The following is a 57671-nucleotide window of genomic DNA, read 5'->3' as shown; positions in this document are numbered from 1 at the left end:
GAGCATTAAAGGATCATCCAGACATCAGTCCTAAAACCAAAAAAATGGTTCAAGCCTTTGCTGCCAAAGTACATTACAGGCCTAATGCATTGGCTTTAAATTTGCGCAGGAGTAAAACCAACACAATTGGTATTATAATACCTGAAATTGTACACCACTTTTTTTCTTCAGTACTAGCGGGTATAGATAAAGTTGCTTATGCCGCTGGGTATAATGTAATGATATGCCAATCGAACGAAGATTATGATAGAGAAGTAAGTGATGCACAGGCCTTACTTGATAACAGAGTAGATGGTATATTGATGTCATTAAGCAAAACCACCACTAACTTTGACCATATAAATGGCCTGATAGATAATGGTGTGCCAGTCGTATTTTTCGACAGAGCACCCGAAGGAATTTCTGCTGACAGAGTGGTAATAGATGATTATGTAGGAGCCAAAATTGCTACACATCATTTAATATCTATTGGTTGTAAAAAAATACTTCATTTAGCAGGCCCTCAACATTTAGCCATTGGAAAAAGAAGAAAGGAAGGATACGAATCGGCTCTAAATGAAATAGGAATTGATTTTAACCCTGATTACCTGATAAAGTGTGATACCAGAGACGAAGTATTTGCCAATGCAGGTAAAATATTAACTATGGCCAATGAAATTGATGGTATTTTTGCGGTTAACGATTCTACGGCCATCGCGGCCATGCAAGTTTTAATGAAAAATGGTATTAAAATTCCTGACCATATAGCAGTTATTGGTTTTGGAGATGGTCCCAATGCAACCATTGCTTATCCTCCACTTTCTACAGTAGAGCAAAAAGGAATTGAAATGGGTAAAGAAGCTATTCAATTATTAATTAACCAAATTGAAAACGAAGAAGAGACCTACACACCTCAAACAAAAGTATTAACTCCAGTTTTAAGAATTAGAGAATCTACTGCAAAATTTAAAGATTAATTTAACTCTTTAGTATCAAGGTCAGATTTTTCACTACTACTGCAATAGTACAACTTGTTATAATGAACGCTCACATATTGGGCGTTCTTTATATTATATATTAGAAAACCGCAAAGCACCCAGAAGTTCCTAGTTATTGTGAAGCGAGGTAGTGGTTCATATATAAATAATTACAAGCTACAACCCTAGTCAAGGTTTTTAAGTACCGTACAAAACTCTAAGTCTGTACCCCAATTAAATTGTTTTGATACCGATTTAAACACATTATTTCTCTAAAAAATGAGAGCAAGTGGGTATTTTGCAAACGGTTGCAGAAGCCAGTCAATAATTTTTTTCATTTTTTTTACTCAAAAGAAGCTATATTCTGCAAACGGTTGCAAACTGGCATTTAAGCAACAAGCACTCTCATTTACAAGCCTCAAGCAAAAATTACTATTAGGTAAATTTGCTTGCAATAGTGTATCTTTACATTAGATTTTAAATCACTGGACACGATTTAATAACATATACATAACACCACTATATTTCCTAATCAGGAATTATTGTTTTATTTACTCTCGCTGGATAAACAAATCGGGGTTGATAGCATTTATCATTTATTCCCACGATTTTCGTCTCTATTTTATTGGAGATACTTAATTATCATATAATTATTTTGAATATGAAGAAAATGCCTCGATTATCCTTTTGGCAAATCTGGAATTTAAGTTTCGGTTTCCTAGGAATACAAATGGGTTTTGCCTTACAGAGCGCTAACGTAAGCCGTATTTTATCAAACCTAGGAGCGGACCTCCATGCTTTACCTTTATTTTGGATTGCTGCTCCCGCCATGGGACTAATTGTACAGCCCATTGTTGGATCAGCAAGTGATAAAACATGGAATAAGTTGGGTCGAAGAAAACCATATATACTGGGTGGAGCAATTATTGCTGCTTTATCCATGTTTTTAATGCCTAACGCGTCAATTGTTGTTGCCGTTATGCCTGTACTTCTTTTCGGACTGCTGATGTTTGCATTAATGGATGGCTCTTTTAATATCACTATGCAGCCATTTAGAGCTTTGGTAGCAGACATGACTCCTTCTGAACAAAGAAACCTGGGTTACTCAACTCAAAGCTTTTTAATTAACGCAGGAGCCGTAATTGGTTCAATTCTACCATTTGTACTAACTAATTCTTTAAAAATTTCCAATACTGCTCCAACAGGTCAAGTACCTCCGTCAGTAATATGGTCATTTTACATAGGAGGTGCTGTATTGTTACTATCTGTAATTTGGACAGTCTTCAAAACAAAAGAATATCCCCCTGAAGAATATGCGGAATACAAAGGACTAGATGCAAATGCAGAAGTAGAACCTAAGTACAAAGGTTTTTGGGGATTCTTTAGATTGTTAAAAATTACTCCAAAAACAATGATCCAGCTAGCCATTGTTCAATTCTTCAGTTGGTTTGCCTTATACTTAATGTGGGTATATATGACACCTGCTGTTTCTCAACACGTTTGGGGTTGTGAGATTGGAGATAGTTCATCGCAGGCTGCACAAGATGCTGGTGATTGGATTGGTATTTTATTTGCGGGCTATAGCTTGTTTGCGGCAATATTCTCAATTTTCATGACTAAAATCGCTAATAAAATCGGTCGTAAGACAGTATATAGTGTAGCTCTATTTATAGGAGGCTTAGCATATATATCAAGCTTCTTTTTTAAAGGAGGAGATATTGTTCACTTAAACCTTCTCTTCACTCAAGTAGATGTTCCAACTGGTGCAATATTTTGGATGATACCAATGCTTGGCGTTGGTATAGCTTGGGCTGCTATTCTAGCTATGCCTTATGCTATTCTATCCGATTCACTGCCAGCTGATAAAATGGGTGTTTTCATGGGGGTATTTAATTTCACGATAGCAGGACCTCAAATACTAAGTGGCCTAGTTGCTGGCTCCATTCTTAAACACTTCTTCGGAGGTGAGGCAATATTTATGATCATAATTGCAGGAGTAAGTATGCTTTTAGGTGCAGTCTCCGTATTCTTTGTAAAGTCCGAAGAAAAAGTAGAAGCCTAATACCAATTACAATTCAATACTACCAGATTTTTAAACAGGTGGTTTTAAAATATCATTTTATTGAAGAATCAATATTAAAAAAAACAAAATGGGAAAAGTAAAAGCATGTCTTTTCGATTTAGATGGGGTAATTGTAGATACAGCAAAGTATCATTACATAGCGTGGAAAGAGTTAGCAAACGAAATGGGGTTTGATTTTACCCTTGAAGATAACGAAAGACTAAAAGGAGTTAGCAGAATGACTTCTTTAGATATACTACTTTCAATTGGACAGGTTGAAAAGAGTGAAGAAGAAAAAGTAGCCTTAGCTACCAAAAAGAACGAAAATTACTTGACATATATTCTAAAAATGGGACCTGAAGAAATACTTCCTGGAACCAAAGAGTTTTTAGAACTATTACAAAAAGAAAATATAAAAATTGCGCTTGGTTCGGCCAGTAAAAACGCAATGTTGATTCTTGAGCGATTAAAATTGACATCATATTTTGAGGCTATTATTGATGGAACCAGCGTTGCAAAAGCAAAACCTGATCCTGAAGTATTTATTAAAGGTGCAGAAGCATTGGGCGTACAAGCAGAAGATTGTGTGGTTTTTGAAGATGCAGAAGCAGGAGTGGAAGCTGCTTTAGCAGGAGGCATGAAGTGCGTAGGTATTGGTAAAGAGGATGTGTTAGGTAAAGCACATTTAGTTGTGGATGGTTTGCATAAAATGAGTATGCAAAAACTTGGTCTGTTAAACGACTAATCATTTGTAATTGAAAAAAAGAAATTAAAATGAAAGAATATCTTAAACATGACGAATGGAGTGTGATCGAAGAAGGTTTCGATCCTAACAATCACGAAGCATCAGAAAGTATCTTTAGTATTGGTAATGGCAAAATGGGACAGCGTGCCAACTTCGAAGAAAAATACTCAGGTCCTAGTTTACAAGGTAGTTATGTTGCTGGTGTATATTACCCAGACAAAACTAGAGTAGGTTGGTGGAAAAATGGGTATCCAGAATATTTTGCTAAAGTTCTTAACTCTCCAAATTGGATTGGTATTGATGTTACAATTGATGGTATTGAGTTAGACTTAAGCCAATGCGAAGTAGCTAATTTTGTGCGTACCTTAAATATGCAAGAAGGCTATTTAGAAAGAGAATTTAACGCTACTTTAGCGGGGAACAAACAAATTCATGTTAAAGCCAAACGTTTTGTAAGTATGGCTGACACAGAAAATGGTGCTATCCGTTACGAAGTTACACCAAAGAATTTTTCTGGTGCAATTAGCTTCACGCCATATATTGATGGAGACATCGAAAATGAAGATTCAAACTACGATGAGAAGTTTTGGAATGTGCTTGATGTAGATGCAGCTCAAGGTTCTGCTTATTTAGAATGTCAAACTAAAAAATCAGATTTCCGTTGTGGTTTTGCTATCAAGTACCATTTACTATTGGATGGCAAACAAGTACAAGCGAAGCCTGAAGTTATTCAATTAGCTAAATGGGCTGGTAATAAAGTGGAAACTGAAGTTAAAGAAGGACAAACTGCTACTATCGAAAAATTTGCTGGGGTAGTTTCATCTTTAAACTATGCAGATGGTGAGTTAAAGAGTAACGCTGAAGAGTTAGCTTCTTATGCTGCTCATAAAGGTTTCGACCAGCTTTTTGCCGATCACAAAAAACAATGGGCTGAAAAGTGGGTTCACAGTGATGTTAAAATTAAAGGTGATGTAGCTGCACAACAGGCTATTCGTTTTAACATTTTTCATCTGAACCAAACATACACAGGAGAAGACGAAAGATTAAACGTTGGTCCTAAAGGATTTACTGGAGAAAAATATGGAGGTACCACATATTGGGATACCGAAGCATATTGTATTCCTTTTTTCCTGATGACTTCTCCAAAGGAAGTTACTCGCCAGCTTTTAGTATATAGATATAAGCATCTACAAAAAGCGATTGAAAATGCGCAAAAGTTAGGTTTTACTGATGGTGCAGCATTATACCCAATGGTAACCGCCAATGGTGAAGAGTGTCATAATGAGTGGGAAATTACATTTGAAGAAATTCACCGTAATGGCGCCATTGCATATGCTATTCATAATTACATCCGCCATACAGGCGATAAAAAATACTTGGAAGAGTACGGTATTGAAGTACTTGTAGGTATTTCCCGTTTTTGGAGTCAGAGAATTACCTTCTCTGAGGCTCGCCAAAAGTATGTGATGCTAGGTGTTACTGGTCCTAATGAATACGAAAACAACATTAACAACAACTGGTATACGAATAAAATGGCTACTTGGTGTTTAAAATATACCAAGGAAGCATTAGAGCATGTTAAAGCCAGCAACCCTGCCAGATATGATGAGTTAGTTAGCAAGCTTTCGTTCAAAGCTGAAGAAACTACTCGTTGGGTTGATATAGTTGATAAAATGCACTTTCCATACAATGAGGAGCTGCAAGTATTTATGCAACAAGATGGTTTTATGGATAAAGAGCAGGTTATGGCAGATGACCTTGATCCAGCTCAACGTCCAATAAACCAGCACTGGTCTTGGGATAGAATTCTTCGTTCTAACTTTATAAAACAAGCAGACACCTTACAAGGTATGTATGTGCTAGAGGAAGAGTTTTCTAAAGAAGAAATTGAGAGAAACTTCAATTTTTACGAACCAAGAACCGTGCATGAATCTTCATTATCTCCTTGTGTTCATTCCATCTTAGCTACTAAAATTGGTAGGGTTGAGAAAGCTTATGAGATGTATTTAAGAACATCGCGTTTAGATTTAGATGATTATAATGCAGAGGTTCATGAAGGCTTGCATATTACCAGTATGGCAGGAACATGGATGAGTATTGTTGAAGGTTTTGGAGGTAAAAGAGCCTATAATGAGAAGCTGTATTTAAGCCCAGACATTCCAAAGGAATGGGATGAATATGCTTTCCGTATTACATTTAAAGGAAACGACTTGGAGGTAAGGGTAACTACTCAAGAAGTAGAAATTTTATCTCATGCCAAAGAAACCATTGAATTATACGTTTACGACGAATTAGTGACTGTTGAAGCTAATCAGTCAAAGACTATTTCCCGATAAATTTCGATTTGGATACAAAAGCCTTCTTGCCATAACGGTAAGGAGGTTTTTTGTTTTATGCATATAACCCAATAAAATATTTTCAAGTCTCGCTTAAAGTATTCGTTTAAGAATCCTTAATTTTAGATTCGATTTAGGATATATGGAAACTTCGGATAAAGCAGCAAAGAATGATTGCCAAAATAATTTAATTAAAAGAATTGAACCTCCCAATTGGTGGGTGGGCATGGATTCGGAAGAGTTGCAGTTAATGATTTATGGAAAAGAAATTGCATCCCTTGATCTCGCTATAGCCCACCCTTCTATACAAGTCCGTAAAGTATCTAAAGTAGAAAACTCCAATTACTTATTTATTGATTTACTTCTTCCACACACCTTAGAAGAAACGGAATTTACCATCCATTTTTCACAGAATAACAAGCTTGTTCATACCCATATATATCCTTTATTAAAGCGAAAAGATGATTCTGCCAACAGGCAAGGCTTTGATTCTGGCGATGCCATCTATCTTTTAATGCCCGACCGCTTTTCAAATGGTAACCCTAAAATAGACCAAGTCGACGGAATGCTTGAATCGGTCGATCGAAAAGCTCCACACGGAAGACATGGAGGCGATTTGCAAGGCATTAGTAATCATCTTGATTACATACAAGAGATGGGTTTTACTTCTATCTGGTTAAATCCAGTATTGGAGAATAATCAGGAACATTCTTCCTACCATGGTTATGCCATTACCGATTTTTATACTATAGACCCACGCTTTGGGACAAATAAGGAATTCAAAGAACTCAGCCAAGAATGCCATAAACGCGGGTTAAAAATGATTATGGATATGGTCTTTAACCATTGTGGTAGTAATCACTGGTGGATGCATGATCTGCCCATGTTTAGCTGGATTAACCAATGGGAGGAATTTACACGCTCTAATTATCGTTTATCTACCATCTCTGACCCATACGTAGCTAAAGCAGATAAAGATTTATCCGTAAAAGGTTGGTTCGATACACATATGCCGGACCTAAACTTGGAAAATAAATTCCTGCTGACCTATATGATTCAAAATAGTATTTGGTGGATTGAATATGCAGGGCTTCAAGGCATACGGATGGACACTTTCCCATATCCCGATCAGCATGGAATGGCTATTTGGGCACAACGTATTTTAAAGGAATATCCCAACTTCAATATTGTAGGAGAATCATGGATTAACGAAGCCTCTAAACTGTGTTACTGGCAAAAGGACTTTCCAAATCAAGATGGCTACAACTCTTATCTTCCTAGCTTAATGGACTTCCCTATGCAACAAGCCATCAGACACGCTTTTAACGAAGAAGAAAGTTGGAGCACAGGTTTAGTACGTTTATACAACACGTTAGCAGATGACCACCTTTATCCAAACCCGATGAATATGGTCGTTTTCCCCGATAATCATGATGAAGGAAGAATACTCCATATGCTCGATAATAATACCTATAAACTTAAAATGGCCTTGACGTATGTGCTAACCACTCGTGGTATCCCTCAAATATATTATGGCACCGAGTTGCTGATGAATGGTAACGGTTTAGAGGGCCACGATAAAATACGACTCGACTTTCCTGGAGGATGGAAAAGTGACAGTATAAATGGATTTAGAAAACAAGGTAGAAGCAAAGAGCAAAACCAAATATTTAATCATATTAAAAAGCTCTTAAACTATCGAAAAAAATCTAATGCCCTTAGATATGGCAAAACCCTACACTTTATCCCTGAAGATGGAATATACATTTATTTTAGATTTTCAAACACTGAAACAGTGATGGTTGTGTTAAACAATAATACGACTGGTAAGAGTACCATTCTACTGAATAGATTTAAAGAAATATTAGGCCAATATAGGTATGGAACCAATATTCTTACAGGGCGAAAAATTCAATCACTAGACAAAGTTACAGCGAAAGCTAAAAGTGTATTAGTTATAGAACTAACATCAAAACCTCAATAAAATAGCATGTCTTAAAATATATTTTACTCAAAAAATACGTGTACAAAACAAATAAATAACTATCCATCAAAATAAGATTGACACTTATCTATGAATTGGCCAACTTGCATGCATAAACTAGAACACAAAATAAATAAACCTATTGTTATGAAATGTAATTTTAACTATGTATGGTCAATTGCAATATTATTTATTGCATTTACTTCATGTGAGAGTAATGAAGAAATAGAAGAGATAGCTCAAGAAGCGGTTACCTTGAAGAGTGCCCAAGTTGATCATTGGACTTATATGGCTGAAGATAATTGGTATTATTCAGTTGACAAAATAGATATTAATTATTGCGACGCAGCGGACACCTACCCATTTTTTGATGCTGCACAAGCTTCAATCAAAAATGACGAGGACTTTCTTTATATTGATTTACAAGCCAATGAAGGCTGGAAATTAAGACTTCTTTCATTTAACATTTTTAGTGATGGCGAGGAGCTAAGTAGAGACTATGAAAACTTTCCTTACCAAATGGAATTCTCGAGAGAATCAGATACAAAGCAAGCCAAATTCAAAGTGCCATTCAATGGTGAATGGTCTAATTGCTTCAAGGTTAACATTAAAATTGAAGCTTATAATGAAGAATTAAAAAAATGGCAAAGTTGGTGGTTAACTTCTGATAATCTAAGCGGATACAACTACTACCTGGATTACTGCTGGAAAGACTGCAAAGTATGTGAACCTCAAAACATAGGAGACATTAAAGCATACAGAAAATATGATCTAGGAGATATCATTGTCTGGGAAGACGAAGAAAACTTCTACGTTAAGTATAATGTTGAAGAATCATATGAACTAAAAAGCACTATTTTTTACATTGGTGATTACAAAAAATTGTATAGCTCAAAAAGAGGTAGATGCAACCATAATAAGCTAGTGTTTTCTATGAAAGATTTTGACAATGGAGTTTTAACTGTTCCTCTTGCTGAATTAGAAACTATTAAAAAGAATACAAATGGGTGTTATCCTATTTTCGCATACGGAAGCATTTCAAAAGAAAAATCTGATGAAGAAAAGAAATGTCGAAGAAGATATAGAAGCTATGGACAAAGATGGTGGATTTCTTCCCAATATTGTCCTTGTGATTAGAGTTATTACTGATCTAATATTAAAACCCAAAAGAGCTTTATAATTATAGCTCTTTTGGGTTTTAATATGTAAGGTTTCTGTTCTTTCAGTGTAAACAATAACATAAATCAGGTCGTCTATCAAAAATAAATTGACATTAATCTTTAAAAAGGGCAATTTGCATTTATAACTAAAAATAAAAGTCATGAAGAAGTTAGGAAAATATCTTTTCGTTTTTGCAATAGTTGTAATCGGATTTACATCTTGTACACAAAGCGATGTAGTAGAAGAATTAAATGTAGAAGCAAACCTAAAAAGTGGTCATCTAGATCATTGGACCCACATGACAGACTTTGATTGGTATTATTCCATGAACCAAACTAATATTGATATATGTGGAGAAAAAGATGTATACCCTTTCTTTGATGCTGCAATGGTATCAATTATGAATGATGAAAACTACATTTATATTCATGTTAAGGTAGAAGATGGATGGAAACTTAGGTTAATCTCTTTAAACCTATTTAACGAAGGAGATGAATTGAGTAGGGATTACGAAAATTTTCCTTATCAAATGGAATTCACTCGTGACTCTGACACTAAACTTACAACCTTTAAAATCCCTAAAGGAGAATGGTCAGATTGCATTAAACTTAACGTAAAAATAAGAGCTTATAATGAGGCTTTAAAAAAATGGGCAAGCTGGTGGCTTACTTCAGATAATGAAACAGGATACAACTATTACTTAGACTACTGCTGGAAAGAATGCAACCCTTGTCCGCCTCAAAAAATTGGAGATATTGTAGCTGCTCAACACCATAATGTTGGAGACTTGGTTGTATGGGAAGATGATGAATATCTGTATATCAACTATGATTTAGAAGAAGGTTTTAACCTTGATGAAGCACATGTATATGTTGGTTGTATTGATAAGATGCCAGCCACTAAAAATGGAAATCCTAAAAACGGTAATTTCCCCTATCATATAGATGACTTTAACGGTAATGTACTGATGATTCCTCTTGCTGATCTAGAAGACGTTTGTAAAGATGCTAATGGATGTTGGCCAATTGCTGCTCACGGGGTTGTTTCTAAAACAATGGGCAACAAAACATGGAGTGAAACATCTTGGAGTACAGGAACTAAGTTTGATGCAAAAAGATGGGGATGGTATAGTACTTATTGTCCTTGCGAATAATCTCAATTAACAACTATATACTAGAGGGTGTCAATGATTGGCACCCTCTTTTGTTTACTCAAAACGGTTAATGCGAACAGCATTCTTTTTGTGCTACTAATTTGCTTGAGAACATAGCTGCTACTTCACGCAAACAAATATTACATAAACAATCTTTGTACTTCTCTGCCAGGTACTTTTGAGCCTCACCCGATACAGGTACATAAATACAATGGCACTCAAAAATCTCATCATTTCTACAATTAAATGCCTGACTGCATTTAGGACATTCTTTAATCATTTCACTTGTGTTTAAGTAATTAGTAAATAAACACCAATGCCAATAAAAGATTAGCTTCTAACGAAGTAACTTTGCTTTTATTCCCGAAAACATTGATTCTACAATCACTGGCAGGTCTTCTGACTTATCCTTGATTTTAAGGCCTTCCCGTTAACACAGTGGCTTAGTATTTAAAATCATTTTATAGGACTTACAGCAGCGGGTACTGTTGCCGAATTACACGGCATTCCCTTTTCATTTTATCATGCGAATGCATTATAAAACACCAGATACGGCAAAATTATAATTAATTATTAAATAACATCACTTTGTTAATCTATTCTTGACATTCTACATATTTATATCCTTGCGCAAAGTATTACATTTGTAAGATCAAAGCTAAAACTAATTCCATGCAAATATTTAAATTAAAGAATACTCTTCACACGCTATTATTACTTGCTGTAGTATTTGTATTTAGCGCTTGTAATAAAGAAGATAACTCATCTCCTGCCCCAACACCTGCTGATAAAAAAGAAGACATTAATGAAAGTATTGTCATTCTGCATATAAATGATGTACATGGTAACATAGATGCATTTCCGCAAATGGCTGCATTTATAAATGGAGTTAAGGATACTTGCGAAAATGTATTTGTGCTCTGCGCTGGAGACGTATTTAGCGGCAATCCGATGGTAGATATGCATTTGGATAAAGGCTATCCTATGATTGACCTAATGAATAAGATAAATGTGGACTTGGCAGTAATTGGCAACCACGAATTCGATTATGGTCAAACCATCCTTAATCAGCGCATTGCTCAAGCAGAATTTCCGTTTATTTGCGCAAATATAGATGCCACATCTGGCATTTTAAATCAACCAGAGGCCTATAAAGTATTAAAGTCGAAAGAAGGTTTTGAAATAGTAACACTGGGGTTAATTGAAACAGGAACTAAAGTTGAAGAAAAGTATATTCCATCTACCCATCCTGATAAAGTATTAGGCTGTGAGTTTCCATATTATAAAACAGAAATTAAAAAATACACCCATCTTAAAGAAAAGGATAATTTATTTATCATATTATCTCATTTAGGAATAGGGTCGGATGAAACACTGGCCAATGATAATCCTGAAATTGATTTAATTATTGGAGGACACTCGCATGCCACAGTGCATCAACCACAAATATTTAACAATGCCTTGGTATGTCAAGCAGGATCTAACGGAAAGCATATCGGCGTTGTACATATTCAAGTAAAAAACAAAGCGGTAGTTAGTAAAAATGCTTACCTAAAAAATATGAATGACTATGGTGAGAAAGATGACGATATTCAAGAAGTAGTAAATGATTACAACAATAACAACAACCCTATTTTATACGAAAAACTAGGAACCGCCACACATCCATTAAACTCAAAAGATGAACTAGGTAGCTTAATGACAGATGCCATCACTTGGAAATATAATGTGGATATTGCTTTTCAAAATTCGGGAGGAATTCGAAATAAATTACCTGAGGGCGATATATTGGCAAAAGATGTATACAAGATTGACCCTTTTGGTAATGAGGTAATAAAATTTACGCTTACTCATAAAGAACTATTTACACTGATAAAAAATAGTCGTATGGGAGATTTAAAACCATCGGGAATGCAAATAGTATATTATCAGAGCGGTTATATTGGCTTAAATGATATGCAAGGGAATCGCTTGGATGTGGATAAAACTTATACGGTTGCTATGAACTCTTATATTGCATCTGCTTATAATTTTGAACATGTGGACTCCGGAGAAAACACAAAAGAAACTTCTGTGCAAGCCCTCATCGATTACATTAAATTTAAGAAGCAAATAGATTATAAAGATGTTATTCGCATATTTAACGAGTAGGTTTATTCTCTAAACATTAGGCTATTTTAGATAACAAAGCACCTTTTTTTCTTAAGTCAGAGAAAAAGGTTTTCAAGTGATTTTGTAGGGTTTTCATATCGTTAAGTCCAAAAACAGCAGAAATAATTGGTAACAAATCATCTAAGGTAAGTGGGGTTTCATATAATTTCTCCAATACAAATACGTGGAGAGCTGAAATATTTAAAAACTGAACTCCGTCTGTTTCTCTATTTCTAAAAATATAAATAAACCAATCCCCTTTTTTATCTTGTGCATCATCGCCATTAAATATATGAACCGGATAATCTAAATGTAATAACTGATATTCTGGAGTAAGCAACAACACTTCACCTCTAGCTTCTACTGCAGGCCATTCTTTATCCATCATGGTATGCACTTCTATTTCTACCCATTCAACCAATAACAAGTTGTTTAAAGCAGGTTTATTAAAGGTAGCAGCATATTTATTCTGAGTTACAAACTCCATAAATTCTTTAGGTAATTCCCAAATCTTGGGGCTTTGAGCATCATGCATTTCAAAAAAGTCATTCACTAATTTTAACCATTCATCATCACTTAGCCATTCAAGCGTAATAGGGTAGGCTGTTTCGAGGGTGTTTTTTACATTGCTAAAAACTAATCTTCTGTAATGCTTTACACGCTCCTGCGAAACTTTTTCTATTTCCTGTTCCTGGCCTGTTCTGCAATAACTTGCCAACTGTGTTTGTATATCAATGGTGCTTTTGTTAAGATACATGATTTACCTCCCAAGCTTTATGTGTTATACTTTTTAACTGACCGAACTCTTCCACAATTGCATCAAAATTTTCAAAATTAAAATCGCGTTCCAACAGAACAGGTACTGGATTCATTTTACGAAGAGTAGAATCAAACAACTCATACACTGGGTCAATGATTGGCTGACCATGGGTATCAATAATTAAATCATCACTTACCTTTTCGTGCCCAGCCATATGTATATATGAAACTTTATCTAAAGGCATTTTATTGATAAAATCGATAGCATCGTAACCATGATTAAAAGCATTTACATATACATTATTAACATCGAGTAATAATTCACAATCTGCTTCTTCAACAATGGCTTTAACAAATGTAGCCTCATCCATTTCTGCACCTGGAGTTACATAATAGGATACATTTTCAATCGCTATTTTACGTTCTAATATTTCCTGAACTTCTTTTATACGCGATACGATATGCTTAATGGCATCATCGCGAAATGGCACCGGCAAGAGATCGTACAAATGTGCGTTTTTACTCTTTGTATAGGATAAATGCTCGGAATAAATACTTACTTGGTATTCTTTTAAAAACTGCTTTAAATCCTTTAGAAAATGATAATCCAATGCTTCAGGACTACCAATAGATAAGGAAAGTCCGTGACAAGTAATCGGGTAACGTTCAGCCGCTTTGTCTAGCACTTTTTTCCAATAGCCCCCCATGCCCATCCAATTTTCGGGAGCAAACTCTATAAAATCGGGCGTAAAGCTTTCATTCTCTAAAAACTCATCTGCAATATCGCGCCTAAAACCTAATCCTACCTTACCCATACATAAAACAGTCACAAATCAATAAAAGAGCTGTTGTTCAAATTCTGAAAAGATATGCTCAACTCAAGAATCAAAAACTACACAAATACAACATCTTTCTCATACTCAAACAACAGCCTAACACACAACTTAACCGAATACGGGCTACCTATAACCTACTTCACAAATCTTCCTTAGGTAGCCCTAAACAAACTATTTACCTCCACCACAAGTACTTTCTCCACACTTGGCTTCGCTAGTTTTACTTTTACTTTCTTTTTTAGCTTCTTTGGTAGCTTCCTTTTTACCTTTCTCGCCGCACTTAGCTTCACCACATTTGGCCTCCGAAGTCTTTTCTTTGGTTTCTGATTTCTTAGCTTCCTTAGTACCTTCTTTCTTGGCTTTTTCTCCACACTTGCCTTCTCCACATTTATTCTCTCCCAGTAAAAAATCCTCACTATTTAAGTTTTGAACATCAATAGGAGAACCATATTGCTCCAACAGTTCAGCTCTTAGTTCGGCACCACTTCCCATTGTATCGTAATTAAATAAATCTGTTGAATTAGCCATAGCTGGCATTGCCCCAGCAATCATTCCACTTATAACAACTCCTTTTAGGATACTTTTTCTTTCTAATTTCATCGCAACTATATTTAAAGATTAATAGACTCTTTTATCTTATTTGATGATATAGACGCAAGTCTTTCTAATTCCTTACAGTTTTTACCTACTTTATTTAAACAAATTCAGAAATCATAGTAAATCTATCTTTGATATTGTGGGTCTTTTATTTTACAAATCATAGTAAATAGCTTTCTTTGCAAAGAATTTTCAAAACACTTCTTGCTTTGATTTTCTAACCTTCAGATATAAACCTTACAACACCTTTTTTGGGGTATTATTTCTTTCAGAGGATGTATTGTTGGTCAGATGAACACATTACTTATTTACATTTTATCATGAGAAAAATATTTTCGCATACATATACTTTAGCTATTATTGCTTGTTTACTTTGGTCAACTGCCTTTGCCGGCATAAAAATTGGTTTGGAATACACTACACCATTGCAGTTTGCGGGCTTAAGGTTTTTCATTGCTGGATTATTAATCATCCCTTTAACTAAAAACTTAAAAACATTTGTAAACGCCATCAAAACAAACCCTTGGTTGATTTTGCGTGTTTCACTATTCCAAACTATCATATTGTATAGTCTTTTTTATACTGGATTAAGTATGGTTCCTGGAGCTATAGCAGCCATCTTAATTGGTTCTCAGCCCTTGTTTGCTGCATTGGTTTCATCGGCCATGCAAAAAAACGACAAGCTATCGTTCATGAAATTATTCACCATCTCTTTAGGTATTGGAGGAATTGTATTAATAGCCTACAATAAAGGCTGGGACGACAAACAAGGTAGCCAACAATTAATAGGTATGGGAATTTTGGTATTGGCCAATATTTCATCCGGAATTGGAAATGTATTTGTTGCCAAACAAAAAGGACAATTACCTTCAACCGTATTAAGTGCTTGGCAAATGAGCATTGGAGGTTTGGTATTATTTTTAATCTCGCTTTACTCTCAACCCTTTACTGGTTTTAATCAACCTTTGCCCTATTTCTTATCCTTAGGTTGGCTAAGCTTTTTATCGGCTGCTGCCTTTACCATCTGGTTTATGTTATTGCAGCGTCCCAACGTTTTAGTGTCAGATTTAAACATTTGGAAATTCATCATACCTATATTTGGAGCTTTATTAAGCTGGATATTACTTCCTGATGAACAACCTGAATTAATTCCTATTGTAGGAATGATAATCATCGGCATTTCCCTGATTTTGTATAGCCTTGCCAACAAAAGAGCAGCAAAGAAAAAGTCAAAACAACTTCAATAACCAACAACCAAAATCCAACAAACGATCAATTACATGTATAAAGAATTAAGAAAAAACCCTATGTATACCTATCTGCTATTGTTATCTATAACAATAGTGGCTGGTTTACAAGCATGGCGTACCATCTTTAATAATTTTGCGGTTGACGAAGTGGGTATCAGTGGATTTCAGATTGGAGTTATTCAGTCCGTAAGAGAAATCCCTGGGTTCATGGCACTTTTAGTAGTGTACTTAATTCTTATCATCAAAGAACATAAAATTGCAGCATTATCTGTTTTGGTAATGGGAGTTGGCGTATGCTTAACAGGTTTCTTTCCTTCATTTGGAGGGCTTATATTTACTACCCTTATCATGTCTTTAGGGTTTCATTATTTCGAGACCATCAACAAAAGCCTAACCCTACAGTACTTTACAAAAAAACAGGTTCCAATAGTTCTAGGCCGCATAAAGAGTTTTGGTGCAATAACCAATATTATAGTAGGTGGATTAATTTGGGTTTTAACCAAGTACTTTAATCTGTCGGATATATTTTTACTATTCGGATTATTAATCATATTAAGCGGACTATACGCGCTAACCCGAAATCCCGTTGATAAATCGATACCAGCACAAAGCAAGCGCATGGTGCTTAAAAAGAAGTATTGGCTATTTTATACCTTAAACTTTTTAAGTGGAGCTCGTAGGCAGATTTTTGTCGCTTTTGCCGTTTTTATGCTAGTTGAAAAGTTCGAATATAAAGTTGAAACTATAGCTATTCTTTTTATCATTAATAATGTAATAACATACTTTGTAGCTCCTTTAATCGCTAAGGCTATTAATAAATATGGAGAAAAGTGGGTCCTATCCATTGAGTATATCTCATTAATTGGAATTTTTATCGCCTATGCTTTAGTAAAGGACAAAACTCTGGTGGCAGTGTTGTATGTGCTTGACCATATCTTTTTTGGCGCAGCCATGGCAGTTAATACATACTTTCATAAAATTGGTAATAAAGAAGATATAGCACCATCCATGGCCGTAGGTTTTACCATCAACCATATTTCTGCCGTTATCATTCCTGTAGTTGGCGGAGCCCTTTGGATGATTGATTCCAGAATACCTTTTTTTGCTGGTGCCCTGATTGCCTTAGTATCCTTGTTTTTTGTACAAAAGATTAAAATCCCATCACAAAATTAAAGTCTATATTTTGCCATAATTATATTTTGCCATAAACATTTTAATAGCTAAGATGTTATAAATTCATGATATAACCCCTTAATAATAACTTACCATGGATTTAAAAACAACCTACATGGGGATTGAATTAAAAAATCCCATTATAGTTGGAGCATGCAATTTAGTAACCAATGTAAATATGGCGCAAAAGCTCGAAGAAGCCGGTGCTGCAGCCATCGTTTTCAAATCGCTTTTTGAAGAACAGATTCATTTAGAAGCAGCTGAATTAGATGAAGATTTGCATGAATTCGACGAGCGAAATGCCGAAATGACTTCCTTATTTCCCCAAGTGGAACATAGTGGACCTAAAGCACACTTAATTGCCCTGAAAAAGGTTGTTGATGCTGTTTCCATTCCTGTATTTGCAAGTTTAAATTGCCTATACGATGTAAGTTGGGTAGAATATGCTAAATATCTTGAAGAAACAGGCGTTGCTGGTATCGAATTAAACTTCTATCATACCATTTCTGAAGAGCAAAAAAGCTCGGCCGAAATAGAACATGAACAGGTAGAAGCTTTGAATAAAGTAAAAACCGCTTTAAGCATTCCTGTAAGTGTAAAACTAAGTCCATATTATTCAAATACACTTAACGTTATTCGTGAGTTTGATGCAGTAGGTGCAGATGCATTTATTTTATTTAATCGTCTTTTCCAACCAGATATTGATACGGAAAATGAGGAGCTAAAAATGCCTTATAACTTAAGTAGTAAAAATGATAATAGAATTGCATTGAGATATACAGGTCTTGTGTCTGGAACTGTGAAAGGATCCTTATGTGCCAATAATGGTATTCATGATACAGAAGATCTTATTTCTGTGTTGTTAGCTGGTGCCGATGCTGCACAAATTGTTAGTACTATCTATAAAAATGGATTAGTACAAATTACTACCATGCTCGAAGATTTAGCTGTTTGGATGAAAAACAAAGGCTACAATAATCTATCAGAGTTTAAAGGAAAATTATCTAAAAATAATTTGAAAGAGCCTTTCGCATACAAGAGAGCACAGTACGTTGACTATCTGATGAAATCAAAAGAAATAATAAAACAATATTCGGTGTAGTATTTTAAAATTGAGTAATACTTTAAAAGGTCAATCATTTATTTGGTTGACCTTTTTTATTGGCCTAAACATATCTTTATCATAAATGTCATCACTTTACACATTATGTAAATCTAAAAAACTAGTAAAAATCATATTTCTCTTATACCACCTACTACACAAGAAAAGTAGCTGTTTTATTATATCAGTTTCAAAATACTCAATTATCAAAATATTTTAATTCTCAAAAAAAATCGCTTACTTTAATAGCACAGTTAATGAATTATCCCAAAATTCACATTTTCTAACTTATAAAATTCCTTAATTATGGCTGTAAAAAGAGTTTATACCTTCGGAAACGGACAAGCAGAAGGAAAGGCTGACATGAAGAATCTCCTTGGAGGTAAAGGAGCGAATTTAGCCGAAATGAATCTAATTGGTGTGCCTGTGCCTCCAGGGTTCACTATAACTACTGATGTTTGTATTGAATACAACGATATAGGTAAAGATGCCGTTGTTGATCTTTTAAAATCCGATGTTGAAGCTGCAATTAAAAACATTGAGGCTTTAACGGAGACTTCTTTTGGTGATAAAACTAATCCATTGTTGGTTTCGGTGCGTTCGGGAGCTAGAGCTTCAATGCCTGGAATGATGGATACAGTGCTTAATTTAGGATTGAATGATGATTCGGTAGCGGGAATTGCTATTAAATCGGGTAACGAACGTTTTGCATGGGATTCTTACCGTCGTTTTGTACAAATGTACGGCGATGTTGTATTAGGTATGAAGCCTGAATCAAAAGAGGAGATAGATCCTTTTGAGCGTATAATGGAAGAAGTGAAAGAACAGAGGGGGGTAGATTTAGATACGGATTTAGAAGTTGAAGATTTAAAAGAACTAGTTAAACTATTTAAGGCAGCTGTTAAAGAGCAAACAGGTCATGGTTTCCCAGAAAGTGCATGGGAACAGTTATGGGGTGCGATAATGGCCGTATTTGATAGTTGGAATAATGATAGAGCTATACTATATCGTCGCATGGAAAGCATTCCTGACGAATGGGGAACTGCCGTAAACGTACAAGCCATGGTCTATGGTAATATGGGCGACAATTCAGCTACTGGAGTTGCCTTTACACGTGATGCTGGCACAGGCGAAAATGTGTTTAATGGCGAATATTTAATTAATGCACAGGGAGAAGATGTGGTAGCGGGTATTCGTACCCCTCAGCAAATTACCAAAGAAGGTTCTTTAAGATGGGCAGAACTGCAGGGCGTTTTGGAGGAAGATAGAGCTATGATGTATCCTTCGTTAGAGGAAGCCATGCCAGTTGTATATGGGGAACTAAACGCTGTACAAGACAAATTAGAGAAACACTATAAAGACATGCAAGACCTTGAGTTTACTGTTCAGGATGGTAAACTATGGTTATTACAAACACGTAACGGTAAGCGCACAGGTGCTGCCATGGTTAAGATAGCCATGGATTTATACCGAGAAAAGGTAATTGATGATAAGTTGGCTTTAATGCGTGTTGAGCCTAATAAATTGGATGAATTATTACATCCTGTATTTGATATGGATGCCATTGGTTCGGCCAATGAATTGGCTAAAGGACTTCCTGCTTCACCAGGTGCAGCTTCTGGTCAAATTATTTTCTTTGCGGATGAAGCCAACAAATACCCAGATACTATATTGGTTAGAATTGAAACTTCGCCAGAAGATTTAGAAGGGATGTTAGTGGCCAAAGGTATATTAACGGCACGTGGAGGTATGACCTCTCATGCTGCGGTAGTTGCTCGTGGTATGGGTAAATGCTGTGTATCGGGTGCAGGTGCTTTAAAAATAGATTACAAAGAGCGTGTTTTAAGAATTGGTGGTAACATCTATAAAGAAGGAGATTGGATTTCGTTAAACGGATCTACAGGTAAAGTATATGATGGTAGGGTAAAAACACGTCAACCAGATTTAGATGGAGACTTTGCTTCAATTATGGACTTCTCGGCTAAATACACTCGAATGAATGTGCGTACAAATGCCGATACGCCTAAAGATGCTAAAACAGCCAGAGAATTTGGAGCTGAAGGCATTGGACTCTGTAGGACAGAACATATGTTCTTTGAAGGAGAAAGAATTAAAACGGTACGAGAGATGATTCTTTCTTCTGATGAAAAAGGAAGAAGAGCTGCTTTAGACAAATTACTTCCGTTCCAACGCGAAGATTTTGAAGGTATTTTAGAAGCTATGAAAGGCTATGCTGTTACCATCCGTTTGTTAGATCCACCATTACATGAGTTCGTTCCGCATACCGAAGCTGCTCAGCAAGAAATGGCTAAAGAAATGGGTATCAGTCTTGCCGAAGTAAAAACTAAGGTTTCTGATTTATCCGAATTCAATCCAATGCTTGGTCACCGTGGTTGTCGTTTAGGTAATACCTATCCCGAAATCACCGAAATGCAAGCACGCGCTATTATTGAAGCTGCATTAAATTTAAAAGCGAAAGGTATTACCACAGTTCCTGAAATTATGGTTCCATTAATTGGAACAGTTGAGGAGCTAAAAATGCAATCGGATATTATACATCAAACAGCAGAAATTATTTTTGCAGAAAGAGGCGACAAAGTGGAATACATGGTTGGTACGATGATTGAAATTCCTCGTGCCGCATTAACTGCAGATAAAGTAGCAGAGGTAGCTGAGTTTTTCTCGTTTGGAACTAATGACCTTACACAAATGGCTTTTGGTTATTCTCGCGATGATGCCAACAAGTTTTTACCTATTTATCTTGAAAAAGGTATCCTGAAGCATGATCCTTTCCAAGTATTAGATCAAACAGGGGTTGGACAGTTGGTAGAAATGGGAACTCAAAGAGGTCGCTCTACAAAACCTGACCTAAAGGTAGGTATTTGTGGTGAGCATGGTGGAGAACCTAGTTCTGTTGAATTTTGTGATTCAGTAGGAATGAACTATGTTTCTTGTTCTCCTTTCAGAGTGCCTATTGCACGAGTTGCAGCAGCTCAGGCAAATATAAAAAAGAACGGTTAACACAGATTATAATTTACAACTCATGGGGCGGATCTTAAAGATTCGCCCTTTTTATTTAAGTCTAAACTAAGTTCTTAAAGTTAGTAACGTTAAGAGTCAAAAATCGATTCCTATAAACAGACATTCACTAGACGTTATAAGATTTAATGTACGCTTACCCTTTATATCTATAGCCCATTACCAGCACATCATCCACTTGCTCGTTATACCCTTTCCAATCCGAAAAATGCTTATTAATACGTTCTTCCTGTTCTTTCATATGTAAATAACTACCCGAAGCGAGTACTTCTTTAAAAGGCTTTAACATCATTTTCCTATTTGATTCTCCTCCAAACTGATCGGCATATCCATCCGAAGAAAGATAAATACAATCATTCTCTTTCAACTCAATTTTATGCTTAGTAAAAGGGGTTTGCGTTGGATATATACCTACTGGCATTCGGTCTCCCTTATACTCTATCAGTTCTCCGTCCCGAACTAAATACAGTGGTGAATTTGCACCTGAAAACACAGCCTCATTTTGTGCTTTATCAATAACAATAATGGAAGCATCTAATCCATCTGTAATTTCATCCTTTCCTTCCGCATTAAAAGTATCAATAATGATATAGCGTAACTGATTTAATATTTCATTAGGAGTATATTTATTTTCGATGTTAATCATTTCATTAATTAATGCCATGCTCATCATGCTCATTAAAGCTCCAGGCACACCATGACCTGTACAATCAGCTGCAACCAATAATACCTTATTATCAATTTCGTGTACCAAGTAAAAATCCCCGCTTACAATATCTCTCGGTTTATAAAACACAAAATACTCATCTAAAACTCTATCCATATAATCTTTATGTGGCAGAGTAGCTTGTTGAATTTTTTGCGCGTAATACATACTATCTGTAATCGTATCGTAAATATCCTCTATCGATTTAAGGTATAGAGCATTATTATCCAACGACTTTTTAAACTTAAGTTGATTGTTTACTCTAACGGTTAATTCATCTTCATGAAAAGGCTTACCTATAAAATCAACCGCACCAACATTAAACCCCTTCACCAAACTATCCGCATCATCCTGCGAGCTTAAAAAGATAACTGGAATATCTAATGTTAATGGATCTTTTTTTAATTCCATACACACCTCATACCCATCCATTCCTTTCATAACAATATCCAGCAATATGAGGTCAGGTTTTTTATCTTGCTTGGCCAATAAAAGTGCCTGATTGCCAGAAGTAGCCGCAATACAATTAAAATCACTCAGCGATTCTTTTAGCATCATGATATTAGACATGCTATCATCTACAATAAGTATTTTCTGGGGATCTGGTGTAAACATATGTTGCTTTGATAATTTGCTTTCAATTTAATGAAAATAGACTTCATATTACATATTTATACTAGAAGAAATAAGAATTTTGAGCTTATTTAAAATTAAACTACATTTGTGGTTCATGACAATAACTACTATTCATACTATTTCAATAGAGCACTTGTATTCGGTGTAACCGACAGGTGTCTTCCTTGTATTTGTTTTCAAAGCATTGCTTAATGCTTTGTGGCACCTGTCTATTTATTAAAATCTTATTTTTTTTTAATTTATACCATTGAATATTTCAAGGGTACTCTTATTGTTTTTAATAATGAATACGCATTTACATACAACATTATATAGTTTAGGATTTAATACTGAAATAGAAAAATCATTAAACAAAACAGATTGGCAAATTGGCCGAATAGTAGCTGAACACCGAGAACGATATATCGTAAATAATGGACAGCGAGAACTAGAAGGAGAAATTCTGGGCAATCTCAGATACTCAGCCAGTAGCAGATTAGATTTTCCTGCTGTGGGCGATTGGGTTTACATTTCGTCATTCGATGATAAAAAAGCACTTATCCACCAAGTAATACCAAGGCAAAACCTGTTAAAAAGACGAGCCATTGGTAAGGAAGGTGAACTACAAATAATTGCAACCAACATTGATTATGCATTTATTGTAGAAGCTGTTAATCGGGACTTTAGCATCAATCGGTTTGAACGTTATATTACGATTTGTCGAGAGGACAATATTGAACCTATTTTAGTTTTAAATAAAACTGATTTAATTACCAATGAAGAACTTTCTTCCTTAATTCATCAGATTAAAGAAAGGATACCTGAAGTAGATTTACACACAATAAGCTGTGCGCATCACTCAGGTTTAAATTCCATCCGGGAATCTATTACCAAAGGTAAAACCTATTGCTTTTTAGGGTCATCTGGCGTAGGGAAATCAACCATTATTAACACCTTACATCAGGATGAATTGATGGAGGTTGGCGAAATAAGCGAAAGTATAGATAGAGGTAAACATACCACTTCGCACCGTCAGTTGGTTGTGTTAAAAGATGGAGGAATAGTTATCGATAATCCAGGCATGAGAGAAGTAGGTTTGGCAGACTCTGCACATGGTTTAAATACTAGTTTTAAAAGCATCGCTGAATTATCATACGACTGTAGATTTTCGGATTGTACACATATGCATGAAAAAGGCTGTGCTGTTTTACAAGCACTCGAAGATGGTGAACTAAACGAAGATAGTTATCAAAACTATTTAAAACTAAGGCGCGAAAAAGAGCATTACGAAGATAGTGAAGTTCAGAAACGACGGAAAGGAAAAAACCTTGCTAAGATGATTAAAGAGGTAAAGAAGCGGAAAGGTTAAATTCCTTAAATAGTACTTGTCCCAAAAGTCTAGTTTCTTCGTTACGTCCTTTTTGAAAACAGTCATTTACAAAAGTAAACTCCTTGACTTTCAAAAAGGACAAGCCTTGAACTAAGGCTTGTCGAATCAAGTACTTGGAAAAATAAAGGTTAACTTGTTTTAAGGAGAATTTTTGAAGGAATTAACAAAGCATTTGGTGTTTTCTCACAAAGACAAGTTAATCTTTTATTGAAGCGTTAATAATCCGTCACAGCGCCATTTATTTTATTATTTTTGCCCCTTGTAAAGTCAATGGGCATATACATTACTTTTAAAGAAATTACAATTGATATATCCAGAGTTTTTTGAAGAGAAAATCCGATTTAATCGGGTTCGAGAATTAATTAAAGAGCAGTGTTTAAGCTCTATGGGAAAGGAACGTGTAGACGGCATGCGATTTGTGACTTTACACGATGTGATTCGTCGTTGGGTGAATCAAACCAATGAATTTAAGCGAATTTGCGTGGAGGAATCTTCATTTCCTACCAGTTATTATATAGATGTAAGAGGTCCTTTAAACAGAATTAGAGTGGAAGGCCTCTACTTGGAAGAAAGGGAAATGTTTGACTTGCGCCGTTCATTGTTATCGGTAAAAGATATCGTTCGCTTTTTTAAGAATAAAGAGGAGCAGAACGTATATCCTCATCTAAGAGAGATTGCCTCCAAAGTGATGGTCTATCCATATATTTTCGATCGCATTGATGCCATACTTAATAAGTTTGGAAAGATTAAAGATAGTGCCTCGCCAGAGTTAGCTCGCATCAGAACCGACATGGTGAAAAAGCAGGGTAGCGTTTCTCGAAAGATGGCTAGCATATTAAACCATGCTCGTAAAGAAGGTTTAGTGGAAGCCGAAACCAACGTAGCTATTCGCGATGGACGTGCAGTAATTCCTGTACCTGCAGGTAACAAACGTAAATTAAACGGTATTATTCATGATGAATCAGCTACGGGTAAAACATCATTTATTGAGCCTACCGAAATTGTTGAAATCAACAACGAGATTCGTGAATTAGAATATGCTGAGAAACGAGAAATCAATAGAATACTAGTTGCTTTTTCAGATGGTATCAGACCTTATTTAGACGATCTAGTTTTCTCTTATGAGTTTTTAGGCATTATGGATTTTATCAGAGCCAAAGCTAAATTTGCTTTGCAGATAAATGCATGCTTGCCCGATATGGTTACTCATCCTGAGGTAAACTGGGAAGACGCAACCCACCCCCTACTCTACTTGCAGCATGCAGCAGAAGGTAAAGCAGTGGTGCCCTTAAATATTCAACTGAATAAAGAACAGCGAATTGTATTAATATCTGGCCCCAATGCGGGAGGTAAATCGGTTTGTTTACAAACCGTTGGTTTGGTTCAATATATGTTTCAGTGTGGTTTGCTGGTTCCTATGGACGAACGCAGTACCATGGGTATTTACAACCACATTTTTATTGATATTGGCGATCAGCAATCCATCGAAAATGACTTAAGTACCTATAGTTCGCATTTGCTAAACATGAAGTACTTTTTAAAGAATGGTACGCCTGAAACTTTAATATTGATTGATGAATTCGGTACAGGTACCGAACCTGCTTTGGGTGGTGCCATAGCCGAATCGGTATTAAAGGAGTTTAATGCCATGAAATTAAATGGAGTTATCACTACGCATTATACCAATCTGAAGCATTATGCATCAGGTGTAGAGGGCATTGAAAACGGTGCTATGCAGTTTGATACGCATCAAATCAAACCACTCTTTAAGCTATTAATCGGACAGCCAGGAAGTTCATTTGCTTTTGAAATTGCTCGCAAAATTGGATTACCCGAAGGTTTGTTAGATAGTGCCAAAGCAGAAATTGGTGAAGATCATATTAATTTCGACAAACACCTTCGTGAGATTGCTCGTGATAAAAGGTATTGGGAGAATAAGCGAGATAATATTCGTCGTAAAGACAAACAGTTAGAAGATGTTTATGAAAAATATTTGTCTCAATTAGAGAGCAGCAAAAAAGAGCGCAATAAGATTGTTGAGAAAGCGCAAAAGGAAGCTGAAGAGTTGATGGCTAATGCGAACAAGCGCATTGAAAGAACCATTAGAGAAATTAAGGAAAGTCAGGCAGAAAAGGAAAGAACTAAAAAAGCCCGTGCATCCTTAAGCAACTTTAAAGAAAAGTTAGAAAATCAAGACGATAAGCAAAAGCATAAAATTGAGCGAGAAATTGAGCGCATAAAAAACAGGAAAAAAAGAAAAGGCGAAAAGCAAGAACAAGAAGAGTTTTCGGAATCCAACGATAATGTAAAGGCTAATGCTCCAGTTAAAAAACAGGTTAAGAAAACCAAAGTTGTTGATGATGGCATTATTCGTAAAGGCGATAAAGTAAAGCTAGAAGGACAGTCTTTGCCTGGTGAGGTGATGCAGATAAATGGTAAAAATGCGCAAGTAGCTTTTGGTCATTTGGTCACCAATGTTAAGGTATCTAGATTAGAAAAAATTAGTAATAATCAGGTAAAACAGGCTATGCGCTCGTTAAACCAGCCTAGTTTAGGTGCTAATTTAGCAGAGACAGTTAGACAAAGAAAGCTTACCTTTAAGGCAGACATTGATGTAAGAGGGCAACGTGCCGACGAAGCTATTCAAATTGTTACCAACCATATTGATGATGCAGTCATGTGCGAAGTGGGTAGCATAAAGATACTTCACGGTAAAGGTAACGGTATACTTAGGCAGATGCTTCGCGAAATGCTGAACACCATGCCTCACATTAAAAGTTTTAGAGATGAGCACATCCAGTATGGTGGAAGTGGCATCACAATTGTAGAGATTGACATCTAAAAAAAATAGGAATGACATTAGACATACAAGTTCTTATAACCACAGCCATATCAGCAGGCTTTATACATACCATTTTAGGGCCTGATCATTACCTGCCCTTTATTATGATAGGCAAAGCCCGCAACTGGAATATTACTAAAATTTTGTCCTTGACATTTATATGTGGTTTGGGGCATGTTTTAAGCTCAGTTGTATTGGGGTTAATTGGCGTATTTTTTGGCGTTGGACTTGAAAAACTAAATTTGATTGAAGCCACAAGAGGTAACTTAGCCGCTTGGGCTTTAATCGCATTTGGATTAATGTATAGCATTTGGGGATTAAGGAAAGTATATAAAAACAAGAAACACACCCATGCTCACCTGCACAGTTGTGGAGTTGTGCATAGTCACGAACATAATCACCAAAGCGATCATTCACATGTTCATGCACAGGCAGAAGGTAAAAAGATAACACCTTGGGTACTATTTATCATTTTTGTGCTTGGCCCTTGCGAAGTACTCATTCCTTTATTAATGTATCCTGCAGCTCAAACAAGTACCTCGGGCATGCTAATGGTTACCCTTGCTTTTGGAGTTTCAACGCTATTGGCCATGATGATTTCAGTGACTATTGGTACATTTGGCTTTTCATTTATACCTGTAAAAAAAATAGGCTTGTATACCCATGTAATTGCAGGTAGCATGATTTTTTTATCTGGCTTAGCCATTCAAATTTTAGGAATTTAATAATTAGTTTCTAAAACTATTTTGGCGAATGAACAGATTCAGCCAACAATTATTTTTTATTTTAATAAGCACCCCTAGATAATTTGCATGGAACAAAGAATACATGTAAATTGTATCTACCACTCACGTACTTTAATGTATAAAAAAGCAACATATCATTTACTCATATTTCTTGTATTGGCGGTTCTGGCAGGATGCAACGACGCTCCTGAAACCGACCATAAAAGAAACCAATTTGGGCTGCCCAATTGTCCCGATTATTGTATTCCGAAAATTTATAATGTGAATACTATGAATACCATCCCCAACATAGATGGAATTATTAATGATAATGAATGGCAAAATATTGATTGGAGCGAGCAGCTGGTTTCTGAGTTTAAAAATGGGAATACAGAACCGCAATTTTCCAGCAAATACAAACTGGGTATTAACAACGATACCTTATACTTTGCAGCCATTATTTACGACCAACATATTTGGAGCGTTAACGATATATGTCAGTCTTACTTTTTTGATGATAACTTTCTTGAGCTATTTATTGATGATGACAATACTGAGTTAGACTATGTAGTATTAAAGATGAATGCCCTAGGCAACCTTTGCGGAGAGTACAGAACATCTACGAATGAAAAACCTTTATTACGCTTCCCATTGTTAGATAATTCCCTTGCCAGATGTGCTGTGCATGTGGAAGGCACCTTGAATAACCCCAAAGACCTGGATAATTATTGGGCGGTGGAATGCGCCATACCCCTGAATTTACAGATTGAGGGTCATACTTTTTTAAAGCCCAATACGCAATGGAATACCAATGTAAGACGTTTGCATTGGCCTACTACAGTAGTTTCGGGCGTATATAAGAAAATGCTGAACCCAGAAACAGGTAAAAAATACGAAAGTGAAAAATGGGTATGGAGCTTTTTAAACGAAAACAGTATCCATAATCCTGAATTGTGGGGCGAATGGAACTTTAATGCGAATGGGCAGACTGCCGAACAAATAAACCTATTACAAAGTCAAAGGCGAATTAAATGGGAACTTAGAAATGTATATTATGCCCAGCAAATGCACCTTAAAAAGCATAAACGCTACGCTCGCAAATTAGCAGGACTTGAAGGTGTAGGTCTGGAGTCTTCGGAGTTCAGTTACAAAGTTAATATTGATGTAAAAAATGATACGTTTAAAGCTAGCATTAAAGGAGAAGGCCCCAACACTAACTACTTAATTAACCAAGAGGGTAAAATCTGGAAAGTGAGGTAGATAACTCATATAAACAATAGATATGAAAGCACATATTTTAATACTTGGAGTAATTCTTTTTTTCACTCTAAATGGTTTTAGAAATTCATTCTCACAGCATGATAAAAAGTTCAATAGATCTCCATTAACACCAATACAAGACTCAACATGTATGAGTTTTAATAACTTTCTAGAGTTGTTTAGCTCTGACTCTACATTCCAATTAAATCATATATTATTTCCTCTCAAGTTCACTTCAATCGATATGGAAGAAGATGAATTTATAGACCTAATTAAAAAGGAAGATTGGAAATTTCTACAATTGGGTAACAATTCAGAAACTAAAAACAGAAATACGAATTCTCATCAACAATCAATTGAACTTGGAGTAGATAAGGCAAAGATTTTAATCAGAGGAATAGATAATGGAATTAGTATAGACTTTGTTTTTGAGAAAAGAAATGGAAACTGGATTCTGATAGAATGGAATGATTACTCTATTTGAAATATAAACACCTATATAAGCCATTCAAGATAAACTCCAATTCATAAAGTAACGAATAAATAGCTATGTCTTCCAGATTGCCAGCTAAGTTCTTCAAACATTACACTATCTTAATTTCATTTAAAACTTTATCTCCTAAAAATCCAATTCAATAACACTATTACCTAGTTCACTCCTTTCATTTTTCATTTTGACCTTGAAATATTCACCTTTATTGTCGTTAATGAAACTTGAGCAAAAATTAAAACTTAAATATAATCACGATGAAAAAGAGATTAATTGCCATCGGAACTGCTGTATTAATTGTAGTTATGGCATTATTGATTGTTAAAGCTTTACCGGCCAAAAACAAAAAAAAGCAACCAAACACAGAAACAAAAGCCGCATTGGTTAAAGTTATTCAACCCAAAGTGGGCAATGTAGCATACAATGTAACTTCAACAGGTAAGATTACTGCAGCAGAACGACTTGTTATTTTTGCGCAGGTAGAAGGTCAACTACTCGAATCAGCTAAAACATTTAGAGAAGGTAAAAAATACAGCAAAGGCGATATCATGTTGGCCATTGATGCTGAAGAATACCGAATGACTTTACTTTCGCAAAAAAGTAATTTCATTACACTTATCACTTCAATATTACCCGATTTAAAGGCAGATTACCCTATTGCATACAAAAGCTGGCGTGCATATGTACTTGAATTAGATATCAATAAAAAACTTCCTGCCATGCCTAAGGCCAATGATGACCAGGAAAAATTTTACTTAAGTGGCAAAGGTGTTTATGCCAATTATTTTACCATTCAATCTTCGGAAGAACGTTTTTATAAATATACTATCAGAGCTCCATTCAATGGTATCGTTACCGCATCTCAAGCAGAAGCAGGAATGGCTGTGCGTTCAGGAACTGAACTGGGTGCATTCATTAACCCTTCGCTATACGATTTAGAGGTAACGCTCCCTTTGGCTGCTATGAAAGAAATAAAAATAGGTACCGAAACGAAGCTTAGCTCATCTGAAATGAGCGGTGAATGGAATGGGAAAGTGATTCGCATTGGAGGTGATATTGATGAGTTATCCCAAAGTGTAAAAGTATTTATTCGTACTTCTGGTCAGGAGTTAAAAGAAGGAATGTACTTAACTGCTCACATTGGTCTTGCTCCTTTTGAAAATGCAATGAGTATACCTCGAAAAATGATTGACGACAACAACCAAGTGTTTATTGTTGAAGATGGAAAATTAATACATCGTACAGTTAAAGTACTAATGAGACAGGGAGATATTGCCATTATTGAAGGTTTAGACAATGATGCAGCAGTATTGTCAACAGTGGTAAAAAATGCCTACGATGGCATGCCAGTTTCTATTAGCAATTAATACTGATCATTGACATTTGATACATACTTTAGCAATGAAAAAATTAATTACATACTTTATAAAGTTTCCATTGGCAGTAAATCTGATCATGGGAATGATAATAATATTTGGAGCTGTTGCATTGATCGGAATGCAAAGAAACTTCTTTCCGAATGTTGCTCAACGATTTATTTATGTAGATATCGTTCACCCAGGAGCCTCGCCTGAGGAGGTTGAAGAGGGCGCTATCTTAAAAATAGAAGAGAATATTAAAGGTCTTGAAAACATGGAACGCGTGACCTCCGTTTCGAGAGAAAATAGCGGAACAGTGACCATTGAAATGCTGAAGGGCACTGATATGGATGAAGCCTTGATTAAAGTAAAAAATGAGGTAGACAGAATATCGTCGTTTCCTGTGGCCATAGAATCTATTGTAACTTACAAGCACGATGATGTAAATAGGGCAATGACCTTTGTAATTACTGCCAAAGGTGATAAAAAAGCTTCTTTAAAACAGCTTAAAACTGCAGCTCGTCTGATTGAACGCGATCTATTAAAGATGCCCAGTGTTTCTAAAATTACATTGGGTGGATATCCCGATGAAGAGATTGCGATTTTACTAAACGAAAAGAAACTGGAGTCCTATCAAATTACTTTTAATGAAATAGCTCAAGCAGTATCTTCTACCAACCTGATTATGACGGGAGGAAGTGTAAAAGATGGTGAAGAAGAATTTTACATTAGGGTTAGAAATAGAGCTTACCAAAGCGAAGGCATCGAAGATATTGTTATTCGCACAACCAACAGCGGTGTTATTCGCTTAAAAGATGTGGCCCAGATTAAAGATATGTGGGAAGACAAACCTTCGCAAGTACTATTCAATAACAAACAAGCCGTTGTTTTCACCATTGAAAATACCTTTAACGAAGATATATTAAGCTCCACAGATGACATTAAGAAATACCTTGAGGAGTTTAATAGCGCGCAAGAATTATTTGTGGCAACGGTAAACAACGACATGAGTGTTACCTTAAATCAACGTATCGATTTACTGTTTAAAAATGGTTGGATGGGTATTTTATTGGTGTTGTTGTTCTTGTCGTTGTTTCTAAATCCACGATTGGCATTTTGGGTAGCTGTTGGTATCCCCATCTCTATTTTAGGGATGTTTATATTACTACCACTAACTAATGTTACCATTAATATGTTATCCCTTTTTGGTTTAATATTAGTGTTGGGTATATTAGTGGATGATGCCATTGTGGTAGCTGAAAATGTATACCGCCATTGGAACATGGGTAAAAAACCTATTAAAGCGGCCATTGACGGAACCATGGAGGTTACGCCTGCAGTTGTTTCAGGAGTAATTACTACCATGTTAGCCTTCTCGTCCTTTATATTTTTAGATGGAAGAATGGGAGACTTTTTTAGTGAAGTAGCTGTTATTGTCATCTTCATATTATTCGTTTCTCTAATAGAAGGATTAATTATTTTACCATCTCACCTGGCACACTCTAAAGCATTAACCAAAAACAATGGCTCGGCATGGAAAAAATATATGGGCTGGGCCGAACGATGGGTTATTGTTTTTGCCGATAGGTATTATCGTCCATTTATAAAATGGTCTATAAATAATCGTACCATAACATTGGCAGGATTTACGGCTGTATTTATTCTTTCCATAGGATTAGTAAAAGCAGGATTCGTTGGAACAACTTTTTTCCCTCAGGTAGAAGGAGACAATTTCACCATTAGTTTGGTAATGCCTTCAGGTACTGAAGATGAAATTACCCAAGAATCGCTTGATGTTATTTACAATGCTATTTGGGAAGTAAACGATGAATTAAAGGAAGAAGGCATTGAGGATGTAGACATTATTGATAAAGTATATCAACAATTTAAGGGTTCTGGGCATTCGGCAATGATACAGGTTCAGATGAAAGATTCTGAAACGAGAAACTCGCTTACCGGAACAGTCACCTCTATGATTAGAGAAAAAGTGGGTGTAATTCCTGGAGCAGAATCTTTATTAATTGAAGGCTTCTCTCCGTTTGGTAAGGCTTTTGTTTTAAGCTTAGTTGGTAACGATAATAAGGAACTTCAAGAGGTAAAAGAAGAGCTAAAACAAATATTAAAGAACAGACCTGAGTTTGCTGAAGTATCTGATGTTGCTCCTGTTGGAAACAGAGAGATTGAGATAGAATTAAAAGAGAAAGCGTATTTATTAGGCATTACATACCGCGATGTTATTACGCAAGTTCGTTACGCATTTTTTGGTAACGAAGCACAAAGAATACAACGTGGAAAAGATGAAGTTCGTGTTTGGGTTCGTTACGATATTGAAAATCGTCGTTCGATAGGTCAGCTCGAAAATATGAAAATACGTTTGGGCAATGGTAAAGCCTATCCGCTATCGGAATTAGCCACCTTAAAAACCGTGAACGGAATATCTAATGTTCGTCACCTTGAATTTGAGAAAGAAGTACAGATAGAAGCTAACTTAACCGACCCTGCTGCTTCCGTATCGGATATAATGGCCAATTTAAAAGTAGAGGTACTGGAAGATTTGTTATTAAAATATCCGAATATAAAACCTATTTACGATGGACAAAAGAGAGAGACGGATAAAGTAAAGAATTCCGCTCAAATAGTTATGCCTATTGTTTTAATACTGATGTTAGCTATTGTTATGCTTACCCTTCGTTCTGTAACGCAAAGTCTACTAGTATATGCCATGATTCCTTTGGCTTTAGTGGGTGTTATTGTAGGGCACTGGATTCATGGCATGAGCCTCAGTATTATGTCGGCCATGGGTATTATAGCCCTAATGGGTGTAATGATTAATGATAGTTTGGTATTAATTAATGCCCTCAACATTAACCTCAAGGAAGGCATGAAATATCAGGAAGCACTCGTTGATGCTGGTGTATCAAGATTACGCCCTATCCTATTAACCACTTTAACAACGGTGGTAGGTATGGCACCAATGGTGTTAGAAACCAGCATGCAAGCTAAGTTCTTAATTCCCGTTGCGCTATCCTTAGCATACGGTATGTTAATGGCTACCACAACAACCTTGGTATTACTACCTGTGATGTTAACCATTACCAACAATTCTAGAGTTAGCATTCTATCTTTAATTAAAGGAAGAAAAGTAACACATGAAGAAGTAGAGAATGCGATTAAAGAAATTCATTTTGAAGAAGAAAACGAATAAATAATAAGCTAGGTTCTAATACTAACTCCTGCTATTTATAGGAGCTAGTATTAAACTGGTTTTAATAACAAGAGCATGTTAAGAAAAACATTTATTATAATGGCTTTAAGCTTGATGGTTTTTCCATTACTTAAAGCTCAGCAGATAGAAGGCGAGCTTACGCTTGAAAAAGCTATTGGTGTTGCCATGACCAACAATTACGATTTAAAAATTGCAGAAAATCAATTGCAACAAGCCAAAAACAATAATACCATTGGTAATGCAGGTTTACTTCCATCGGTTTCCGTAAATGGAGGTGCCGACTATGACTTTACAGACTCGGAAAGTGAAAATAAAATTTGGGGAGTCATTAAAAATGAAGACGCCAGCTCAACTGGATACAACGGAAATGCCCGTATAGACTATGCGCTATTCGATGGTTTTGGCAATCGTTATAACTACAAAAAACTGCAACAAACCGACGAGCGTCAGCAGATACTTTTTAAGCAACAAATGGAAAATACAATGCTTAACGTGGTGCAGAGTTATTACACAGTATGTAGTGCACAACAAGTACTACGTTTAGCAAAAGCTTCAATGGAAATATCTAAAGAACGCTACCAAAAAGCATTGGATAGAAAAGTTTATGGTCAAGCAAACTCGTTAGCAGTACTAAATGCTGAAGTAGATATGAATACGGATAGCACCCGTATATTAAACGCAGAACAAAACTACGTTACAGCTATAAAAGATTTAAATGTGGTATTGGGAGCACCTGTTAATTCCACCTATAGCGTTAACGAAGATTTATCCTTTGAAAAGTTATTTACAAGCGAACAAGTGGTGGCTTCGGCCTTAACGCACAATACCTATTTACAGTCGCAATTAAAGCAAGAAGAAATTACAAGTCTGGATTTAAAACTGGCTCAAGCGGGCAAATACCCTACTATATCGGCTTACGGTCAATATGGGTATAACAGAACTGACTTTACTAATAACAATAGCATCTACTCGCAAAGCAATGGGGTAAACACAGGTTTATCTTTAAAGTTTAATGTATTTAACGGAGGGCAACAACGTACACGCGAGAAAAATGCGAAATTAAATATTTTGAGCGAACAGGAACGTACCTTGCAATTAAAGTCGGAACTGGAACGAGACGCGGCCAATGCTTATACCGACTATGCCTATAAAAAGCAAATTATTGAACTGGAAGAAAGAAGCATGGCTCAGGCCCGTTTAAATTTTGAGCAAACCCAAGAAATGTTTAAACTTGGTAGCGTAACATCTATTGAGTTTAGAACCGCTCAGCAAAACCTACTAAACGTAGCTTTTAATTATAACGATGCTCGCTTTAACGCCAAAGTAGCTGAGTTTAATTTATTACGAATTACAGGAGAGTTGGTTAAAAACTAATAGTTACCCTTAAACCCGCACAGAATGATACCTAATAGAGGAAAAGTAATATTCATCCCATTAATTACCATCTTAATTATGGTAACTTCTATTTTGCTGATGCTATTTTTTGGCTACAGAACAATTGAAGAAGTACAAGAAATTATAGCCACTCGTATGGGATGGGCTTTATTAAACGCAGCAGTAACGGTTACAGTTTTTTACTTTGCAGTGAGCTGGTTTAATAAAAAAGTAGACTGGAACGATAAGTGGAGTCTGCGTTTACTCATGGATGCAGGTTTAGTTTTAGTGCATGCCTCTTTAGGAATATGGGGTATTAATTATTTGTCAAGCTGTGGCCATTTTGGTTCAGAACACGAACATAGCAGAGATTTTCTGTATGTAGTACCGCTTATGATGGACACACTGTTTCTGGTACTTATTGAGCTAATCATGGGTATGGAAGAAAGAAATAAGTTGGCCATTCAGGTAGCTCATCTCGAAAAAGAACAGATAAATGCCAAATACAGTGCCTTAAAAACCCAGCTCGATCACCATTTTTTATTCAATAACCTGAGTGTACTATCTGGTATTATTTATGAAGATGTAGAAAAAGCCGACAAATTCATTCAGCGTTTCTCTCAGGTATACCGTTATGTTTTATCCATCAACAAACGCGATTTAGTGAGTTTGGAAGAAGAGGTTGAATTTATCAAGAGTTACCTTCAATTATACAAATTTAGGTTTGAGGAAGGATTTGCTTACGAGATAGACATAGCCACTGAAAAAATGGATATGATGATAGCTCCATTAACTTTGCAAGTGTTAGTTGAAAATGCGATTAAACACAATGTGGTAGCACGCAATCAACCACTGAGTATAAAAATTTATAGTGAAGACAATTGTTTAATTGTAAGTAACAACTTGCAACAAAGAGACCTCTCTGATATTGACTCAACCAATACAGGACAAACCAATATCATGGAGAAATATGAGCTACTAAACTATACGATACCTGTTATTAAAAACGACGGCACATCATACTCTGTAAAAATAACCTTAATACCTCCAAGCCATGGTTAAAGTACTAATTGTAGAAGACGAAATGCCATCGGCACGAAAGCTTAATGCGCTCATAGGCATTATTGCTCCCGAATTTGAGGTGGTTGAAATATTGGATTCGGTACAGGAAACGGTGCAGTTTTTAAACAACAACAAAGTAGACCTTATCTTTTTAGATATTCATTTGGCAGATGGTAACAGCTTTACCATTTTTGAACAGATACAGGTAGAAACACCCATCATTTTCACCACTGCTTTTAATCAATATGCCATAGATGCTTTTCAACAGGTGAGTGTTGACTACTTACTAAAACCCATTGAAAAAGAGCGATTAGAACAGGCGATTGGCAAATACAAGAAGATTCACCTCAATAGCCAAGCTTCTACGGTGGTGGATTATCAACAAATCAATCAGATCATATCGCAGTCTTTAAATAAACCTGAATATCAGGAGCGTTTTATGGTGCATTTTAGAGATAAAATTAAAACCATAAAAGTGGATGATATAGCTTCTTTTTATGCGGAGAATAAATCGGTGTTTATTACCACATTCGATGGTCACTCCTACGACCTACCTAATACATTGGAGCAGTTAGAGGAAAAGCTAAACCCCAAGTATTTTTTCAGAGCCAATAGAAAATGTATTGTACAAATTAAAGCGGTTAAGGATGCCGTGGTGTATTCCAAAAACAAACTCAAGCTAAATATAGAACCTCCGCTACCTTTTGATGCCATTATATCTGCAGAGAAATCTCCTAAGTTTAAACAGTGGTTAAGCAAATAAAAAAGGAGAAGGGAACAGGAAAAAAGGAGAAAGGTTAAATGAAGAAAGGTGCTTTTGCTTCGTTGGAGCAATGATTTGCATTGCATTAGTTACCCAGAGCGTTGCACTGGGCTAGTGCTATAAGTCCGTTGGACTTTTTAGTATTTCAATTCAGAAACCCGATTTACATTTTTTACATTCCCCCAACCAATAATTGATGGATATTATTAACATTGCTGCACATCTGCCCCAACGGGGCTATAGCAACAGCGTGGGGCATCGCCCTACGAAAATAAACATCTTGATATTCTGCTCCAAAGGAGCTAGAGCTAGTCCTCACTCAATTACAAATTGGAGTAATTATTTACATTGACTTGTATATCCAGAACAATGAGGTGGAATTTTGTAATAAGTCCGTTGGACTTAAAAAACTCACAACTAGCAACTAAACACTTTTAACTAGATACTTTAAACTCTTACCTGTCCATCCATTTTTTAAAGGCATTCACTCTTTCGCGGCTAACTAATACAGGTTCTGAGTTATGTCCGTTCATCATTTCAAGTTTTAGCCTGTTAGAAGAGTAAATCACAATATCTTTGATGGCATAAAAATTCACCATCATATTTCGATTGATTCTAAAGAATAAATTTTCATCTAACATACCTTCAACCTTCTCCAATGAATAATCAATCGCATAATTTTTATCCTTACCCACTTGGATAAAAGTGCAACGCTCCTCAATATAAATACAGTTAATCTGGTTTACATCAACAGATTTAAAGTGCTCTCCTACCTTAATTAAAAATCGTTCTTTTCGTTTGGGCTGAAGTTGCTTGAGCACTTCTTGTAATTTAGCTTGGGTATCGTCTTTATGTAATAACCTGTATTTATTTATCGCCTGTTTAAGTTCATCTTCATCCACTGGTTTTAGCAGATAATCCACACTATTTACTTTAAAGGCTTGCAAGGTATACTCATGATAGGCCGTGGTAAAAATAATAGGTTTGGATATCTCACAGTTCTCAAAAATCTCGAAACATACACCATCCGATAACTGGATATCCATAAATATTAAGTCGGGATGCTGATTATTATTTAGCCAGGTAGTGGCCTCCTGAACGGAAGCCAACACCTTAACCAAATGAATCGTTTCATCTATACCTTTTAGCATTCGCTCTAACTTAAGCGCTGCAGGCATTTCATCTTCTATTATTAATATATTCATGTACTCCTAATCTTTATTTTCTACAGGCAACATCACTAAAAACTTTTGATTGTCTTCCTTAATGATTAATTGCTTCTCCGTTGTTAAAGAAACTCTCTCCTTTAAATTCTGCAAACCCGTTTTCATCGAATTCTCCAGAATATCTTTACGTTGAAGGGTATTTTCTACACCTATGTATTCATCCTTAACAAACAGCCAAATATGTAATGGCTTATCAGTAGTAGCCTGATTATGCTTTATGGCGTTTTCAACCAATAACTGAACAGATACAGGTATGACTTTCCATTTTTCGGGATTTTCAATATTTATCTCCATCGAGATATTACCTTGGTTACGCTGTAACTGCAAATCGAAATACTGCTTTACAAAATCAAGTTCCCGCTCTAAACTAATCCAATCATTGTTTTCGTTTTCGAGTATATAACGATACACCTTTGAAAGTTTCTGAATAAATAAGTCTGACTTCTGGGCATCTACATGAACCAATTCGCTAAGCGTATTTAAGCTATTAAATAAAAAATGAGGATTCACCTGAGCCTTCAATGTATTGTATTTATACTTTAAGTTTTCTTCGTTAAGTTTTTGCTCTTTTTTGTTGGCTTTATTCCACATGATATAAAAAAAGGCCACGGTAAAAAACAACAACCACGATAAAAAATTTCCATTTGCAAAAGACAGTTCGTACTTAAATAAATTGTGCCAAAAGGTAGACATATCGCGCCCATGATAAATATACATTACCCAAACACCAATGCTTACACTTACATTGGCAATTAAAAAAGCCACGACATAATATATAAATAAGGCAGGTAAAATAATTTTACTTAAACGTTTTTTATTGTATTGAGCAAAACGCCTTACCATATACATGGTTAAATAACCTACTCCCAACGAAACAGAAAGAATGATAAAAAAAGTAGAAATCATATTAGGATGCAGTATGCTACCCAATTGTTTATACTTCATCCCTATTGCTGCCAACATGCAGAACATGATCATTCCAATGTGATATCGCCACCAAAATTTTGCGCTAATCTTTTCCATAGTTTATTTCTTTAAAGTTAATAATAACCCAAAGTAAATCCTTACTAAAGGTGATATGAAAAGATAATTGCAGAGTCGTTTTAATAGTGGGCTGAACTGAATAATGAAATGGCGGAATGGATTTGAAGCAATTAGCGTTAGTACTTGTGTTCTGTATATAGCAAATTAAGTTCTGCAACCTCCAACTTATCGCCAAACTTAGTTTTTAATCTATCTATCAAAAGCTTTGTATTTTCGCACTCTCTTTTATTATTGATACAATCATACACGTAACTTCTTGTATATGCCAAAGCTACACGATAATCATCTTTTTCGGAATCATAAATTTGTTTAAAGTAATACTTGGCGTAATAATATTTCTCCTGAGATAAGCACTCATAACCATGATTCAAAAAATAAACAATCAACTCCTCTCTTTCCTCCTCGTTTTCTTCTTTTATCTTTAAAAGCATAGCTTCCTTCTCCTCTAATTCTCTAGTATGTATCTCTCTATATTTATCATCAACCTTACCTAAAAATGAAACCCCCAAGTACGAAACAACCAATACAACCACTAAAATTATTACAGTATTAATTCTTCTTTGACGAATTGCTTTCGCTCTAATTCGTTCTTTTATTTTAAGTAAATCCGCGTTAGATGGTTCTTTAAATTTTAAGGCTTTTCCTATCCTAAAGCGAGAATCCTTTTTTTGATCCTTAAAAGTTTTTCTTTGCGATAACAACTTTCTATTGTTCTTCATCGAACTAATCATCGCTGCTACTGATCCTCCAAAACTCATATATTAGTTTAAATAGGTGGTTAGTTATTGTTCAAATCCGTAATCCATCTCAACACGAGCTATTCTTGTTTTATAACTACTATACCAAATGTTTCGTCCTTTCTCTCTGGCTTTTACATGCTCTACATGGTGTTTCCAATTTTTTATAGATTCTAAACTTTTCCAATACGAAACAGTTATACCTAGCTCGTTACGTGCACTTTCTGCTCCCAAGAATCCATCCTGACTTTGAGCCAACTCTAACATATAATCTGCCATTTCTGCATAACCTTCATCTACCTCCGTTCTAACAGAAGTAAAAATAACCACATAGTAGGGAGGCTTAGGTGTCTGTGCAATCATATTATTTTTTTAAATCATTATTATAGATGAAAACTATGCTGCTAAATTTATAAAATATTGACAATTATTAATGGTCATTTGTACAATACTTCGAAACCTTAGTCCGAATGAACCGTTGTAGTAGAAAATACGCTTAGTGAGTAATAGTAGCATTTGATCAGTTGATCGTTCACAAAAATTAAAATACACGCATAATGTCTGACATACTTATATTTGGAGCATTTTTATTAGGTTCCTTACCTTTTTCTATTCTATTAATCAATTGGATTTTCAAAAAATCAATTTTAGGCACCATACTTAAACTAACCATGTATTTGGTATATTACACTAGTATTGTTTCTTACATTGTTGGTCATACAGAACTGGTGCATATGGCTTGGTCGTTTCCTACGGCCTTTGCGGTAGGTATTGTGGTGTTTATTATCATCAATAAAAAACTTAAGGTACCATTAGAAGAAAGTATAGCACAACTGCAGAAAATATCTAATGGACATTTAAATAACGAAATAAAAGAGCAAAAGCAGCAGAGCGAATTGGGTATTCTGAATAAATCTATTATTCAACTCAATAAAAACCTGCAGGACATTGTTAATGATGTAAAGGATAGTGCTCACTTTTTAAATAATAGTGGTCAATCGTTAAATAAAAACTCACAACAACTGGCTCAAAACAGCAACGAACAAGCAGCTTCTGTAGAAGAAATATCATCTACTATGGAAGAGATTTCTGCTAACATTGAGCAAAACACCTTTAATAGTAATCAGGCCAAAGATTTAGCTACTTCTTCATCGGGTGTGATGAATGAAACACAAGGAACAGTATCTGAAAGCAATAACTCCATTAAAACCATTGCCGAAAAAATAAAAGTGATTTCTGAGATATCGCAACAAACAAATATACTGGCCTTAAATGCGGCTGTTGAGGCTTCTAGAGCTGGAGAGGCAGGAAGAGGTTTTGCTGTTGTAGCCAATGAGGTTAGGGTGTTGGCCGATAGAAGTAGCGAAGCCGCTAAGGAAATTTCTGACTTGGTATTAGAAAGCGTGGAGAAATCGGATATCTCCACCGAGCAATTAAATAATGTACTACCTGAAATTGATAAAACAGCCAGTTTAGTGCAAGAAATTGCTGCAGCAAGTACTGAGCAAAATAACGGAGTATCACAGGTTAATGAGGCCTTACAACAATTGAACAATGTAACACAACTTAATTCAACTACCGCAGATAAATTATCGGATAGCGCTAAAACCTTATTAGGAGGGGCAGAAAAACTAAGTTCTTCATTACAATTTTTTAAGCTGTAGAAATCAAGATTGAACTAGAAGGTTTATAAATATATTACCTTCTTTTAGTTTGGTACTTCCCCTTATCTTCAATGGGTAAAGGGAAGAGCCATTAACACCTTGTTTTTATTTAAAAACTAACCTATAAGCCATTACGCGATTATGGAAAAAGGTAGGAACCAATAATAAATTCTGATCTGCAATAAAATCAATATCGGCAGCATTAATTCCCTGTTCTCTGGTATCAAGCAATAAAGTCTTACTCCAATCTTTAGCATAAATATAAAATACTCGTCCTTTCCAATCCGAGGTAATAAAATCACCGTTAGGTAACTTCACAATTCCATCGCCATGACCAAGCTCTGTTGTTAATACATTTGTACTGCCATCATCCAGATTACATAAACCAAAATCACCAGCTGCAGAAGTTAAATAATACATACCCTCTTCTTTGGATAAAAGTCCATTCAATCTACCAAATTCCTTGGTCACTACGGTATCCAATTTTTCGTTTTGTATGGCATAAATGCTCCCGCTTGCCGATCCCGAAACATAAACAACACCCTCTTTGGAGACCGTAATATCATTTAAAGCTGGATCATCCTCTACTGGGTAAGTATTTACTATTTCTCTGGCTGCCATATCAATCTCCACTACCCTATTAATATCATTTACATAGAATTTATTACCCACAATACCCGACCCTTTGGGGCCACTCATCCCTTCCATCCATTTTAGTTCCAGAATATTTCCTAAAGTATCCATGGTAGAAACAAATCCATTATGATCAATTTCCCATGGAGACGCATTTACATTGGACACATAAATGATTCCTGATTCTTTATGATAAAGCACCGATTCGCAAGTCGTCATTAAACTATCGCTCTCCCATACCAGTTCAAGCTGAGGTTTTAACTCTACTTCCGCTTTCTTTTTTTGCTTTGCTTTACTGGCGCATGAGCTTAATAAAGCTGCAACACAAATCAGGGTAATTAAATAAGTCGTTTTCATGATGGATGATATTAGGTTTAAAATTTAGGTATTAATCAATATAAATTCTCCGTTAAAGTTATAACAATTCCAATAACTTATCCTTACTTAAAACAGTGGCAAATTCTTCGTTTAAACTAGCTAAAGCAGTTAAGTGAATCGTTTCTGCATCGTATAATTCTCCATTAATCCCTTTGCGAGGAAAAGTGGCCGTGGCATCAGAAACTACATAAGTCTCGTATCCATAATTACCTGCCATACGAGTTGTAGTTGATATACAATGATTAGTTGTTAAGCCTACGATTACTAATGTAGTAATACCTGCAGCATCCAAATGCTCCTTTAGTTTAGTACCGATAAATGCACTATTTACATTTTTTACCATCTCCACTTCGCCATAAATAGGAGCCGTTTCGGGCATAAAAGCAAAACCAGAATAGGATGCGTGCAACTTAGAAACGGGCGTATCCGAACTATGGCGTATATGATAAACGGGCAAACTTAAAGCTCTCCACCTTTCAAGTATCTGAGCACATATTTTTTCTGCGTTGGGGTTGTTTCTTTTTCCTCCCCAATAATCCTCCTCTTTAAATCCTTCTTGCAAATCAATTAGCAATAAAGCAGCCTTTTTATCCACCAAACTCATAGTATTCTTTTTAAATCCAATCAAATCTACAAAACAATCACTTATTCTTCAATGAATCAGCACATTTTAAATCGTACTCATTAAACTTTTCTAACTTTCAGCAGTCCTATTAATACACCTGCTTTAATTACGTTAGCATATGGAACTAAAAGAATATTGTCATCTACTCAAAAGAGCCACCATTGCGGTAAAGCCCGAACAACTGAATAAACTTCCTAGCAATAGAAAGTCAGCGCTAGATAATATATTTAAAAAGGCCAGTACTGTTAAGCCTTTAAATATTGAGCATCAGAAATGGAATAATGTAGTTTATAAGGATCTTTCTGCACAACAACGTAAACAATTAAATAAGTATAACCGAGAAAAACTAATTGAATACAACAAAGCTTGGTTCGCCAGAATGTGTGATGAAGCCGATAATTTAAGAGAGCGCATGGTATTATTCTGGGCTAACCACTTTGTGGTGATGAGCAAATCGATAGCTCCTGCAGAATCGTTTAATAATAGTTTGCGCAACCATGCCTTGGGCAATTTTAAAGAACTAACGATAGCAGTGGCTAAGGAAGCTGCTATGATACAATACCTCGACAATAATAAAAATAAAAAGCAAGCACCCAACGAGAATTTTGCTCGCGAATTAATGGAGCTTTTTACGCTTGGTCGTGATGTTTTGTATACCGAAAAAGATATTAAAGAAGCTGCAAAAGCATTTACTGGATGGCGATCGAACAGAGAAGGCGATTTTATTTTTGCTCAACGCCAGCACGACGATAGCGAAAAATCCTTTTTAGGAAAGCAAGGTAATTTTAAAGGTGAAGATATTATTGACATCATCCTTGAAAACAAAGAATGCGCCCACTTTATCTGTAAAGAAGTATATCGAGAATTTGTCAACGAGAATATTAACACAAGGCATGTAAATGAATTGACCGATGTTTTTTATCAGACTTATGACATCGAAAAATTGATGCGATACCTATTTATGCAAGATTGGTTTTATGATGAAGTAAACATGGCCAATAAGGTAAAATCGCCCATTGAGCTTTTGGTTTCTATACATCAGCTGTTTCCCTTTGAGATGGAAAACGAAAAGCAGTTTCTATATTTTCAACGAAGTTTGGGACAAATTTTATTATACCCTCCTAATGTTGCTGGTTGGCCCGGTGGTTTAAATTGGATTGACAGCAATACATTAATGCTTCGTTTACGTTTGCCTTCGCTTATCGTTAACAAAGGGATGATTGACACCCAAGCTAGTGAAGAACAGGTGAGCATGATGCAAAAAAGAAAAGTGAATAATAAATTGAAAATTAATGTAGATGAAAGTCAACTGTCTGCGCTAAAAAAGATGGATACTATCAAACTTGAAATCCTGCTATTTGGAAAAACTCCACATGCAGAAGTTAAAGCTTTGTTTCAAGATAAAAATCAGAAAGAACGAATAGTAAAAATGTTGTCGGTACCCGATTTTCAAATGTGTTAAACCGTTTTTTTAGTTATTGATTTTAGATTAAGTGTTATGGATAGAAGAGCATTTTTAAAGCATAGTGTAGTCGCTAGTTCAGCGCTTATGGTTCCTCAGTTTTTGCAAGGCATTAACCAAAGTGATGTAAGTTTTAATGGCAAGCGATTAATTGTTGTTCAGTTAGCTGGTGGCAACGATGGGCTTAATACCATTGTCCCTTATCGCAATGATATTTACTATAAACAACGTCCTACAATAAGCATAAAACCCAGCGAAGTATTAGGGATAAATAGTGAGCTTGGAATGCATCCTTCCTTAAAAAACACAGCTTCACTTTTCGAAAATGGAGAGATGACTATTTTTAACCAGGTAGGCTATCCTAATCAAAACAAATCGCATTTTAGAGCTACCGATATTTGGTTAACTGCTAGCGATGCGAATAAATATTACTCCTCGGGATGGCTAGGGAAATATCTGGATGCGGAATGTAATGCACCCCATTCTGCCATAGAAATTGGAACCAGCATGTCTTTGGCCTTAAAAGGAAAAAAGGGATTAGGAATGGCCTTTACCAATCCTGCAGAACTAAAACGGGTTGGTAATACCTCTTTTTTTAATGCTCTAAACAAAGTAAACCATCAAGGTAATGAAACCTTGGGTTATTTGTACAAAACCTTTAACAACACAAAATCATCAACCGATTATTTATTCGATAAATATAAAACCTACAAAACAAACGTTGATTACCCCAATTCAGAACTGGCTCGTTCCTTAAAAACCATTGCTTCATTGATTGGTTCTGGTGTTGAAACACCCGTATATTATGCATCGATGAGTGGATTTGATACCCATAGCAATCAGCAAAACAAGCAAAAGCAACTACTGAGCACCTTGGATAGTTCTCTTTCTTCCTTGGTGAAAGATTTAAAACAAACTGGAAACTATGAAAATACACTCATTCTTGTCTTTTCTGAATTTGGCCGACGTATCAACGAAAATGGTAGTAAAGGAACAGACCATGGTAAGGCCAATAATGTTTGGTTGCTTGGTGGCAATTTAAATAAACCGGGCTTTGCCAACAACACTACCAATTTAAACTTGCAAGACGAAAAAGACCTGCTCCACACCTTAGATTTTAGAGAAATATATTCTTCAATTCTTAAAAACTGGTTGGGGAGTAATCAAGCTATTATTGAAGGAAAGTTTAAAAGTTTTAAGGTGTAAGATCGTAATATTAAAAGAATAAGGCCAAAACTAAGCCATAAATGGGATTAGTTAAGAATAGAGGAAGTAAATAGGTTTATTTATTATATTTGAACGTCGACTTAAAAGATGAATCATTAAACTTGTACAACCAGAGCAATTTAATTGAGCACACGGGTGCCTTAATAAAATTAGTATTGCTTATCCATTTTTTTTGCTAATTCTAAACATAGATGAAACATATTCAACTTGCCTTTATCCTAGTAATAATATTACTCAGCGCTTGTAAAGAAGAAACACCAAGATCTTTAAAAAAAGGAGTTTCCTGGGAGTTAGCACAGGAGCGATTCAAAGATATATCAGATATTAAATACAAACTTGAACTAACCATTCCTGATTCCTTAAAAGGAAATATTCAAGGCGTAGCAGATATTCAGCTCATAAAAAAGAGTGCCATAACACCTTTAATTCTTGATTTTGCCAGTTCTCCCAAGCTTATTAAAGAAGTGATGGTGAACGATAGCAAAGCATTTTTTTCTCTTGAAAATGAGCATTTGGTGATACCCCATCGTTTTTTATCGGAAGGAAATAATCGTATTGAAATAAAATTTACTCTAGGAAATGCCGCTTTAAATAGAAATGAGGATTATATGTATTCGCTGTTTGTTCCTGCCAGGGCTCGCACAGCCATTCCTTGTTTTGATCAACCTGATTTAAAAGCAGAATTCTCCGTTTCAGTTAACTTACCCGAGGAGTATAATGCCATCACAAACGGTCAGCTTATCTATAACGAAAAGTTATCTGACAACAGAAAACTATTGAGCTTCCAAACATCAAAACCCATTAGTTCCTATTTGTGGGCTTTTACGGTTGGTAAGTTTAATAAACTAACAACCTCGCTTAATGGAAGAAAGATTTCTATTTACCATATGGAAAAAGATTCGAGTAAGGTTAAACGGAATGCATCACAGGTTTTTCAGCAAGTATTTCATTCTATCGATTGGCTGGAAGATTTCACCGAAGTCGAGTTTCCTTTTGGTAAATATGACCTAGTTTGTATTCCATCTTTTCAGTTTGCAGGCATGGAACACCCAGGAGCCATTTACTATCGTTCTGAATTATTATTCTTAAACGAAACCCCTACTCAAAAACAACTACTCCGAAGAGCTCAATTGCTTGCCCACGAAACTGCCCATATGTGGTTTGGCGATTTGGTTACCATGAAATGGTTTAGCGGCGTATGGCAAAAGGAAGTATTTGCCAATTTTATTGCCGATAAAATAGTGGAAGAACAATTCCCGCATTTAAACCATAAACTAACTTTTTTAAGCGCTCATTTTCCTGCCTCATATAGCGTTGACAGAACCATTGGAGCTAACTCGATACAACAAAAGTTAGATAATTTAAGCGACGCAGGTTCTATGTACGGAAGCATTATCTATCACAAGGCTCCTATTATGATGAACCAGTTGGAAAGTTTATTGGGAGAAGATAATTTAAAGCATGGACTTTCTTCCTACCTAAAAAAATACGCTTACCAAAATGCCACTTGGGATGATTTAATGATGATTTTAAATGATTTATCTGAATACGATTTGGCTTTATGGAGCAACACTTGGGTAAACGAACCTGGCAGACCCGTTATTGAATTTGTTCAACAAGAGGAAAAACTCAACATAATTCAAAAACCAGAATATAGCCATTCGAGCAAGGTTTGGGCACAAAGAATAAACTATAGTAGAATAACTGATTCGAATATAATTACTGAAGAAGTTGAGCTCTTATCTAAAAAAACAAGCTTGGGAGGTATTGAAAAACAAGCAGACTTTATTCTCCCAACTGTGGACCAAGCAGGATATGGCCTGTTTTTAATGAATACACCCTCATTGCAATATGCTTTAAATAATTTACATCTTTTGCAGGATGAGCTCTGCCGTGGTGCTACACTAATCCAGCTATACGAAAACTTTTTACACGGTAATATTCATCCAGAACAATATCTTAAAATGTTACATCAAGAGATAACATATGAAGAGAATGAGCAGATTTTAAGGTTGGCCTGTAATCAGTTAAATAGCATTTTTTGGAGATGTACTACCTCAAAACTTAGAAATAGCTTTGCAGAGAATTTAGAAGATACCTTTATGGATAGATTGAACGAAACCAGGTCTTCAATTAGCCTAAAAAAGTTACTTTTTAATAATTACGTACATATAGTTTCGAGTCCTTCAGGTTTAAAAAAATTGAACCAAGTAATAAAAAGAAAAAAAGTAGGGGACGTTAAACTATCGGAAAGAGAATTAGAATCGGCAGTATACCAACTTGCTCTAAAAGATGATCGTTTTGACAATACAGATATTGCTCAATTCGCTCACAAATTGGATGATGAAGACCTGAAGAACAGAATGATTTTCGTCAGTCAAGTTTTTTCGGCTAACTCCAATGAAATTAATTTATTTGTAGAAAGTCTGAATAAGTTAGAAAATCGCAGAAAAGAAAATTGGGTATTGAGTGCGGTTTATTATCTGCATCATCCATACCACGAAGAACGTAATCTGAAATACTTAGAGGGTGCCCTCAAGCTGACTGAAACGATAAAAGAAACAGGTGATATTTTCTTTCCGATTGGCTGGCTCAACAATACACTAAATGGATACAATTCTGTTCATGCACTGCAGATTGTTGATTACTTTTTCAAAGACAATCCTGCTTTCCCCGAGGATTTAAAGATGAAAACTTTGCAATCGAGCGATATGGTTTCAAGAAGCAGAATGATTAAAGAGAAGTATTTGAATTGATTAGTTTCATAGTCTATAAGTCCATACTGATTATTTCCAAAATCATCCACAAAAAACTAAAGCCCTTCTCCTTATTAACATGAATAAAGAGAAGAGCTTTAAATTCTTGTACAAAGAACTTATAGTCTTGATTTATTTAATCGTTTTTAAGATACCTTCAATCTTATCCAGTTCATCAGACTGAAATTTTAGGTTATTTAGACTATTAATACTGTCGTTTAACTGACGTACAGAACTTGCTCCAACTAATACCGACGTTACTCTATCATCCTTTAACAACCAAGCAATAGCCATTTGAGCTAAGGATTGATTCCTATTCTGAGCAATCTCATTTAAATCTTTAATGGCATCTAACTTTTGCGTAGTCAAATGCTCTTCTTTTAGAAAATGATTGCGAGTCATTCTCGACCCTTCGGGCACACCCTTAATATATTTGTTAGTCAATAGACCTTGTGCTAATGGAGAAAAAGCTATTAGCCCCATCCCTCTCTTATCCACCACATCTAGCAACTCGTCTTCCACCCAACGGTCTAACATACTATAGCGAGCCTGATGAATTAAACAAGGCGTTCCTAATTCCCTTAGGATAGATTCAGCTTCGCGAGTTTTATCGGCTGGGTAGTTAGAGATTCCCGCATATAAGGCTTTCCCTTGACGGACGGCATGATCTAAGGCCATCATTGTTTCCTCTAGCGGCGTTTCAGGATCAAAACGGTGCGAATAAAAAACATCCACATATTCTAAATCCATTCTCTTTAAACTTTGATCTAAACTTGAAATCAAGTTTTTTCTAGATCCCCACTCACCGTATGGACCTGGCCACATATAATATCCCGCCTTAGTCGAAATTAGCATCTCATCGCGATAAGCTTTTAAATGCTTATTAAAAACTGACCCAAAATTTTCTTCAGCACTACCTGGTTCTGGTCCGTAATTATTAGCTAAATCAAAATGCGTTATTCCTTTATCAAAAGCCTCAAAAATAATGGCTTTCCCATTTTCATAAACATCAACTGATCCGAAATTATGCCATAAACCCAATGAGATGGCTGGCAACTTTATTCCACTCCTACCACAGCGTTGGTAAAGCATTTCTTCGTATCGTTCCTTATTTGCCTGGTGTTGCATATTTCAATTACTTTATTTTTTTTATTAACAATGTATATTTTAATGTAGATTCTGATTCACTCTCCTCATATTTACTTTCCAAATATCAGAGTTTTTACGAATCAAGCAAAAACAATTTTACTTAGTCTGTTAAAAACAAAATCATTTCCTCAATAGCCTTTTGACAAACAGGGCAAAACTCATCTGCTTCATTGGATTTCATTCTACAATCGTAAGTTGGTCGATAAATGCCCTTGGCAGAATAACCTCCACCTTCAAAAACGCCCACTTTATCTAAATATTTTTCTTTGGCAGGTGTTGGAATAGGGGTTGATTTAGATATCATACCTTTCCACTTAGCCTCGAAATTTATAAGCGTAGTTAAATTAGGCTGCCAAGGCTCTATTTCCTGATTAAAATACTCGCTATAACTCACTTCCGAAGTATAATATTCATCTCCCAATCCTGCGAAAGCATGTCCAAATTCATGAATAAAAACAGTCAACGACCTACTATTATCAATAGATGTTAGTGAGAAGTGATTATAAATTCCACCTCCACCATATTTATCGGTATTTGCTATTACATAAATCTGATCGTAGGGAACCAAGGCTGCATAATCTCTAATTAAAAATGTATGGGTGCTTTCAAGGTATCTATCAGAATTAAGCGTATTAAAGCTCGACTTCAAAGCTGTATCTTTCCAAACATCTTTTCTTGGATCTGTTACACCTGACTCCGCAGATACGGCGTCCACAGCCCAAAAATTAAATTTATTCTGATAACGATCAAAAGGACTCTGGGTAATCATGTAATCATACATTCGTTGAATATCCTGATGAAACTTGTCCATTTCATAATCTGCATATCCTTCTCCGATAAAAGCTATATCAACACATTCATCTTTATTTCCATTATCTATCAATTTATGAGTCTTAACGCCATTTAATTTTCCCTTTACGATAGAGTATGCCCTAGGATCGATGGAGGTATTCAATAAATTATAAAACTGTCCATTTCTTTTTCGTCGCTCAATAGATACAACCACTTCTTTTTTAGGGAAAGGCACTGTTACCGTTTGAAAAAAGCTCTTATCCATTCTTTTAGCTTCATCCGTTGTTTGCCATTCTTCAAATAAGGTACAAAACCCACGAGTGTATATCACTGTACTGTCTAACTTATCTAAAAGAGAAATTTTAAACTCGCCATAATTTAATGAGTCTATGGTTTTATGCAAGGAGCCGCCATAAAACCGCTCTTTTTTTAATTCAAAAATGGAAGCCTTCGATTCTTGGGCATTACCACTTAATACAAAATCAATTCTTAAACTACCATTTTGAAAGTAACTTTTGAATTGCGCATCGCTATCTATCTGAACGATAAGAAAAAATAAAAGAAATAGTACAAATTGCTTCATGTGGAAAAAAATTAACTTGTATTTTTGCATTCATTACAATGTACAACTTATAGGTTAAAAAACTATTCTATGCCTGAAAACATTAACACAACCACACTCAACACAGAAAGTTTAGCGAGTTCTTTTCAAGCTTTATTAAAGAAGGCTAATTTAGGTGAAGATGCTATTGCTTACATACAAGTAGCTACATTCTCTATAATTGCCATCATATTAGCCAAAGTAGGGCACTATTTTGCCAAAAAATATTTGGTTAAAACGATTGAGCGTGTGATGGAAAAAACCAAATCACAATATGACGATTTTTACGTAAAACGAAAACTAATAAAAAGAGCAGCCTTATTGGTTCCTGCTATTATTATTTATGCGTTTATAGATATTATTTTTACACCCTACCCCACTATCTATACCATATTAAATAGTACCATATCCTCCTATTTTATCATAGTAATATTGTTAATGGTTGATTCCTTTTTAAAGGCTACTCAAGATATATACGACACACAACCTTACGGAAAAGATCGTCCGATAAAAGGTTATGTTCAAGGCATACAATTGATGATAACTTTAGTGGGAATCCTGATTATTGTCTCTATAATATTTGACATTAAACTCACGGCTATATTTACAGGTTTAGGAGCGATAGCTGCTGTATTAATTTTGGTGTTTAAAGATACTATTTTAGGATTTGTGGCTAGTATTCAACTATCGGCCAACAACATGGTTAAACCTGGCGATTGGATTGTTATGCCTTCAAGAAATACGGATGGCTCTGTTTTGGAGATTACTTTAAACACGGTTAAAATACAAAACTGGGATAAAACAATTTCTACAGTTCCCACCTATGCATTAGTGAGCGAAAGCTTTACCAACTGGAAAGGGATGGAGGAATCGGGCGGTAGAAGAATAAAGCGCTCTATTAACATAGATATGAAGAGTGTGAAATTTTGCTCACCTGAGATGATTTCTAAATACAAAAAGGTAAAGTTTCTACAAGATTACATTGAAGATAAACTAGATGAGCTAGATGAATACAACAAACAATTTGACATTGACGAATCATCAGCTATAAATGGTCGTAACTTAACTAATCTGGGGATTTTCAGAAAGTATTTAGAAAGCTACTTAAGACATCACCCAAAAATCCATAAGGGAATGACATTTTTGGTACGTCACCTTCAGCCCAATGAAAAAGGGCTTCCTATAGAAATATATGTATTTAGTAACGATCAGGCTTGGGCTAATTACGAGAGTATTCAGGCCGATATCTTCGATCATATTTTAGCTGTATTGCCAGAATTTGGACTAAGCGTATTCCAATTTCCAACAGAACAAAATGTTCAAAATGCCTACATGAGCGAATAATGCTTATAATTTATAAGCTACACCTAAAAAATGGTAACATATTTAAAATAAACATGACAAATACTATTGAATATTAGTCCTCAAATTTATACTTTTGTTCCATATTATTAGTAAATAAGCAATTATCATTACAATTTATAACCCTAGTAGGATAAAATGGATAACCAACAAATTGATAGTTTAGATAAAAAAATATTATCTCTTATCACTAAAAATGCCCGAATCCCTTTTTTGGAGGTAGCCCGAGAATGTAAAGTTTCTGGAGCTGCTATTCACCAAAGAATTCAGCGTTTAATGAATTTAGAGGTAATTAAAGGGTCTGAATTTATTATTAATCCAGCTAAAATTGGATATCATACCTGTGCATTTATGGGTATATTTCTGAAAAAAGCAAGCTTATTTGACAAGGTGGTTGAGATGTTAAAAGATATCCCTCAGATTGTTGAGTGTCACTATACCACGGGTCAGTATGCCATTTTCATTAAGATTTATGCACGTAACAATGAAGATTTAAAACGTATGCTACACGACAGACTGCAATCTATCACGGGTATATCTTCAACAGAGACAATCATATCTCTTGAAGAAACATTTAAACGTCAATTACCGATAGATTAAAAGAAATATTACGATATAAAAAAACTCCGATTACTTACATGAAGTAATCGGAGTTTTTTATTTTATAATGCCCACTCGCTCGAAATTATTTTCTTTAATGGAGGAACATATTGTTTAAAGCGTTGTATCAGTAAATTTATAATGGGATCTGTTTTTACTATCTCCAAGCAGTTATCTGTATCAATATCCCACAAGGTCTTTTTTTCATACTTAGTATTAGTAGACGACAGCAATAAATGTGGTAATATGGTAGAGGTGGCTTTTATCTCTGGCTCATCCGGCTTAATAACACCCTTAGAAACTAAAAAAGGATGTATCTCAAAGAAATTATATGTATTGTCTCCTAGGTATAAATTCAGAGATAACTTTTCTACCAGTGGAACTTGAAAGTAAAAATTAAATACTTCATTAGGATCCGTTACATGCATAGATATAAAATTATTATGCATGTTATTAGGAGTAAAATGAATCTTCCAATTCAAAGACTCATATTCCGCAAACTGCTCTTTCAAACCTAACCAAAATAAGGTTCTAGGCCATACCACCAAATTAAAGTGGTCGTTCCAGTCATTTTCTGTTTTTAGTTTAATTAAGTTATCTAAAGATAAATCTACGATAGGTATTTTCATATAAATAGATCATTATAATTGTGCATTAAAAGCTAAATTCCCAGAAGTATCAGAAGTATCAAACGTGAAATCTAATCTGCCCAAATTAATACCTCCCCAACCTGTTTGATTAACAATAACTGCATTACCCTCCTTATTATTAAGGATAGTAGGCTGATCTAGAAATGTATGGGTATGGCCACCTAATAGTACATCTATGTACTTTGTATTTTTAGCCGTTTTAATATCACTAAAATAATCTTGTTTATACTCATAACCTAAATGGGATAGGGCTATGACTAAATTACATTTTTCTTTTTCCTTTAAATATTGAGCGACCTTTTCTCCTTCTACAACAGGGTCTAAACAATCTACCCCTTTATAATTCACTGGAGTTACAAGTCCATTTAGCTGAATCCCTAATCCAATAACACCAATTTTAATTGGCCCTTTTTTAAATATCTTATAAGGTTGTGTCAATCCATCTAGAGCTGAATTATTTAGCTTGTAGTTACTACATAAAAATGGAAAATTAGATTTGCTTATTTGATTAGCCAACTCATCAATACCATTATCAAACTCATGGTTACCAATGGTACCTGCATCGTACCCCATCTCACCCATTAATTTAATATCCAGTTCTCCCTTATAAAAATTAAAGTAAGGCGTTCCTTGAAATATATCTCCAGAATCTAATAAAAGTACATGCTCCTCTTCTCTCCTCACCTGCTTTATTAATGCAAAGCGACGCGCAAACCCACCTTGACCTGGATATTTAGCATGATTATCTGGAAATGGTTCTATATGGCTATGTACATCGTTGGTATGCAATATAGTTACTTTAACCTTTCCTCCATTTCCAACTTTACATGATGGTATCGTTAGCATTCCTGCTGCAGACCCGAATGCTATAGTTTTTAAAAACTTTCTTCTATTGTTTATCACAACCCACGATTTTAATTGAAAATAATTCTACCTTCCACATTGGCATCCACATCCAAATCCTTATCACTTAAATCCTGTATTTCTTCAATGATTGCTTCTCGTAGTTTCATATTAATCTTCCTTTTAAACGATGCATTCATAATCATATGATAATGATCTCCTCCATTCGCCAAATAGTCAGATGTAGCTAAAAAATAATTCTTCTTAGGATCAATCGCTTTATTATCTAACAATACTTCCCTCAATTTAGTTCCGTCATAAACAACAGAAGCTCCTGCAATTCCATCACCTTCACTAGTCCCTAAGTATTTAAATAAGGATAAGATACTATCTCCCGGTAAAGCCAATAAAACAATTTCATTTTCAAAAGGCATCACTTCAAAAATATTGCGAATCGTAATATCTCCCAAGGGTATAGGTGCCCTAAGTCCCTTTATATTCATTAGTGACACAACAGGAATTGAATCCATCTTATGCTGAATTAAATAAGCTTGGGCTTGATGTTGAATTACATCCGAAACAAAATTAGAAAGAGGGCTTTCCGGTTTATCAGCCAATAATTCCTTTTTACTACGTCCAATAATCGTATTCATTTTAGCATCAATATCTGCTTTATAAGGAGCAACCTTCTCCATCATACCGCTATCTGTAGCTGTAGTAGCATCTATTAAGATATTTGACCCTTCTTGATAAGTGACTTTATGCTCTTTTTGCTGACAGGCAACTAGGCCAATTAATAAGCCAATAAAGAGAATATATTTATTTAAATCCATTATGTTACTTTTAATAGAATTTGCAAAACACAAACATACTACACACATCAATAAAATCAAACAATTTTAAGTTACCATCTTGTTAATTTTACACTAGACCAATTGGTATAAAAAAAGCTCCTATTAGGAGCTTCATACTATTTAATCTGTTCAAGATATGTTTGTTTTGCCTTCCGCAGTAATTCTATATCTATTTTAGGATTGTATATTCTAATCATATCCTCGATTTCAAAATTACTATGGAAATGACCTAATGCTGCATCGAAAAAACTACCCGACCAATTATACTTTACTTTATTAGTTAATTCCTCAAACTCGGCCCATTTAACAAACCTAGGTAAACAAATATAACCATGATCTTTTTCCACATCATCCAAAAACAAACCTTCCTCTACTTCATTTAATCTAAAGAACTTTTTTAAACGAATAACTCCTGTAGATTCAATCTTTTTAGAAGGCTTTCTCTTAAATTTAATTCCCTCGTCCAGAAATGCAGTTTGTAAAGCTTTTATCTGATCATACTTCTGCAGGTGCCTAATTCTGATAACATGATATGTTTTATTATAAATGGTAACAGTTCCTGCATCCGCATGAAAATCTGAAGGGAAATATTCCTTTATATTTTGTCGCGCACGTGTTACCTGCTCCAAGGTGTATAGCTGATCCACCACCAAGTAAATATATAATGGTGTTGAGTCTTGGGGAGATTCACTATAATAATTAAAAAAACCAGGGAATGGTTCAGGCGCTTCCAACACAAAGGTATTAGGTAGTATTTTTTCTTCCATGGTAACCAGCTGTTCTGCTTTTAACAGGTTACCATATCTTTCAACAATTAAATTCTTTTCCATGGTAAATATCTTTAAGATTTAGGTATTTTCTGTCGTAATAAGTTACGAAAAAACTTTAATAAATCAATAAACTACCTTTATATCTGAATTTAATCCTCCGTCAATATGATAGGAATTAATGATCTCTTGTAAATACAGGAGTACTCTTCTTAGAAAGTTGATTGTTGTAATAATAACCATCTAAATCAAATGCTTTGATTTCCTCTGGATCCTGAATTCTATTTTTTACAATGAAACGAGTCATTAAACCCCTGGCTTTTTTTGCATAAAAACTTATCATCTTATATTCTCCATTTTTAAGGTCCCTAAACTCAGGCGTGATAATAGGTACCTTCAGCCGTTTTTTATTGATAGACTTAAAATATTCACTGGAAGCTAAATTAATAATCACCTTATGCTTATTATCTTGAATATCTGAATTTAAAAGTTCTGTAATTTTATCACCCCAGAATTGATATAAATTCTTAGCCTTCTGCACAGGCAGTTTGCTGCCCATCTCTAAACGATATGGTAAAATTAAATCCAATGGGCGCAATAAGCCGTACAGCCCAGATAAGATGCGTAATTTACTTTGAATGTAAGTTACGTCACCTTCATCTAAAGAATAGGCATCCAAGCCCGTATAAACATCCCCTTTAAATGCAAATAAAGCCTGACGTCCTAATTCTTGATTAAATGGATACTTCCATTCCTTAAAGCGTATAAAATTTAATTCAGCTAGCTTATCGCTAATTTTCATAAGAGACGAAAGCTCCTCTTTACTTAAAGTATTTAGTTTATCCACTAACACTTTGGGTTCTTCAGTAAATCTATAGTCGGAGCTTTGTTGAAATGGTATTGAAGTTTCAAAATCCAAGGATTTTGCAGGTGATATAATTAATTGCATAAGTTTTTCAATTTTAAACACAAAGTTAAAGAAATGGTTTATTCTAGCCCAAATTATAGTCGTAAGAGATTCTAAACAGCTTCGTAATAAAGTAAGGCCATTTACATATCAAACTCAGACCAAACTCACATATCTGTGAGTTTGGTCTGAGTTTGGTGTAAGTTTCATTTGAATCACTCTCGCAGCTGTCACGCATCAGTATAAAAGAGATACCTAGTAATGTTTGTGCGTGATCCG

46 protein-coding genes and 1 riboswitch (1 of these 47 running past the window's edge) are annotated in these 57671 nt (G+C 35.3%); of the genes, 28 read left to right on the top strand and 18 right to left on the bottom strand.

The genetic code is table 11. From position 1 onward, the window contains the following. The 7 genes from A8L32_RS04530 to A8L32_RS04495 form a co-directional block, all read left to right on the top strand. Window positions 1–956, top strand: partial view of a LacI family DNA-binding transcriptional regulator gene (locus A8L32_RS04530; RefSeq protein ID WP_066628054.1) — the 3' portion only. 70 nt of this gene lie to the left of the window's left edge; the window shows 956 of its 1026 coding nt (coding positions 71–1026); the start codon falls outside the window, past its left edge; the stop codon is at window positions 954–956. 661 nt (window positions 957–1617) lie between these two features. Continuing rightward, on the top strand, window positions 1618–3018 hold the full coding sequence (locus A8L32_RS04520; RefSeq protein WP_066628048.1) for an MFS transporter: 1401 nt from the start codon (window positions 1618–1620) through the stop codon (window positions 3016–3018). An 88-nt stretch (window positions 3019–3106) separates the two neighbouring features. Continuing rightward, window positions 3107–3763 (top strand): beta-phosphoglucomutase, encoded by a 657-nt coding sequence (gene pgmB / locus A8L32_RS04515; RefSeq protein ID WP_066628046.1) that lies wholly within the window; start codon window positions 3107–3109, stop codon window positions 3761–3763. Between the two features lie 29 nt (window positions 3764–3792). Continuing rightward, entirely contained in the window at window positions 3793–6099 is a 2307-nt protein-coding gene (locus A8L32_RS04510) for a family 65 glycosyl hydrolase domain-containing protein (RefSeq protein WP_066628042.1), read from the top strand. A gap of 142 nt (window positions 6100–6241) precedes the next feature. Then, complete coding sequence (locus A8L32_RS04505; protein ID WP_066628040.1) at window positions 6242–8083, top strand: glycoside hydrolase family 13 protein; 1842 nt, start codon at window positions 6242–6244, stop codon at window positions 8081–8083. A gap of 147 nt (window positions 8084–8230) precedes the next feature. Then, on the top strand, window positions 8231–9220 hold the full coding sequence (locus tag A8L32_RS04500) for a hypothetical protein (protein ID WP_143525018.1): 990 nt from the start codon (window positions 8231–8233) through the stop codon (window positions 9218–9220). 184 nt (window positions 9221–9404) lie between these two features. Beyond that, window positions 9405–10397 (top strand): hypothetical protein, encoded by a 993-nt coding sequence (locus A8L32_RS04495; RefSeq protein WP_066628036.1) that lies wholly within the window; start codon window positions 9405–9407, stop codon window positions 10395–10397. A 67-nt stretch (window positions 10398–10464) separates the two neighbouring features. Here A8L32_RS04495 and A8L32_RS04490 read toward each other — a convergent pair whose 3' ends face one another. Further along, window positions 10465–10677 carry a cysteine-rich CWC family protein gene (locus A8L32_RS04490; protein ID WP_066628032.1) on the bottom strand — a complete coding sequence of 71 codons (213 nt, stop codon included), beginning with the start codon at window positions 10675–10677 and terminating at the stop codon, window positions 10465–10467. 92 nt (window positions 10678–10769) lie between these two features. Beyond that, window positions 10770–10962, bottom strand: a riboswitch (cobalamin riboswitch). Between the two features lie 107 nt (window positions 10963–11069). Between A8L32_RS04490 and A8L32_RS04485 the strand changes: the two genes are divergently transcribed. Beyond that, the gene (locus A8L32_RS04485; protein ID WP_066628029.1) at window positions 11070–12548 is read left to right on the top strand and encodes a bifunctional metallophosphatase/5'-nucleotidase; all 1479 of its coding nucleotides are present in this window, start codon (window positions 11070–11072) and stop codon (window positions 12546–12548) included. A 16-nt stretch (window positions 12549–12564) separates the two neighbouring features. Here A8L32_RS04485 and A8L32_RS04480 read toward each other — a convergent pair whose 3' ends face one another. The 3 genes from A8L32_RS04480 to A8L32_RS04470 form a co-directional block, all read right to left on the bottom strand. Further along, on the bottom strand, window positions 12565–13305 hold the full coding sequence (locus tag A8L32_RS04480) for an HvfC/BufC N-terminal domain-containing protein (protein WP_066628026.1): 741 nt from the start codon (window positions 13303–13305) through the stop codon (window positions 12565–12567). Continuing rightward, on the bottom strand, window positions 13295–14122 hold the full coding sequence (locus tag A8L32_RS04475) for an HvfB family MNIO-type RiPP peptide maturase (RefSeq protein ID WP_066628023.1): 828 nt from the start codon (window positions 14120–14122) through the stop codon (window positions 13295–13297). The genes A8L32_RS04480 and A8L32_RS04475 overlap by 11 nt, the downstream gene beginning before the upstream one ends. 192 nt (window positions 14123–14314) lie before the next feature. Beyond that, on the bottom strand, window positions 14315–14743 hold the full coding sequence (locus A8L32_RS04470; RefSeq protein WP_066628020.1) for a hypothetical protein: 429 nt from the start codon (window positions 14741–14743) through the stop codon (window positions 14315–14317). Window positions 14744–15060: 317 nt separating this feature from the next. Here A8L32_RS04470 and A8L32_RS04465 point away from each other — a divergent pair, with 317 nt between their 5' ends. From A8L32_RS04465 to ppdK, 4 genes are all read left to right on the top strand, one after another. Beyond that, window positions 15061–15987 (top strand): DMT family transporter, encoded by a 927-nt coding sequence (locus A8L32_RS04465; RefSeq protein WP_066628017.1) that lies wholly within the window; start codon window positions 15061–15063, stop codon window positions 15985–15987. Between the two features lie 33 nt (window positions 15988–16020). Further along, on the top strand, window positions 16021–17163 hold the full coding sequence (locus A8L32_RS04460; RefSeq protein WP_066628014.1) for an MFS transporter: 1143 nt from the start codon (window positions 16021–16023) through the stop codon (window positions 17161–17163). A gap of 94 nt (window positions 17164–17257) precedes the next feature. Then, a complete protein-coding gene (locus A8L32_RS04455) occupies window positions 17258–18265 on the top strand; it encodes a dihydroorotate dehydrogenase-like protein (RefSeq protein WP_066628011.1) in 1008 nt (335 codons plus the stop codon). A gap of 306 nt (window positions 18266–18571) precedes the next feature. Continuing rightward, window positions 18572–21286, top strand: a complete 2715-nt coding sequence (gene ppdK / locus A8L32_RS04450) for a pyruvate, phosphate dikinase (RefSeq protein ID WP_066628009.1) — start codon at window positions 18572–18574, stop codon at window positions 21284–21286. Between the two features lie 154 nt (window positions 21287–21440). Here ppdK and A8L32_RS04445 read toward each other — a convergent pair whose 3' ends face one another. Next, the gene (locus A8L32_RS04445) at window positions 21441–22625 is read right to left on the bottom strand and encodes a response regulator (protein WP_066628007.1); all 1185 of its coding nucleotides are present in this window, start codon (window positions 22623–22625) and stop codon (window positions 21441–21443) included. A 304-nt stretch (window positions 22626–22929) separates the two neighbouring features. Between A8L32_RS04445 and rsgA the strand changes: the two genes are divergently transcribed. The 10 genes from rsgA (at window position 22930) to A8L32_RS04395 (ending at window position 37115) form a co-directional block, all read left to right on the top strand. After that, window positions 22930–23994, top strand: coding sequence for a ribosome small subunit-dependent GTPase A (gene rsgA / locus A8L32_RS04440; RefSeq protein ID WP_066628006.1), 1065 nt, complete (start codon window positions 22930–22932; stop codon window positions 23992–23994). 325 nt (window positions 23995–24319) lie between these two features. Next, window positions 24320–26857 carry an endonuclease MutS2 gene (locus A8L32_RS04435; RefSeq protein ID WP_066627997.1) on the top strand — a complete coding sequence of 846 codons (2538 nt, stop codon included), beginning with the start codon at window positions 24320–24322 and terminating at the stop codon, window positions 26855–26857. Between the two features lie 11 nt (window positions 26858–26868). Next, window positions 26869–27582, top strand: coding sequence for a sulfite exporter TauE/SafE family protein (locus A8L32_RS04430; RefSeq protein ID WP_066627993.1), 714 nt, complete (start codon window positions 26869–26871; stop codon window positions 27580–27582). 87 nt (window positions 27583–27669) lie between these two features. Continuing rightward, entirely contained in the window at window positions 27670–28842 is a 1173-nt protein-coding gene (locus tag A8L32_RS04425) for a carbohydrate-binding family 9-like protein (RefSeq protein WP_083631182.1), read from the top strand. A gap of 22 nt (window positions 28843–28864) precedes the next feature. Beyond that, the gene (locus A8L32_RS04420; RefSeq protein WP_066627988.1) at window positions 28865–29326 is read left to right on the top strand and encodes a DUF4348 domain-containing protein; all 462 of its coding nucleotides are present in this window, start codon (window positions 28865–28867) and stop codon (window positions 29324–29326) included. A gap of 263 nt (window positions 29327–29589) precedes the next feature. Beyond that, complete coding sequence (locus A8L32_RS04415; RefSeq protein WP_066627985.1) at window positions 29590–30699, top strand: efflux RND transporter periplasmic adaptor subunit; 1110 nt, start codon at window positions 29590–29592, stop codon at window positions 30697–30699. A 34-nt stretch (window positions 30700–30733) separates the two neighbouring features. Continuing rightward, window positions 30734–33895, top strand: a complete 3162-nt coding sequence (locus tag A8L32_RS04410; protein ID WP_066627983.1) for an efflux RND transporter permease subunit — start codon at window positions 30734–30736, stop codon at window positions 33893–33895. A 75-nt stretch (window positions 33896–33970) separates the two neighbouring features. Next, window positions 33971–35290 carry a TolC family protein gene (locus tag A8L32_RS04405; protein WP_066627981.1) on the top strand — a complete coding sequence of 440 codons (1320 nt, stop codon included), beginning with the start codon at window positions 33971–33973 and terminating at the stop codon, window positions 35288–35290. A gap of 24 nt (window positions 35291–35314) precedes the next feature. Next, the gene (locus tag A8L32_RS04400) at window positions 35315–36352 is read left to right on the top strand and encodes a sensor histidine kinase (RefSeq protein ID WP_066627979.1); all 1038 of its coding nucleotides are present in this window, start codon (window positions 35315–35317) and stop codon (window positions 36350–36352) included. Further along, entirely contained in the window at window positions 36345–37115 is a 771-nt protein-coding gene (locus A8L32_RS04395; protein ID WP_066627977.1) for a LytR/AlgR family response regulator transcription factor, read from the top strand. The genes A8L32_RS04400 and A8L32_RS04395 overlap by 8 nt, the downstream gene beginning before the upstream one ends. 455 nt (window positions 37116–37570) lie before the next feature. Here the strand turns inward: A8L32_RS04395 and A8L32_RS04390 are convergent, their stop codons facing one another. The 4 genes from A8L32_RS04390 to A8L32_RS04375 all read right to left on the bottom strand — a co-directional run bounded on the left by A8L32_RS04390 (window position 37571) and on the right by A8L32_RS04375 (window position 40485). After that, complete coding sequence (locus A8L32_RS04390; RefSeq protein WP_066627974.1) at window positions 37571–38320, bottom strand: LytR/AlgR family response regulator transcription factor; 750 nt, start codon at window positions 38318–38320, stop codon at window positions 37571–37573. Window positions 38321–38326: 6 nt separating this feature from the next. Continuing rightward, a complete protein-coding gene (locus A8L32_RS04385) occupies window positions 38327–39364 on the bottom strand; it encodes a sensor histidine kinase (protein ID WP_066627971.1) in 1038 nt (345 codons plus the stop codon). A 137-nt stretch (window positions 39365–39501) separates the two neighbouring features. Next, window positions 39502–40143, bottom strand: a complete 642-nt coding sequence (locus tag A8L32_RS04380; RefSeq protein WP_066627960.1) for a hypothetical protein — start codon at window positions 40141–40143, stop codon at window positions 39502–39504. Between the two features lie 24 nt (window positions 40144–40167). Next, window positions 40168–40485, bottom strand: coding sequence for an antibiotic biosynthesis monooxygenase family protein (locus tag A8L32_RS04375; RefSeq protein WP_066627957.1), 318 nt, complete (start codon window positions 40483–40485; stop codon window positions 40168–40170). A 194-nt stretch (window positions 40486–40679) separates the two neighbouring features. Between A8L32_RS04375 and A8L32_RS04370 the strand changes: the two genes are divergently transcribed. Further along, complete coding sequence (locus A8L32_RS04370) at window positions 40680–41786, top strand: methyl-accepting chemotaxis protein (protein WP_066627954.1); 1107 nt, start codon at window positions 40680–40682, stop codon at window positions 41784–41786. Window positions 41787–41891: 105 nt separating this feature from the next. On the opposite strand, the gene A8L32_RS04365 is transcribed toward A8L32_RS04370, so the two are convergent. Both A8L32_RS04365 and A8L32_RS04360 read right to left on the bottom strand, forming a co-directional pair. Beyond that, window positions 41892–42776, bottom strand: a complete 885-nt coding sequence (locus tag A8L32_RS04365; RefSeq protein WP_066627951.1) for a YncE family protein — start codon at window positions 42774–42776, stop codon at window positions 41892–41894. 58 nt (window positions 42777–42834) lie between these two features. Then, window positions 42835–43401 carry a cysteine hydrolase family protein gene (locus tag A8L32_RS04360; protein WP_066627948.1) on the bottom strand — a complete coding sequence of 189 codons (567 nt, stop codon included), beginning with the start codon at window positions 43399–43401 and terminating at the stop codon, window positions 42835–42837. A 139-nt stretch (window positions 43402–43540) separates the two neighbouring features. On the opposite strand from A8L32_RS04360, the gene A8L32_RS04355 reads away from it, so the two are divergent. From A8L32_RS04355 to A8L32_RS04345, 3 genes are all read left to right on the top strand, one after another. Beyond that, on the top strand, window positions 43541–44884 hold the full coding sequence (locus tag A8L32_RS04355; protein ID WP_066627945.1) for a DUF1800 domain-containing protein: 1344 nt from the start codon (window positions 43541–43543) through the stop codon (window positions 44882–44884). Window positions 44885–44920: 36 nt separating this feature from the next. Beyond that, window positions 44921–46090 carry a DUF1501 domain-containing protein gene (locus A8L32_RS04350; RefSeq protein WP_066627942.1) on the top strand — a complete coding sequence of 390 codons (1170 nt, stop codon included), beginning with the start codon at window positions 44921–44923 and terminating at the stop codon, window positions 46088–46090. A 212-nt stretch (window positions 46091–46302) separates the two neighbouring features. Next, on the top strand, window positions 46303–48867 hold the full coding sequence (locus A8L32_RS04345) for a M1 family metallopeptidase (RefSeq protein WP_066627935.1): 2565 nt from the start codon (window positions 46303–46305) through the stop codon (window positions 48865–48867). A gap of 132 nt (window positions 48868–48999) precedes the next feature. On the opposite strand, the gene mgrA is transcribed toward A8L32_RS04345, so the two are convergent. Then, window positions 49000–49995 (bottom strand): L-glyceraldehyde 3-phosphate reductase, encoded by a 996-nt coding sequence (gene mgrA / locus A8L32_RS04340; RefSeq protein WP_066627932.1) that lies wholly within the window; start codon window positions 49993–49995, stop codon window positions 49000–49002. 121 nt (window positions 49996–50116) lie between these two features. Next, window positions 50117–51391: a M64 family metallopeptidase gene (locus A8L32_RS04335; RefSeq protein ID WP_066627929.1), complete on the bottom strand. Its 1275-nt coding sequence runs from the start codon at window positions 51389–51391 to the stop codon at window positions 50117–50119. A 69-nt stretch (window positions 51392–51460) separates the two neighbouring features. Here A8L32_RS04335 and A8L32_RS04330 point away from each other — a divergent pair, with 69 nt between their 5' ends. Both A8L32_RS04330 and A8L32_RS04325 read left to right on the top strand, forming a co-directional pair. Then, the gene (locus tag A8L32_RS04330) at window positions 51461–52753 is read left to right on the top strand and encodes a mechanosensitive ion channel family protein (RefSeq protein WP_083631180.1); all 1293 of its coding nucleotides are present in this window, start codon (window positions 51461–51463) and stop codon (window positions 52751–52753) included. 156 nt (window positions 52754–52909) lie between these two features. Continuing rightward, on the top strand, window positions 52910–53371 hold the full coding sequence (locus A8L32_RS04325; RefSeq protein WP_066627926.1) for an Lrp/AsnC ligand binding domain-containing protein: 462 nt from the start codon (window positions 52910–52912) through the stop codon (window positions 53369–53371). A gap of 62 nt (window positions 53372–53433) precedes the next feature. On the opposite strand, the gene A8L32_RS04320 is transcribed toward A8L32_RS04325, so the two are convergent. The 5 genes from A8L32_RS04320 to yaaA all read right to left on the bottom strand — a co-directional run bounded on the left by A8L32_RS04320 (window position 53434) and on the right by yaaA (window position 57434). Then, window positions 53434–54000, bottom strand: coding sequence for a hypothetical protein (locus tag A8L32_RS04320; protein WP_066627924.1), 567 nt, complete (start codon window positions 53998–54000; stop codon window positions 53434–53436). A gap of 12 nt (window positions 54001–54012) precedes the next feature. Then, entirely contained in the window at window positions 54013–54924 is a 912-nt protein-coding gene (locus tag A8L32_RS04315) for a bifunctional metallophosphatase/5'-nucleotidase (RefSeq protein WP_143525017.1), read from the bottom strand. An 11-nt stretch (window positions 54925–54935) separates the two neighbouring features. After that, window positions 54936–55697 carry a 5'-nucleotidase C-terminal domain-containing protein gene (locus A8L32_RS04310; protein ID WP_066627920.1) on the bottom strand — a complete coding sequence of 254 codons (762 nt, stop codon included), beginning with the start codon at window positions 55695–55697 and terminating at the stop codon, window positions 54936–54938. A gap of 137 nt (window positions 55698–55834) precedes the next feature. Further along, entirely contained in the window at window positions 55835–56548 is a 714-nt protein-coding gene (locus A8L32_RS04305; protein WP_066627917.1) for a hypothetical protein, read from the bottom strand. Between the two features lie 115 nt (window positions 56549–56663). Beyond that, window positions 56664–57434: a peroxide stress protein YaaA gene (yaaA, locus tag A8L32_RS04300; RefSeq protein ID WP_066627914.1), complete on the bottom strand. Its 771-nt coding sequence runs from the start codon at window positions 57432–57434 to the stop codon at window positions 56664–56666. Between the last annotated feature and the right edge of the window lie 237 nt (window positions 57435–57671).

The organism is Labilibacter marinus (assembly GCF_001659685.2).
In the GTDB taxonomy this organism is placed as follows: Bacteria; Bacteroidota; Bacteroidia; order Bacteroidales; family Marinilabiliaceae; genus Saccharicrinis; species Saccharicrinis marinus.
The sequence above is the reverse complement of the archived record's forward strand: the minus strand, read 5'-3'. Positions and strand labels throughout refer to the sequence as shown.

Coding starts and splice junctions, on each gene's coding strand:
- A8L32_RS04520 (WP_066628048.1), top strand. CDS start 1,618: ATGAAGAAAATGCCTCGATTATCCTTTTGGCAAATCTGGAATTTAAGT.
- pgmB (WP_066628046.1), top strand. CDS start 3,107: ATGGGAAAAGTAAAAGCATGTCTTTTCGATTTAGATGGGGTAATTGTA.
- A8L32_RS04510 (WP_066628042.1), top strand. CDS start 3,793: ATGAAAGAATATCTTAAACATGACGAATGGAGTGTGATCGAAGAAGGT.
- A8L32_RS04505 (WP_066628040.1), top strand. CDS start 6,242: ATGGAAACTTCGGATAAAGCAGCAAAGAATGATTGCCAAAATAATTTA.
- A8L32_RS04500 (WP_143525018.1), top strand. CDS start 8,231: ATGAAATGTAATTTTAACTATGTATGGTCAATTGCAATATTATTTATT.
- A8L32_RS04495 (WP_066628036.1), top strand. CDS start 9,405: ATGAAGAAGTTAGGAAAATATCTTTTCGTTTTTGCAATAGTTGTAATC.
- A8L32_RS04490 (WP_066628032.1), bottom strand. CDS start 10,677: ATGATTAAAGAATGTCCTAAATGCAGTCAGGCATTTAATTGTAGAAAT.
- A8L32_RS04485 (WP_066628029.1), top strand. CDS start 11,070: ATGCAAATATTTAAATTAAAGAATACTCTTCACACGCTATTATTACTT.
- A8L32_RS04480 (WP_066628026.1), bottom strand. CDS start 13,305: ATGTATCTTAACAAAAGCACCATTGATATACAAACACAGTTGGCAAGT.
- A8L32_RS04475 (WP_066628023.1), bottom strand. CDS start 14,122: ATGGGTAAGGTAGGATTAGGTTTTAGGCGCGATATTGCAGATGAGTTT.
- A8L32_RS04470 (WP_066628020.1), bottom strand. CDS start 14,743: ATGAAATTAGAAAGAAAAAGTATCCTAAAAGGAGTTGTTATAAGTGGA.
- A8L32_RS04465 (WP_066628017.1), top strand. CDS start 15,061: ATGAGAAAAATATTTTCGCATACATATACTTTAGCTATTATTGCTTGT.
- A8L32_RS04460 (WP_066628014.1), top strand. CDS start 16,021: ATGTATAAAGAATTAAGAAAAAACCCTATGTATACCTATCTGCTATTG.
- A8L32_RS04455 (WP_066628011.1), top strand. CDS start 17,258: ATGGATTTAAAAACAACCTACATGGGGATTGAATTAAAAAATCCCATT.
- ppdK (WP_066628009.1), top strand. CDS start 18,572: ATGGCTGTAAAAAGAGTTTATACCTTCGGAAACGGACAAGCAGAAGGA.
- A8L32_RS04445 (WP_066628007.1), bottom strand. CDS start 22,625: ATGTTTACACCAGATCCCCAGAAAATACTTATTGTAGATGATAGCATG.
- rsgA (WP_066628006.1), top strand. CDS start 22,930: ATGAATACGCATTTACATACAACATTATATAGTTTAGGATTTAATACT.
- A8L32_RS04430 (WP_066627993.1), top strand. CDS start 26,869: ATGACATTAGACATACAAGTTCTTATAACCACAGCCATATCAGCAGGC.
- A8L32_RS04425 (WP_083631182.1), top strand. CDS start 27,670: ATGGAACAAAGAATACATGTAAATTGTATCTACCACTCACGTACTTTA.
- A8L32_RS04420 (WP_066627988.1), top strand. CDS start 28,865: ATGAAAGCACATATTTTAATACTTGGAGTAATTCTTTTTTTCACTCTA.
- A8L32_RS04415 (WP_066627985.1), top strand. CDS start 29,590: ATGAAAAAGAGATTAATTGCCATCGGAACTGCTGTATTAATTGTAGTT.
- A8L32_RS04410 (WP_066627983.1), top strand. CDS start 30,734: ATGAAAAAATTAATTACATACTTTATAAAGTTTCCATTGGCAGTAAAT.
- A8L32_RS04405 (WP_066627981.1), top strand. CDS start 33,971: ATGTTAAGAAAAACATTTATTATAATGGCTTTAAGCTTGATGGTTTTT.
- A8L32_RS04400 (WP_066627979.1), top strand. CDS start 35,315: ATGATACCTAATAGAGGAAAAGTAATATTCATCCCATTAATTACCATC.
- A8L32_RS04395 (WP_066627977.1), top strand. CDS start 36,345: ATGGTTAAAGTACTAATTGTAGAAGACGAAATGCCATCGGCACGAAAG.
- A8L32_RS04390 (WP_066627974.1), bottom strand. CDS start 38,320: ATGAATATATTAATAATAGAAGATGAAATGCCTGCAGCGCTTAAGTTA.
- A8L32_RS04385 (WP_066627971.1), bottom strand. CDS start 39,364: ATGGAAAAGATTAGCGCAAAATTTTGGTGGCGATATCACATTGGAATG.
- A8L32_RS04380 (WP_066627960.1), bottom strand. CDS start 40,143: ATGAGTTTTGGAGGATCAGTAGCAGCGATGATTAGTTCGATGAAGAAC.
- A8L32_RS04375 (WP_066627957.1), bottom strand. CDS start 40,485: ATGATTGCACAGACACCTAAGCCTCCCTACTATGTGGTTATTTTTACT.
- A8L32_RS04370 (WP_066627954.1), top strand. CDS start 40,680: ATGTCTGACATACTTATATTTGGAGCATTTTTATTAGGTTCCTTACCT.
- A8L32_RS04365 (WP_066627951.1), bottom strand. CDS start 42,776: ATGAAAACGACTTATTTAATTACCCTGATTTGTGTTGCAGCTTTATTA.
- A8L32_RS04360 (WP_066627948.1), bottom strand. CDS start 43,401: ATGAGTTTGGTGGATAAAAAGGCTGCTTTATTGCTAATTGATTTGCAA.
- A8L32_RS04355 (WP_066627945.1), top strand. CDS start 43,541: ATGGAACTAAAAGAATATTGTCATCTACTCAAAAGAGCCACCATTGCG.
- A8L32_RS04350 (WP_066627942.1), top strand. CDS start 44,921: ATGGATAGAAGAGCATTTTTAAAGCATAGTGTAGTCGCTAGTTCAGCG.
- A8L32_RS04345 (WP_066627935.1), top strand. CDS start 46,303: ATGAAACATATTCAACTTGCCTTTATCCTAGTAATAATATTACTCAGC.
- mgrA (WP_066627932.1), bottom strand. CDS start 49,995: ATGCAACACCAGGCAAATAAGGAACGATACGAAGAAATGCTTTACCAA.
- A8L32_RS04335 (WP_066627929.1), bottom strand. CDS start 51,391: ATGAAGCAATTTGTACTATTTCTTTTATTTTTTCTTATCGTTCAGATA.
- A8L32_RS04330 (WP_083631180.1), top strand. CDS start 51,461: ATGCCTGAAAACATTAACACAACCACACTCAACACAGAAAGTTTAGCG.
- A8L32_RS04325 (WP_066627926.1), top strand. CDS start 52,910: ATGGATAACCAACAAATTGATAGTTTAGATAAAAAAATATTATCTCTT.
- A8L32_RS04320 (WP_066627924.1), bottom strand. CDS start 54,000: ATGAAAATACCTATCGTAGATTTATCTTTAGATAACTTAATTAAACTA.
- A8L32_RS04310 (WP_066627920.1), bottom strand. CDS start 55,697: ATGGATTTAAATAAATATATTCTCTTTATTGGCTTATTAATTGGCCTA.
- A8L32_RS04305 (WP_066627917.1), bottom strand. CDS start 56,548: ATGGAAAAGAATTTAATTGTTGAAAGATATGGTAACCTGTTAAAAGCA.
- yaaA (WP_066627914.1), bottom strand. CDS start 57,434: ATGCAATTAATTATATCACCTGCAAAATCCTTGGATTTTGAAACTTCA.